Annotated in this window: 53 protein-coding genes and 1 riboswitch (2 of these 54 cut by a window edge); of the genes, 35 read left to right on the forward strand and 18 right to left on the reverse strand. The window is 69.9% G+C overall.

Going from position 1 to position 56987, the window contains the following annotated elements; translation table 11 throughout:
* From FB600_RS37275 to FB600_RS37280, 6 genes are all read left to right on the forward strand, one after another.
* Window positions 1-1097, forward strand: partial view of a hypothetical protein gene (locus FB600_RS37275; protein WP_186467950.1) — the 3' portion only. Its footprint begins 838 nt before the window's first position; the window shows 1097 of its 1935 coding nt (coding positions 839-1935); the start codon falls outside the window, past its left edge; its stop codon occupies window positions 1095-1097.
* The gene (locus FB600_RS19900) at window positions 1094-1636 is read left to right on the forward strand and encodes a hypothetical protein (protein ID WP_096749924.1); all 543 of its coding nucleotides are present in this window, start codon (window positions 1094-1096) and stop codon (window positions 1634-1636) included. The genes FB600_RS37275 and FB600_RS19900 overlap by 4 nt, the downstream gene beginning before the upstream one ends.
* 31 nt (window positions 1637-1667) lie before the next feature.
* The gene (locus FB600_RS19905) at window positions 1668-4211 is read left to right on the forward strand and encodes a cohesin domain-containing protein (protein ID WP_096749923.1); all 2544 of its coding nucleotides are present in this window, start codon (window positions 1668-1670) and stop codon (window positions 4209-4211) included.
* Window positions 4208-4795: a type II secretion system protein gene (locus FB600_RS19910; protein WP_096749922.1), complete on the forward strand. Its 588-nt coding sequence runs from the start codon at window positions 4208-4210 to the stop codon at window positions 4793-4795. Before FB600_RS19905 ends, FB600_RS19910 begins: the two co-directional genes overlap by 4 nt.
* Window positions 4795-5205, forward strand: a complete 411-nt coding sequence (locus FB600_RS19915; RefSeq protein WP_096750683.1) for a type II secretion system protein — start codon at window positions 4795-4797, stop codon at window positions 5203-5205. The genes FB600_RS19910 and FB600_RS19915 overlap by 1 nt, the downstream gene beginning before the upstream one ends.
* A gap of 107 nt (window positions 5206-5312) precedes the next feature.
* A complete protein-coding gene (locus FB600_RS37280) occupies window positions 5313-6269 on the forward strand; it encodes a hypothetical protein (RefSeq protein WP_181164148.1) in 957 nt (318 codons plus the stop codon).
* A 9-nt stretch (window positions 6270-6278) separates the two neighbouring features.
* Here the strand turns inward: FB600_RS37280 and mug are convergent, their stop codons facing one another.
* Window positions 6279-6845 carry a G/U mismatch-specific DNA glycosylase gene (gene mug, locus FB600_RS19925; RefSeq protein WP_047836224.1) on the reverse strand — a complete coding sequence of 189 codons (567 nt, stop codon included), beginning with the start codon at window positions 6843-6845 and terminating at the stop codon, window positions 6279-6281.
* 226 nt (window positions 6846-7071) lie between these two features.
* Here mug and FB600_RS19930 point away from each other — a divergent pair, with 226 nt between their 5' ends.
* A complete protein-coding gene (locus FB600_RS19930; protein WP_145757248.1) occupies window positions 7072-7266 on the forward strand; it encodes a hypothetical protein in 195 nt (64 codons plus the stop codon).
* Here the strand turns inward: FB600_RS19930 and FB600_RS19935 are convergent.
* The 3 genes from FB600_RS19935 to FB600_RS19945 form a co-directional block, all read right to left on the reverse strand.
* A complete protein-coding gene (locus FB600_RS19935) occupies window positions 7263-8876 on the reverse strand; it encodes a methyl-accepting chemotaxis protein (RefSeq protein WP_096749920.1) in 1614 nt (537 codons plus the stop codon). The two genes, FB600_RS19930 and FB600_RS19935, sit on opposite strands and share 4 nt — an antisense overlap.
* Window positions 8877-9388: 512 nt before the next feature.
* Window positions 9389-9559 (reverse strand): hypothetical protein, encoded by a 171-nt coding sequence (locus FB600_RS19940; RefSeq protein WP_227743852.1) that lies wholly within the window; start codon window positions 9557-9559, stop codon window positions 9389-9391.
* A 109-nt stretch (window positions 9560-9668) separates the two neighbouring features.
* On the reverse strand, window positions 9669-10592 hold the full coding sequence (locus tag FB600_RS19945; RefSeq protein WP_096749919.1) for a carbon-nitrogen hydrolase family protein: 924 nt from the start codon (window positions 10590-10592) through the stop codon (window positions 9669-9671).
* A 162-nt stretch (window positions 10593-10754) separates the two neighbouring features.
* On the opposite strand from FB600_RS19945, the gene FB600_RS19950 reads away from it, so the two are divergent.
* Together FB600_RS19950 and FB600_RS19955 are read left to right on the forward strand one after the other, a co-directional pair.
* Window positions 10755-11789 (forward strand): LysR family transcriptional regulator, encoded by a 1035-nt coding sequence (locus FB600_RS19950; RefSeq protein ID WP_145757247.1) that lies wholly within the window; start codon window positions 10755-10757, stop codon window positions 11787-11789.
* A 430-nt stretch (window positions 11790-12219) separates the two neighbouring features.
* Window positions 12220-13836: an acid phosphatase gene (locus tag FB600_RS19955; protein WP_145757286.1), complete on the forward strand. Its 1617-nt coding sequence runs from the start codon at window positions 12220-12222 to the stop codon at window positions 13834-13836.
* Window positions 13837-13931: 95 nt separating this feature from the next.
* Here the strand turns inward: FB600_RS19955 and FB600_RS19960 are convergent, their stop codons facing one another.
* The 12 genes from FB600_RS19960 to FB600_RS20015 form a co-directional block, all read right to left on the reverse strand.
* On the reverse strand, window positions 13932-14555 hold the full coding sequence (locus FB600_RS19960) for a LysE family translocator (RefSeq protein ID WP_013696254.1): 624 nt from the start codon (window positions 14553-14555) through the stop codon (window positions 13932-13934).
* Between the two features lie 67 nt (window positions 14556-14622).
* Window positions 14623-15732: an aromatic ring-hydroxylating oxygenase subunit alpha gene (locus FB600_RS19965; protein ID WP_145757246.1), complete on the reverse strand. Its 1110-nt coding sequence runs from the start codon at window positions 15730-15732 to the stop codon at window positions 14623-14625.
* Window positions 15733-15743: 11 nt separating this feature from the next.
* Window positions 15744-16418 (reverse strand): acetyltransferase, encoded by a 675-nt coding sequence (locus FB600_RS19970; RefSeq protein ID WP_096749916.1) that lies wholly within the window; start codon window positions 16416-16418, stop codon window positions 15744-15746.
* Entirely contained in the window at window positions 16418-17182 is a 765-nt protein-coding gene (locus FB600_RS19975) for an SDR family NAD(P)-dependent oxidoreductase (RefSeq protein ID WP_013696257.1), read from the reverse strand. The genes FB600_RS19970 and FB600_RS19975 overlap by 1 nt, the downstream gene beginning before the upstream one ends.
* Window positions 17179-18240, reverse strand: coding sequence for a ketoacyl-ACP synthase III (locus tag FB600_RS19980; protein ID WP_098181404.1), 1062 nt, complete (start codon window positions 18238-18240; stop codon window positions 17179-17181). Before FB600_RS19980 ends, FB600_RS19975 begins: the two co-directional genes overlap by 4 nt.
* Before the next feature lie 2 nt (window positions 18241-18242).
* Window positions 18243-18464, reverse strand: a complete 222-nt coding sequence (locus tag FB600_RS19985; protein WP_013696259.1) for an acyl carrier protein — start codon at window positions 18462-18464, stop codon at window positions 18243-18245.
* Between the two features lie 11 nt (window positions 18465-18475).
* Window positions 18476-19507 carry a ketoacyl-ACP synthase III gene (locus FB600_RS19990; protein WP_098154658.1) on the reverse strand — a complete coding sequence of 344 codons (1032 nt, stop codon included), beginning with the start codon at window positions 19505-19507 and terminating at the stop codon, window positions 18476-18478.
* On the reverse strand, window positions 19504-20652 hold the full coding sequence (locus tag FB600_RS19995; RefSeq protein ID WP_145757245.1) for a DegT/DnrJ/EryC1/StrS family aminotransferase: 1149 nt from the start codon (window positions 20650-20652) through the stop codon (window positions 19504-19506). Before FB600_RS19995 ends, FB600_RS19990 begins: the two co-directional genes overlap by 4 nt.
* Entirely contained in the window at window positions 20649-23102 is a 2454-nt protein-coding gene (locus tag FB600_RS20000; protein WP_145757244.1) for a tetratricopeptide repeat protein, read from the reverse strand. Before FB600_RS20000 ends, FB600_RS19995 begins: the two co-directional genes overlap by 4 nt.
* Window positions 23103-23334: 232 nt before the next feature.
* Window positions 23335-23640, reverse strand: coding sequence for a flagellar protein FliT (fliT, locus tag FB600_RS20005; protein WP_017920004.1), 306 nt, complete (start codon window positions 23638-23640; stop codon window positions 23335-23337).
* Window positions 23641-23665: 25 nt separating this feature from the next.
* Window positions 23666-25219 (reverse strand): flagellar filament capping protein FliD, encoded by a 1554-nt coding sequence (fliD, locus tag FB600_RS20010; protein ID WP_145757243.1) that lies wholly within the window; start codon window positions 25217-25219, stop codon window positions 23666-23668.
* A 217-nt stretch (window positions 25220-25436) separates the two neighbouring features.
* A complete protein-coding gene (locus tag FB600_RS20015) occupies window positions 25437-26591 on the reverse strand; it encodes a flagellin (protein ID WP_098154657.1) in 1155 nt (384 codons plus the stop codon).
* Window positions 26592-27185: 594 nt separating this feature from the next.
* Between FB600_RS20015 and rpsU the strand changes: the two genes are divergently transcribed.
* Window positions 27186-27398, forward strand: coding sequence for a 30S ribosomal protein S21 (gene rpsU, locus FB600_RS20020; RefSeq protein ID WP_006401410.1), 213 nt, complete (start codon window positions 27186-27188; stop codon window positions 27396-27398).
* Window positions 27399-27511: 113 nt separating this feature from the next.
* Here rpsU and FB600_RS20025 read toward each other — a convergent pair whose 3' ends face one another.
* Complete coding sequence (locus FB600_RS20025) at window positions 27512-28204, reverse strand: DNA-3-methyladenine glycosylase I (RefSeq protein ID WP_096749908.1); 693 nt, start codon at window positions 28202-28204, stop codon at window positions 27512-27514.
* A 143-nt stretch (window positions 28205-28347) separates the two neighbouring features.
* On the opposite strand from FB600_RS20025, the gene FB600_RS20030 reads away from it, so the two are divergent.
* From FB600_RS20030 to FB600_RS20040, 3 genes are all read left to right on the forward strand, one after another.
* Window positions 28348-29232, forward strand: a complete 885-nt coding sequence (locus FB600_RS20030) for a BadF/BadG/BcrA/BcrD ATPase family protein (protein WP_096749907.1) — start codon at window positions 28348-28350, stop codon at window positions 29230-29232.
* Window positions 29233-29371: 139 nt separating this feature from the next.
* Window positions 29372-30193 (forward strand): Cof-type HAD-IIB family hydrolase, encoded by an 822-nt coding sequence (locus FB600_RS20035; protein ID WP_096749906.1) that lies wholly within the window; start codon window positions 29372-29374, stop codon window positions 30191-30193.
* A gap of 625 nt (window positions 30194-30818) precedes the next feature.
* On the forward strand, window positions 30819-31115 hold the full coding sequence (locus FB600_RS20040) for an H-NS histone family protein (RefSeq protein ID WP_013696269.1): 297 nt from the start codon (window positions 30819-30821) through the stop codon (window positions 31113-31115).
* Window positions 31116-31241: 126 nt separating this feature from the next.
* Here the strand turns inward: FB600_RS20040 and FB600_RS20045 are convergent, their stop codons facing one another.
* Window positions 31242-32306 (reverse strand): glycosyltransferase family 4 protein, encoded by a 1065-nt coding sequence (locus tag FB600_RS20045; RefSeq protein WP_036036612.1) that lies wholly within the window; start codon window positions 32304-32306, stop codon window positions 31242-31244.
* Window positions 32307-32885: 579 nt separating this feature from the next.
* On the opposite strand from FB600_RS20045, the gene flhD reads away from it, so the two are divergent.
* The 22 genes from flhD to ahcY all read left to right on the forward strand — a co-directional run.
* A complete protein-coding gene (gene flhD, locus FB600_RS37770; RefSeq protein WP_025099997.1) occupies window positions 32886-33206 on the forward strand; it encodes a flagellar transcriptional regulator FlhD in 321 nt (106 codons plus the stop codon).
* Between the two features lie 100 nt (window positions 33207-33306).
* Entirely contained in the window at window positions 33307-33888 is a 582-nt protein-coding gene (flhC, locus tag FB600_RS20055; RefSeq protein WP_013696272.1) for a flagellar transcriptional regulator FlhC, read from the forward strand.
* A 495-nt stretch (window positions 33889-34383) separates the two neighbouring features.
* A complete protein-coding gene (gene motA, locus FB600_RS20060; RefSeq protein ID WP_013696273.1) occupies window positions 34384-35244 on the forward strand; it encodes a flagellar motor stator protein MotA in 861 nt (286 codons plus the stop codon).
* 16 nt (window positions 35245-35260) lie between these two features.
* The gene (gene motB / locus FB600_RS20065; protein ID WP_096749905.1) at window positions 35261-36346 is read left to right on the forward strand and encodes a flagellar motor protein MotB; all 1086 of its coding nucleotides are present in this window, start codon (window positions 35261-35263) and stop codon (window positions 36344-36346) included.
* 40 nt (window positions 36347-36386) lie between these two features.
* A complete protein-coding gene (locus FB600_RS20070) occupies window positions 36387-36764 on the forward strand; it encodes a response regulator (RefSeq protein WP_013696275.1) in 378 nt (125 codons plus the stop codon).
* Between the two features lie 79 nt (window positions 36765-36843).
* Window positions 36844-39150: a chemotaxis protein CheA gene (gene cheA / locus FB600_RS20075; RefSeq protein WP_098181398.1), complete on the forward strand. Its 2307-nt coding sequence runs from the start codon at window positions 36844-36846 to the stop codon at window positions 39148-39150.
* A 34-nt stretch (window positions 39151-39184) separates the two neighbouring features.
* Entirely contained in the window at window positions 39185-39715 is a 531-nt protein-coding gene (cheW, locus tag FB600_RS20080; protein WP_096750681.1) for a chemotaxis protein CheW, read from the forward strand.
* 34 nt (window positions 39716-39749) lie between these two features.
* Complete coding sequence (locus FB600_RS20085) at window positions 39750-41759, forward strand: methyl-accepting chemotaxis protein (protein ID WP_145757285.1); 2010 nt, start codon at window positions 39750-39752, stop codon at window positions 41757-41759.
* A 12-nt stretch (window positions 41760-41771) separates the two neighbouring features.
* A complete protein-coding gene (locus FB600_RS20090) occupies window positions 41772-42746 on the forward strand; it encodes a CheR family methyltransferase (protein WP_096749903.1) in 975 nt (324 codons plus the stop codon).
* On the forward strand, window positions 42743-43429 hold the full coding sequence (cheD, locus tag FB600_RS20095; protein ID WP_013696280.1) for a chemoreceptor glutamine deamidase CheD: 687 nt from the start codon (window positions 42743-42745) through the stop codon (window positions 43427-43429). The genes FB600_RS20090 and cheD overlap by 4 nt, the downstream gene beginning before the upstream one ends.
* Entirely contained in the window at window positions 43426-44502 is a 1077-nt protein-coding gene (locus FB600_RS20100) for a chemotaxis response regulator protein-glutamate methylesterase (RefSeq protein ID WP_029950915.1), read from the forward strand. Before cheD ends, FB600_RS20100 begins: the two co-directional genes overlap by 4 nt.
* 39 nt (window positions 44503-44541) lie before the next feature.
* A complete protein-coding gene (gene cheY, locus FB600_RS20105) occupies window positions 44542-44937 on the forward strand; it encodes a chemotaxis response regulator CheY (protein ID WP_013696282.1) in 396 nt (131 codons plus the stop codon).
* A 3-nt stretch (window positions 44938-44940) separates the two neighbouring features.
* Window positions 44941-45657, forward strand: coding sequence for a protein phosphatase CheZ (gene cheZ / locus FB600_RS20110; RefSeq protein WP_098181397.1), 717 nt, complete (start codon window positions 44941-44943; stop codon window positions 45655-45657).
* Window positions 45658-46015: 358 nt separating this feature from the next.
* Window positions 46016-46516: a DUF2844 domain-containing protein gene (locus FB600_RS20115; RefSeq protein WP_052142664.1), complete on the forward strand. Its 501-nt coding sequence runs from the start codon at window positions 46016-46018 to the stop codon at window positions 46514-46516.
* A gap of 17 nt (window positions 46517-46533) precedes the next feature.
* Window positions 46534-47781, forward strand: coding sequence for a DUF3443 domain-containing protein (locus FB600_RS20120; protein WP_096749901.1), 1248 nt, complete (start codon window positions 46534-46536; stop codon window positions 47779-47781).
* Between the two features lie 198 nt (window positions 47782-47979).
* Complete coding sequence (locus FB600_RS20125) at window positions 47980-48501, forward strand: VOC family protein (RefSeq protein WP_096749900.1); 522 nt, start codon at window positions 47980-47982, stop codon at window positions 48499-48501.
* 295 nt (window positions 48502-48796) lie between these two features.
* Window positions 48797-50011: a flagellar biosynthesis protein FlhB gene (gene flhB / locus FB600_RS20130; RefSeq protein ID WP_186024948.1), complete on the forward strand. Its 1215-nt coding sequence runs from the start codon at window positions 48797-48799 to the stop codon at window positions 50009-50011.
* The gene (gene flhA, locus FB600_RS20135; RefSeq protein WP_098154652.1) at window positions 50008-52110 is read left to right on the forward strand and encodes a flagellar biosynthesis protein FlhA; all 2103 of its coding nucleotides are present in this window, start codon (window positions 50008-50010) and stop codon (window positions 52108-52110) included. Before flhB ends, flhA begins: the two co-directional genes overlap by 4 nt.
* A complete protein-coding gene (gene flhF, locus FB600_RS20140) occupies window positions 52107-53879 on the forward strand; it encodes a flagellar biosynthesis protein FlhF (RefSeq protein WP_145757242.1) in 1773 nt (590 codons plus the stop codon). Before flhA ends, flhF begins: the two co-directional genes overlap by 4 nt.
* Complete coding sequence (locus FB600_RS20145) at window positions 53872-54684, forward strand: AAA family ATPase (protein WP_098181395.1); 813 nt, start codon at window positions 53872-53874, stop codon at window positions 54682-54684. Before flhF ends, FB600_RS20145 begins: the two co-directional genes overlap by 8 nt.
* A 25-nt stretch (window positions 54685-54709) precedes the next feature.
* The gene (locus tag FB600_RS20150) at window positions 54710-55474 is read left to right on the forward strand and encodes an RNA polymerase sigma factor FliA (RefSeq protein WP_036038254.1); all 765 of its coding nucleotides are present in this window, start codon (window positions 54710-54712) and stop codon (window positions 55472-55474) included.
* Between the two features lie 143 nt (window positions 55475-55617).
* A riboswitch (S-adenosyl-L-homocysteine riboswitch) is annotated at window positions 55618-55705 on the forward strand.
* Window positions 55706-55784: 79 nt separating this feature from the next.
* Window positions 55785-56987, forward strand: the 5' portion of a protein-coding gene (ahcY, locus tag FB600_RS20155; RefSeq protein ID WP_096749898.1) for an adenosylhomocysteinase. Its footprint extends 216 nt past the window's final position; 1203 of the gene's 1419 nt are visible here — the first part of the coding sequence; its start codon is at window positions 55785-55787; its stop codon lies off the right edge, out of view.

Here is a 56987-nt window from a genome sequence, read left to right on the forward strand (position 1 = left end):
TGGCGGTGGTGCCGGTGAATGCGCAGGCGCATGGCGAGGCGACGGCAGCCAAGCCGGTGAGCGCGGTGACGTCGGTGCCGAAGTCGCCGGTGACGCTGCCGGCGCTGGCGACGGCGAAGCCGGCTGCGGCGGCGCCCGCCGCGACGGCAACGCGCGTGGCGCGGCAGCCGGGCGAGCGTGGTGAGACGGCATCTCCGGCGGTGCCGGCGGTTCACGCCGCCGTCGCGCGCGACACGAAACCCGTGGCGCCGTCGACGGCAGTTCGCGCGGCGCCGGCACCCGGCGCGGCCGGCATCGCGATGCCGGTTCCGGTGGCGGCACCGGCTCGCGGCGCTGTGGCGAAGCGCGCGGCGACGAGGCCATTGGCCGCTTCGGCTCCTGGTGTGATTGCGAAGCCGGAAAACGCGAAGGCGGCTGGCTCGGCGATTCCGCAGACGGCCGAGGCGAAGGCGACGCCAGGCGGCTCGGCACGGATGGCGGCCTTGGCCGCCGAGTCGGCGACGCCGCATGCGGATCAGGCGAAGGCGACGCCAGGCGGCTCGGCACGGATGGCGGCCTTGGCCGCCGAGTCGGCGACGCCGCATGCGGATCAGGCTAAGGCGACACTCGGTGGCTCGGCGCGCATGGCGGCCTTGGCCGCCGAGTCGACGGCGCCGCGCGCGGATCAGGCGAAGGCGACGCTAGGCGGCTCGGCACGCATGGCGGCCCTGGCCGCCGAATCGGCGACGCCGCACGCGGATCAGGCCAAGGCGACACTCGGCGGCTCGGCACGCATGGCAGCCCTGGCCGCCGCTACCGCATCGGCTCCATCGACCCATTCCCAGGAAGCAAAACCCGCTTCCGCCGTCGCGGCTCGCCCGGCCGCCGCTTCCGGTTCATCGCCCACGCGTGCCATCGAAGCGCCATCCCGGCCCACCGATTCGACGCCCGAGGCGGGCGCCATCCCTGCCTCGGCCGCCGCGCCGGTGCATGTGATCGACCTGAGCGCCCAGCCCGGCGGCTCGACGCGCCGCTTCACCGAGATCGCGATCGTCTCGCCGGCCGGCGCCGCGCCCGCCTCGGCCGGCGCCGTGCCGCTCGAGGGAGGCGCGCCATGAAGAAGCCGCAGCCCAAGCACATCGTGATGGCCGCGCTGTTCGCGGCCTGCGCGCTGGTGCTGGTGTTCACGCACCACGACGCCGACGACGAACTGGTCGAGGCCACCCCGCGTCCGGCGCAGCCGAGCGTCGCGCAAGCCGCGCCGCGCGGCGCCGATGCCGAACGCGGCGCCGCGGCTGCGCCCGGCACCGTCGCGATCGCGGCGATCCGCGCGCGCGCCGAGCGTGGCGACGCCGGCGCCCACGCGCTGTTCAACACGCTGATGCTGGCGCCGCCGCTGCCCTCGGCGGCCCCTGCGCAGGTCGACGTGCCGCCGCTGCCGAACACGCCGGCGATGCCCTTCACCTATCTCGGCAAGCAGCTCGCGAACGGCCATTGGGAGGTCTATCTCGCGCGCGGCGACGACACGCTGATCGTCCACGAGCAGATGGTGATCGACGGCACCTACAAGGTCGATGCGATCGCGCCGCCCAACCTGACGCTCGTCTATCTGCCCCAGAAACTAGTCCAGACGCTGGATATCGGCAGTGCCGACTGATCCGCGCGCCACCAGGAACGAAACGTTGCGTATGCCATCCCCGAACCGAACCCGATCCCGCCCGAGCGCGCCGCGCGTCCTGCCGCGCCTGCGGCGCGGCACGCTGCTGGTCGCGCTGCCGGTGCTGCTGGGCGCCTGCGCCGGGCAGCAGGCCTATCGCGACGGCCAGAAACTGACCGCGGCCGGCAAGGTCGACGAGGGCATCGCCAAGTACAAGGAGGCCGCGAAGGCCGAGCCGGAGGACGCGGAATACCGCAAGACCTGGCTGGCCGAGCGCGAGAAGGCCGTCAACGACCTGGTCGAGGCCGGCGACCGGCTCGCCGCGGGCGGCCAGCGCGACGCGGCGCGCAAGTCCTACGAGCACGCGCTGTCGCTGAGCCCCGGCAGCGAGCGGGCCCAGGCGGGCATCTCGAACCTCGACGCCGACGCGCGCCTGAACATCGCGCTGAGCCGCGCCGAGGCGCTGTTCATGCGGCACCAGCCCGAGGACGCGCGGCGCCTGCTCGACGCGGTGCTGACCGAGGCGCCCACCAACCGGCGCGCGCTGGAGCTGCAGCGCCGGCTGTCGGCCGAGACGGGCGCGGCGCGCGTCGAGGCGGCGCTGGCTGCGGCCTACCGCAAGCCGATCCGCATCGACTTCCGCGACGCGCCGCTCAAGCAGATCTTCGACGTGATCTCGCGCTCCTCGGGCATGAACTTCCTGTTCGACCGCGACGTGAAGACCGACCAGCGCACCACCATCTTCCTGAAGAACAGCACCATCGACGCCACCGTGCGCTACGTGCTCGCCACCAACGGGCTGGCGCAGCAGGTGCTCGACGAGAACACCGTGCTGATCTACCCGAACACGCCCGCCAAGCTCAAGGACTACCAGGAGCTGGCGGTGCGCACCTTCTTCCTCTCGAACACCGAGGCGAAGACCATCGCCAACACGCTCAAGACGATCCTGAAGGTCCGCGACGTGGTGGCCGACGAGAAGCTCAACATGGTGATCGTGCGCGACACGCCCGACGCGATCCGCATGGCCGAGCGGCTGGTGTCGCTGGAGGACGTGCCCGAACCCGAGGTGATGCTGGAGGTGGAGGTGCTGGAGGTGCAGCGCAACAACGAGCTGAACCTCGGGGTGGCCTGGCCCGGCTCGGTCAACGTCACGCCGCTGCCGCTGGGCAGCGTGATCGCGCCGGTCACGGGGCAGAACACCAATACCAACACGCCGTATTACCCCTATGGCTATGGCGGCGGCTTCGGCGGCGGTTTCGGCGGCGGCTCGAACGGCACGAGCCCGGCGCTGACCATGAACGACCTGCTGCACCAGACCGTACGGACCATCGGTTTGTCCTCGCTGCAGGCTACCGTCAACGCCAACGTGCAGGATTCCACCGTCAAGCTGCTGACCAATCCGCGCATCCGCGTGCGCAACCACGAGAAGGCCAAGATCCTGATCGGCGAGCGCGTGCCGAACTTCACCTCGACCGCCACCTCGACGGGCTTCCTCTCGCAGTCGGTCAACTACCTCGACATCGGCCTGACGCTGAACGTCGAGCCGACCGTCTATCTCGACGACACGGTCGGCATCAAGCTCGCGCTGGAGGTCAGCAGCCTGGGCAACACCATCACCACCACCACCGGCACCGCCGCCTACCAGATCGGCACGCGCACCGCGAGCACGGTGCTGCAGTTGAAGAACGGCGAGACCGACGTGCTGGCCGGCCTGATCGACAACGAGGAGCGCACCTCGGGCAACAAGCTGCCCGGCCTCGGCCAGTTGCCGGTGCTCGGCCGCCTGTTCGGCGCCACCGACGACCAGGCCAAGAACACCGAGATCGTGCTGGCGATCACGCCGCACCTGGTGCGCAATATTCGCCGGCCCGACGCGGATCTCGCCTACTTCACCTCCGGCACCGAAACCAGCATGCGCAGCATGATCCAGTCGAACGGGATCGCGCCGGCGGCCAGCAGCAGCTCGAGCAGCGGCGGCGCGTCGGCCGGCGGCGACACCTCGCGTTTCGGCGCGGGCGGCCAGCCGGGCGCGGGCGGTTACGGCTCGGGCGCCGGGGCCGGCGCCGGCGGCTACGGCAGCGCCTATGGCTCGGGCGGCGTGGGCCTGATCGGCGGCGGCGACGGGCTCGCGCCGGGCGGCATCGGGCCCACGCCCGGAACCGGGCAGATGACGGTGGACGGCCCGCCGCAGGTGAAGACCGGCGATTCGGTGACGGTCTCGCTGACCCTGAGCGCCGACCAGCCGGTGGCCAGCGCCGCCTCGACGGTCAGCTTCGACGCGACCAAGCTGCAGTTCGTCGGCGTGACCGAGGGCGACTTCCTCAAGCAGGGCGGCGCGCCGACCAGCTTCTCGAGCCGCGTGAGCCCCGGCCAGGTGCAGCTTTCGGATGGGGTGCAGGGCGGAATGGGGGGCGCCTCGACCGGGACCTACGCGGTGCTGACCTTCAAGGCGCTCGCGCCGGCCGCGCCGACCACGGTGAAGATCCAGCCCGGCGCGGTGGTCAGCCTGACCGGCACGCAGATCACGGTGCCGCCGCCGAGCGCCTACACGCTCGGCATCAACGCCACGCCATGATGCGCGCGCCGAAGCCCGTGCCTGGCGAGGCCTCGCAGTCGGCCTCGCAAGCGGCCCCGCTGCCGGCCTCGCGCCGCGCCCGCGCCGCGCCGGCCGCGTCGGGAGCCGGCCGGCGCGCCGCGGCCGGCTTCACGCTGATCGAGCTGCTGGTCACGCTGGCGATCCTCGGCGTGCTGGCCAGCATGACCGTGCCGGTGGCGCAGGTGATGCGCCAGCGCGAGCGCGAGCAGGAGCTGCGCGAGGCGCTGCACGAGATCCGCGCCGCGCTCGACGCCTACAAGCTGGCCGGCAAGGACGGCCGGGTGCCGGTGGAGAACGGCGGCAGCGGTTATCCGCCGAAGCTTTCCGTGCTGGTCGACGGCGTGAAGGACCAGACCGACCCGAAGGGCCGCAAGATCTATTTCCTGCGGCGCATGCCGCGCGACCCGATGAACCATGACGCGCAGCTCGACGCCGCCGATACCTGGGGCAAGCGCGCCTACGCGAGCGAACCCGACGAGCCGGAGGAGGGCGATGACGTCTACGACGTGTATTCGCTCTCGCCGGGCGTCGGCCTGAACGGCATTCCCTACCGGAAATGGTGATGGCGACGAGACTTCCGATCCTGGCGGCGCGCCGCGCCGGCAAGCGCCGCGGCTTCACGCTGATCGAGCTGCTGCTGGTGCTGTCGATCATCGCGCTGATGCTGACCATCGCGCTGCCGCAGTATTTCCACTCGATCGACGCATCGAAGGAAAAGATCCTGGCCGAGAACCTGCACGCCACGCGCGACGCGATCGACCAGTTCTACGGCGACCTGGGGCGGTATCCCGATTCGCTGCAGGAGCTGGTCGACCGGCACTACCTGCGCACGCTGCCGTTCGACCCGGTCGCCGACAACGCCACCAGCTGGCAGATCATCGCGCCCGAGGAGCAGTTTCCCGGCAAGGTCTACGACCTCAAGAGCGGCGCGCAGGGCAGCACGCTCGACGGGCGGCCGTTCGATTCCTTATGACGGCGACGGCGCGTTCGGGGGCTGGCGCGACGGCGCGCGCGGGCGGCCGCGATGGCGCGCGCCCGGATTTCGCGCGTTCCGCGCGGGCTGCTTCGCGGGGCGCGCCGGTGGCGCGTCGACGTCGGCCTCGACCGTCACTTCCAGCGCCGCGCGGGCAGCGCGGCTACGCCTATATCGCGCTGCTGATCGGCATCGCCATCGTCGGCGTGGCGGCGGCCGCCACCATCCAGCTCGGCGCGCTCTACCAGCGGCGCATGGCCGAAAAGGCGTTGCTCGAAGTCGGCGGCGCGTTCCAGCGCGCCCTGCTCAGCTACGCCGACGCCACGCCGGCCGGCCTGCCGCGCCAGCCTCGCACGCTCGAGGATCTGGTACGCGATCCGCGTTATCCCAATCCGGTGCGCCACCTGCGCCGCGTCTATGCCGATCCGCTGACCGGCAAGGCCGATTGGGTGCTGGTGCGCTCGCCCGACGGGCAGACCATCGTCGGCATCCATAGCGCCTCGCGCGCGCGGCCGATCCAGCTCAAGCTGTTTCCCGAGGAATTCCGCGGTTTCGAGAATCGGCGCAGCTATACGCAATGGGTGTTCGTCGCGCGCCGGCCGCTGCTCGCGGTGGGCGGGCGCGCGCCCAACGCGGGCGTGCCGGCCTCGCCCGACGGCACGCCGCTGCCCGATGCGCTGCCGCCCGGCGGCGTGACGATGCCCGGCGGCATGACGGCCGGCGATCCGGTGGCCGGCAAGGCCGACGATGACGGTTTTCCGGACAACGGCTGGCCGAGCGGCGATGGCTTTTCGACGGGCGGCGGGTTGGGCGGCGGCAACGGCTTCGGCAGCGGCAATGGTTTCGTTGGCGGCAGCGGCTTCTCGAATGGTGGCGCTTCGGCGAACGGCGGCGGCTTCTCGAACGATGGCGGCTTTTCCACTGGCGGAGGATTTTCGACCAGCGGTGGTTTTTCGGGAGGCGGTTTTTCGAGCAACGGCGCTTATTCGTCCGGCAACGGCTTCTCGTCCGGCGGCGGTTTCTCGAACGGCGGCTTCTCGTCGGGCTACGGCGCCAATCGCTGAGTCGCGCGCTCAGGCGCAGTCGCGATCCTCCTGGCCGAGGCGCCAGGCCGCGAGTTCGGCGGCCATCGCGAGCCGCAGCGCCGCATAGGCCTCGACCAGCCGGTCGAGCGTGAAGGCGCGGTTGAGCCCGCTCGGGTTCGGCAGCACCCAGGCTCGGGCGGCCTCGAAGCGCTCCGGCTGCTCGCCCCATTCGATCTCGCGCCGGCCCGCGATCGCCGCATAGGCCGGCTTGCCGAGAAAGGCCACGGCGCCCGGCCGGAAGTACGCGATCTTGGCGCGAAACGGCGCGACGGCATCGCTCATCTCGCCCGCCGCGAGATCGGTGGCGCGCCGCGTCGCGCGCGTGGCCATCGCCGTGATCCCGCAGCCCTCGCGCAGCAGCGCGCGATCGTCCTCGGCGCGCAGCCGCTCGGCCGTGAAGCCGGCGCGGTGCAGCGCCGGCCAGAAGCGGTTCGAGGCCGAACCGAAGTTGTGCCCCGATTGCGCCGCCAGCGGGCTCGGGTTGATCCCGCAGAACACCACGGGCAGGCCGGGCAGCAGGACGTCGAAGGGCGAGAGGGGGATGGGTGGGTTCAAGGCGGGCAATCCAGGCGGGAGCGGAAATCGGACGATCCGTAATGTAGCCTGCGACGGCGCGTCAGGTTCGCGAGCGCGCCGGATTTGATGCAATACCGGTCCGGCTCGTCGAGCCGATCACCGCATCGAGCGACCCGCGCCTCGCGGTACCCGATCCTCCGTCTTTCATTCATCAGGCGATCCTCGGGCCGGCATGCGGGCGGCGAGGCGCATTGGGCCATCAGTCATGATCGACCACCAGGCAAGCAAGACAAACCGGCATGTCGGCAGCGATTTCGACGCATTTCTCGCGAAAGACGCGATGCTCGAAACGGCAACCGCGATCGCCATGCAGCGCGCCGTCGCCTGGCGAATCGAGCAGGCCTGCCGCCTCGGCGTACCTGCGATGACGGCTCGCGCGAACGCGCCCCGAACTCCCTAGCCCGGCATCCCCGCCAGCTCCCCCATCGGCGCGAGCGCCGCATCCATCGCGGTGCGGAACACGCTGACCGTCTCCAGCAGCCGCTCGGCCTGCGAGACCAGCATCTCGGTGGCGGTGCTCGACTGCTCGACCAGCGCGGCGTTCTGCTGGGTGCTGTCCTCGAGCTGCTCGATCATGCCGCGCACCTCGCCGATCCGGTGCGTCTGCAGCCGGCAGGTGTCGTTGATCTCGCTCATGATCGACGTGACGTTGCGCGAGGACTGGATCACCTCGGCGATGGTCGAGCCGGCCACTTCCACCAGCCGCCCGCCGTCGCTCACGCGTGCATTGCTGTCGCGCACCAGCGACTTGATCTCCTTGGCCGCCGCCGCGCTCTTCTGCGCCAGGATCCGCACCTCGCCCGCCACCACCGCGAAGCCGCGTCCGTGGCCGCCCGCCTTGGCTGCCTCCACCGCGGCGTTGAGCGCGAGGATGTTGGTCTGGAAGGCGATCGCGTCGATCACGCCGATGATCTCGCCGATCCGGTGCGAGGAACTGTCGATGTCGCGCATCGTGTCGACCACCCGGCCCACCGCGTCGCCGCCGCTGCCGGCCTTGGACGAGGCCTGGTTGGCGAGTTCGTCGGCATGGCTGGCGTTGGAGGCGTTCTCGGAGACGCTCGCGTCGAACTCGCCGAGCGCGTGGGTGGCCTGCTCCAGTGCCACCGCCTGCTTGCTGGTGCGCGCGCTCAGGTCGTTGGTGCCGTGCGCGATCTCGCGGCTGGCCTGCACCACGCCATCGGCCGCCTCGCGCACGCGCGCGACGATCTCGGCCAGGCTGTCGCGCATCTTGGTGACGGCCGCCATCACGCTGGCCTGGTCCTCGCCGCGCGCGGGCGAGGGCACCGACAGATTGCCGCCGCGGATCGCCTCGGCGAACTCGATCATCTCGCGCGGATCGGCGCCGAGCGTGGCGGCGATGTTGCGCGTCACCAGCCAGGCGATGCCCAGCCCCAGCGCGCAGGCCAGCGCGGTGATCGCGGCCATCACGATCTTGAACTCGCGGCTGATCTCGCGCGCCTCCAGCCCCTCGTTGGCGCTCAGCGATTCCTCGAAGTCGATCATGGTGTTGATGGCCGCCAGCCAGGCCACCAGCGCGGGCCGCGCGCCGTCGAGCAGCACCTTGCGCGCCGCGTCGGACTGGCCCTGCGTCTGCAGCTCGATCACCTGGTCGATCAGCGGCATGGCCTGCGCCTGCGCGCGGCGGATGCCCTGGTAGATCGACTTCTCCTCGGGAGAGACGTTGTCGCTGGGCAGGAACACGGTCTCGAAGGGCCGGGCCGATTCCTCGTAGTCGCGCTGCAGCTTGCGGATGTGCTCGACCACCGCCGGCAGCTCGTCGGGGCCCACCAGGATCACGTCGCGCAGCGCGATCGAGCGGTCGTGCACGCTGCCGCGGAAGTTGATCGCGTAGCGTTCCTTCACGCCGTTCAGGTCGATGATGTCGTCGAGCCGCTCGCGGATGTTCTGCACCTGCACGATCGCGATGATGGCCAGCGCCACCATCCCCAGCAGCATCATGCCGAAGCTGAGTACGAGCTTGCCGCGCACACTGCGAATCCGAATCTTCATGTGTTTCCCCGTTGGTCTGGACTGGTCTGGTCTTGTGTGATGCCGCGCGGCCCCGTCCCCAGGCGCTGGGCGAGGCACGCATGCGGCCGCTCGGCTCGGGACTGCCGTGCCGGCCATCATGCAAACGACTCGATACGTCTGTTTATTCCGTTTTTTTGGCGATTCGGTTACAGCGGGCTTCAAATTCAGTCGCGGCGGGGTGGGGCAAGGGAACGGGGGGGAGGCGGAAGGCCATGCCGGGCGACGGCGCGCGCCGTCGCCGGGGCGGCTGACAGAAGCGGTTGATAGAGGCGGCTGACAGAGGCAGCTTACAGAACCGGTCGATAGAGGCGGCTGGGAGCGCCGCTGCTCGATATCGGTGATCAAGAGCGATGGTCGGCAGGAGCAGCGGCGGGGCGGCCCACGGAAGCGACCGCCGGCCAGGGCTGGCAGGGGGCGGCCGACGAGAGTGCGCGGCAGGAGCGGCGAAAGGCGAGGCGGCCGGCAGGCACGGTTGCCGGCCCGCCGCCGCCTCAGGCGTCCGAGGCGCCGTGCTCGATGCCGGCCAGCACCGCGCGCACCGAAGCCAGCAACTCGTCGGACAGCGCCGCGTCCACCTTGGCGATCGCGCGGGCCGCGGCCACCGCGCCGATCTGCGCGGCGATGGTGGTGAAGGCGACGCGCCAGCGCATCTCGGGCGGCAAGTACGCGCTGCTCGACCTGCCGGCCGAACCGGTGGCCTGAGCGGGGGCCGGGCGCGGCGCGGGTTGCTCCGGCTGGCCGCGCGCGGCCCAGCCTCGCCTCGCGGGGCGTTCAGTCCTCGAACTTCACGCTGCGCCTGGCGCGTTCGTCCACCGTCAGCGAGAACACGTCGGGCCGCGCGTAGTGGCCGGTCACGTCGAGGTCGTAGCGGGCGCGCACCAGCTCGGCCGTGTCGACCTCGGCCACCACCAGGCCGGTCTCGCCCTTGAGCGGGCCGGCCAGCACCTCGCCGAGCGGCCCGACGATCACGCTGCCGCCGTTGATCAGCGGCCGTTGCGGGTCCCAGTCGGGCACCTCGATGCCGAGCTCGGCGGGCGAGGGCTGCACCTGGCAGGCCGACACCACGAAGCAGCGTCCCTCGTGCGCGATATGGCGCATCGAGCTCTGCCAGATGTCGCGCTCGTCGACGGTTGGCGCGCACCAGATCTCGACGCCCTTGGCGTACATCGCCATGCGCAGCAGCGGCATGTGGTTCTCCCAGCAGATCGCCGCGCCGGCCAGCCCCGCCGCGGTGGGCACGGCCGGCAGCGTGGAGCCGTCGCCCTGTCCCCAGATCAGCCGCTCGGTGCCGGTCGGCATCAGCTTGCGATGCCTGGCGACCAGCCCGCCGACGGGATCGAGGAACAGCGCCGTGCAGTAGAGCGTCGCGCCGGCACGCTCGATCACGCCGATCACCAGCGAGGCGCCGGTGCGCGCCGACAGCTCGGCCAGCGCCTCGGTCTCGGGGCCCGGCACGTCGATCGCGTTGTCGTGATAACGCGCGTAGGCTTCGCGGCCCTCGGGCAGCCGGTAGCCCAGGCGCGTGCCGAAGATCTCGCCCTTCGGGTAACCGCCCAGCAGCGCCTCGGGCATCACCACCAGGGCGAGTTCCCGGGCGCGGATCGCGTCCTCCCAGGCGAGGATGCGCTGGAGCGTGTCGGCCTTGCCGAGCGGGGATGCGCCGATCTGCAGCGCGGCGATGCGGGATTGCGTCATGGAAGCCTCCAGGGCGGGCGAAGGTGGCGCGGCGGCACGGCCGTCGCGATATCGATGCGGAGCGTGTCGGCCGGCCTTCACATCGCCACCGACTCCCCGCCCCGATGCTCGTATCATGGCGCGATGCCCTGCCCGGCAACACCTGCCGGGCCACTTTCCGATATGAACCCGATGAATATCGTCGACGTCGACCTGAACCTGCTGAAAGTCTTCGAGGCCCTGTTCGACGAGGGCGGCGCGAGCCGCGCGGCGATCCGGCTCGACCTCACGCAGTCGGCGGTCAGCGCGGCGCTGCGGCGGCTGCGCGAGCTGTACGGCGATCCGTTGTTCGTGCGCACCGGGCGGGGCCTGGCGCCCACCGCGCGGGCCCGCGAGCTGGAGCCGCTGATCGGCGAGGCGCTCGAACGCTGCCGCCAGAGCCTGGCCTTCGGCGCGCCGGCGCCGGCCTCGTTCGCGGGGCGCGCGGTATCGGTGGCGATGTCGGACGATTTCGAGATCGCCTTCGGCGGCCGCCTGATCGCGCGCGTCGCGCAGCTCGCGCCGGGGCTGCGCCTGATCTTCCGGCAGACCCACAGCCAGATCGTCGGCGATGCGCTGGCCAATCGCGAGATGGACCTGGCCATCGCGGCGGGCGGCTTCGCCACGCGCGGGCTCGGACACGTGGCGCTGGGCAATGGCGGCTACGCTTGCCTGGTCGATCCCTGCCACGCCGCGGGCGGCGATGCGAATCCAGGTGGAAGCGGCGCGCCGCATCTCCATTCCGGCCGGGATCCCGCCCGCATCGGCGCGAACGACGCAAGCGGCGGCCCGCCGGCCGATGACGCGGCCGCCCGCGCGGTGCTGAGCCTCGACGATTTCCTCGCGCGCGAGCATGTGCTGGTGTCCTCGGGCGGGGTGGTCGGGATCGTCGACGAGGCGCTGGCCGAGCTGGGCCGGCGCCGCACGGTGCGCGCCTCGACCACGCATTTCGCGGCGCTGCCCTTCCTGCTGCGCGGCACGCCGGCGGTCGCCACCATTCCGTATCACGCGGCGCAGGCCATCGCGCGCCTCGGCGGGCTGCGCCTGGCGGCCTGCCCGCTGGCGCTGCCGGCTTATCCCGTTGCGCTCGGCTGGCGCGTCAGCGCCCTGAAGGATGCCGCGGTGGCCAAGGTGCGCAACGCGATCGTCGAGTGTTTCGAGGGATTCGGGCGGAACTGAGCCAGCGCCGTCGCCTGCGGGCCCGGCGGCGGCGCAATCGCCGGGATCTCGACGGTGGCGATCGGCGCCGCGCTCGCCGCATTCGCCGCGGTATGCCCGGGCGCCTCCTCGGGCGCGCGGCAAGCGGTCCGCCGCGCGCTCGCAGGCGCCCCGTGCCGCGAAAACAGCCATTGCCATGTTGCAGCGGTTACCATCGGCGGGTTCCTCGCTGTCACGAAACTGTCACATGGTTTCGGCAAGACAAGGACGAGGACAGCCCGAACCGAACCAGCCCGGCAGGGCACCCCAACTGGAGGATGACGACGTGACCGACCCGATCGACCCGACCACCCGCCCGGGCCAGCAACCGGCCGATCCCGAGGCGCGGCCCGGCCTCGCCGATGCCGCTCGCGATGCCGCGGGCCCCGACGATCCCGAGCGGCGCCGCGCGCTGGGCGGGATCGCCGCGCTGGGCGCGAGCTTCGCGCTGGCCGGCTGCGCCACCCAGCCGGGCGCGGCCGCCACGCCGCCGCGCAGCGAGGCCGAGTTGCGTGCCGATCGCGCGCTGCGCGAGCAGGTCCGGCAGATCGTGGTGATCTACGCCGAGAACCGCAGCTTCGCCAATCTCTACGGCGACTTCCCCGGCGTGCAGACGCCGCTGTCCTCGGTGCCGCCCGAGCGCGCCGCCCAGCTCGACCGCGACGGACGCACGCTGCTGCCGCGCCTGCCGGCGATCTGGGGCGGGCTGGTGCCGCAGGCGCAGGAGGTGGACGGCAAGCGCTACATGATCGCCGAGCGCGACATCCAGGGCTTGAGGAACGCGCCGTTCCGGATTCCCGACGCGCAGGGCAAGCCGCTGCCGAACGGCGTGATCACGCGCGACCTCTGGCATCGCTTCTACCAGAACCAGATGCAGATCAACGCCGGCCGCAACGACCAGTTCGCGGCCTGGGCCGATTCGGGCGGCCTGGTGATGGGCCACTACCGGAACTCGGCCGAGACGCTGCGGCTCTGGCAACTGGCGCGCGAATACACGCTCTGCGACAACTTCTTCATGGCCGCCTTCGGCGGCTCCTGGCTGAACCACATGTTCCTGATCTCGGCGCAGGCGCCGTTCTATCCGGACATCGCGAGCAGCCCGGCCAAGCACCTGGCCTCGGTGGTCGAGGGCGACGACCCGGCCGGCACGCGCCTGAAGCAGGCGGGCGACTCGCCGGCCTCGGCGCTCGACGGCCCGCCGAAGTTCGTCAACGACGGCCTGTTCACGCCCGACGGCTATGCCGTCAACACCATGGCGCCGCCCTACCAGCCCAGCAACGTGCGCCCGCCCGAGGACGGCAACCCGGCCTATGCCGATCCGTCGAACCCGCGCGTGCTGCCGCCGCAGCGCTACGCGACGATCGGCGACCGGCTCTCGGAGAAGGGCATCGACTGGGCCTGGTACTCGGGCGCCTGGCAATACGCGATCGAGCACCGCGACACCGGCATGGTGCCGGACTTCCAGTACCACCATCAGCCCTTCAACTACTTCGTCAACTACGCGCCCGGCACCGAGGCGCGGCGCCGCCACCTGCGCGACGCGGGGCTCGGCGACGATCCCTCCACCAACCGGCTGCTGGCCGACATCGACGCCGGCCGGCTGCCGGCGGTCACCTTCTACAAGCCGCAGGGCAACCTGAACATGCATGCCGGCTACGCCGACGTGGAATCGGGCGACCGCCACATCGCCACGGTGATCGAGCACATCCGTCGCGGCCCGCAATGGGCCAACACGGTGATCATCATGACCCACGACGAGAACGGCGGCTGGTGGGACCCGGTCGCGCCGCCGCAGGGCGACCGCTGGGGCCCGGGCTCGCGGATCCCGGCGCTGGTGATCTCGCCGCTGGCACGGCGCGGCCATGTCGACCACACCTTCTACGACACCAACTCGATCCTGCGCTTCATCAGCCGCGTGCACGGGCTCGCGCCGCTGGACGGCGTGGCCGCGCGCGACCGTGCCTTCGCCGCGCGCGGCGCGACGCCGCCGGGCGACCTGAGCAACGCGCTCGATCTCGGCCAGGCCTGAGTTCCGGCGCGAGGCACGCGTCGCCGGCGCTGGCGACGCGACATGAAAAAAGGGCAGCCCGCGAGGGCTGCCCTTTCGCTTGGCGCGCCGCGCGCTCAGTGATGCGACATGCGCAGCGTCAGCGCGCCGGCGCCGATCAGCACCGCGCCGCCACCATAGCCGAAGCGCCGCTGGGCGGCCGCGCCGGTCAGCCGCGAGGCCGCGTAGCGCGCCAGGCGCGCGTAGCAGGTGGCGTTGAGGGTGGCGATGCAGACGAAGGTCGGCAGCAGCACCAGGCATTGCGAGGCGAAGCTCTGGTGCGGCGAGACGAACTGCGGCACGAAGGCGACGAAGAACACGATGCTCTTGGGGTTCAGCGCGGTGACGGCGTAAGCCGACAGGAAGCGGCGGCGCGCCGATTTCGGCTCGAGCGGCACGCTCTGCCGGCCGCTGGCGCGCGCCTGCAGGATCGAGCGCAGGCCCAGCCAGATCAGGTAGGCACCGCCGGCCAGCTTGAGCGCGGTGAAGGCGGTGGACGAGACCGCCAGCAGCGCGCCGGCGCCGGCCAGCGAGACCGCCATCGCGGTGGTGTCGCCGGCGCTCACGCCGGCCACCGTGCTCCACGACGAGCGCTCGCGATTGGCGAGCGAATCGCCGATCACCAGCAGGATGGTCGGGCCGGGAATCATCACCAGCAGCAGACTCGCGCCGGCGAAGGCGAGCCAGGTTTCCAGGGTCATCTTGGGCTCCGCGGGGAAGGGGAGCCGTCAGTGATCCATGCCGCGAGCGGGCTTGTCAAGCGCCGATTCAGCCCGCCGAGACCACCGGAACGACCGGCTCGGCCGGCGCGGCCGGGACGGCCGGGACGGCCGATACCGAGGCGATCGGCGCGGCGCGCCGCAGCGTGGCGTCGAAGGCGCGGCAGGCGGTGCGGAAGTGATCGATCTTGACCTCGGTGTCCGCCGCGAATTCGAGCGGCGCCATCGACCAGGCGTCGCGCGGCAGGCGCCGGCAGATCGCGTGGTCCTCCTCGAAGACCTGGCGGTTGAGGCGCGTCGTCGAGGCCAGGAAGGGCTCGACGATCGCATCGGCCTGCGCGCCCACGGTGGGCGCCGCGTAGAGGCGGCTCGTGAAGCGCGCGAGATCGGCGCCGCCGCCCGCCGGCAGGAAGTGCTGCAGCGAGTACGAGTAGCCGTAGGTCGACGAGATCATCGTGAACGGGAACAGGTACAGGCTCAGGTAGCCCTCGTACTGGAAGTCGATCGCGAACAGCCGGCGCAGCTTTGCCAGCTGGTTGCGCTGGCGCGCCGCGCCCAGCGGCGCGAACCAGGCGGAGTTGGCGCCGTGCAAGCGGTTCTCGCCGTCGTCCAGCGCCAGCGTGCCGAGCGTGCCGGGATGGACCGCGCCGATATGGTAGGGCTCCAGCGCGTTCTCGACCGCGAGCGGCCAGTAGCAGCCGTAGTCGTAGCGGTTCAGGTCGACGCGCCGGTCGATGTTGAACGAGATGTCGGCGACCAGCTGCTCGAACTCGCCGAGCTGGGTCGACAGGTCGGTGGCGGGGCGCATGCCGACGAACAGGAAGTCGCCGCACCAGTCGAGCGCGTAGCGGTTCAGCGCGGCCTGCTCGATGCGGCAGTGGCGGAAGCGCTCGCGTCCCGGGATGATCAACTGCCCCTGGCGATAGGTCCAGCCATGGTAGGCGCAGCTGGCCGCCTGGTTGCCGCTGTCCTCCAGGTAGAGGCGCGCGCCGCGATGCGGGCAGCGATTGTCGAACGCGACCAGCTCGCCGCCGTCGTTGAACACCACGATCTCGCCGGCGGCGCTGTCGAAGCGCACGAAATCGCCATCGGCGGGCAACTCCCGCCGATGGCCGAGCAATTGCCAGTGGCGGGCGACGAGTTCACGGTCGAAATCCATGATCGAACCTGTCAAAGCCGTTTCGCGGGGGCCGCGTACAGGGTCGCGCCCTCGGGCACCCTGCGCATCACCACCGCGCCGGCGCCGATCCGCGCGTCGGCGCCGATCGTCACGCGCGGCAGCACGCGGGCGCCCGAGCCGAAGAACACGCGCTCGCCCACCACCACGTGGCCGGTGAGGTCGACGTGCGAGCTGAGCGTGGCATAGGCGCCGAGCGTCACGTCGTGGCCGACGCTCGACAGGATGTTGACGGCGGCGAAATCGCCGATCCGGCAATCGGCCGACAGCACCGCGTTCGGGCAGATCACCACGCCGATGCCGAGCCGGGCGCGTCGCGCCACCACGGCGCTGGGGTGGCGCAGCGAGCCGAAGCGCGCGCCGCGCGCGGCCAGGCGGGCCACCACCTCGGCCTTGGCGCGCGGCTCGCCGATCGCGAGCAGCACCGCGTCGCCCTCGGCGGGCTGGTAGGCGTCGATGTCGCCGTGCCAGTCGAGCGCGTAGCCGAAGCCGGACAAGGCTTCGGGATCGACATCGAGGAAGCCCGTCACGCGCGGGCCGAGCCCGGCGTCGGCGGCGTCCTCGGCCCAGTTGATCAGCTCGCGGGCGAAGGCGCCGCCGCCGGCGAGGATGTAGCGCTCGGCGTGGATGGCCGGTTGCGGGGCGGCGCGCTCGAGGATCTCGCCCATCAGCGCACCCGGTAGCCGCCGTCGACCGCCAGCGCGGTGCCGGTGATCCAGCGGCTCGCTCCGGACAGCAGGAATAGCGCGGCGCCGGCCACGTCCTCGGGCTCGCCGAAGCCGAGCAGATGGCTCGATTCGTAGGCGGCCACGGCCTCGTCGGGGCTGCCGCGCGTCAGGCGTTCGTGCATGGCGGTGCGCACCGCCCCCGCGGCGATCGCGTTGACGCGGATCCGGCGCGGCGCGAGTTCGCAGGCGAGCGAGCGCACCAGGCCCTCGATGCCGGCCTTGGCGGCCGAGTAGGCGGTCATGCCGACCTGGCCGGTGCTGGCCGCCACCGAGGACATCAGCACCAGCGAGGCGCCGTCCTCCATCACGCCCTTGCGGGCCGCCGCGCGCGCGATGCCGAAGGCGGCGAACAGGCTGGCGCCGAAGGTCTCGTCGAGCTGGGCCTGCCGGGTCATGCGCGCGGGCCGGATCAGCTCGGTGCCGGCGGCATGGAACACGCCGCGCAGCGGGCCATGCAGCTCGGCGAGCTGGGCGACCCAGTCGGCGCAGACGTCGGCGTCGTCGAGCGCGTGCGCGGCGGCCACGTGAGCGTTGCCGGGCAGCGCGTCGAGCGTGGCGGCCAGCCGTTCGGCGTCGCGCCCGCCCGCGATCACGCGGGCGCCCGCCCCGGCGATCGCCAGCGCGGCGGCGCGGCCGAGTCCCGACGAGGCGCCGGTGACGAGATAGGTGCCGCCCGCGAGGCAGCGATCGGAGAAGACGGTCATGATTCGATGGTGTCGACGACGGCGAGCGGCCCCGTCAGCAGGGAGGCCGAGGCCCAGGAATAGCCGACGCCGAAGCCGAACATCGCCAGGCGCATGGCGCGCGTGGCGAGCGCCTCGCGAAGCTCGGTCGTCATCAGCAGCGGGATCGAGGCGCAGCTGGTATTGCCGTAGGCGTTCAGGTTGATGGGCACGCGCTCGGCGGGCAAGCCGGCCTTCTTCACCAGGTGCTTGAGCATGAACAGGTTGGCCTGGTGGAACAGGAAGGCATCGTGGCCTTGCGCGCCGTGGCCGGCCAGTTCGAGCGTGCGCGCCACCAGCGGCGGGATGCGCCTGAGCGTGAAGTTGAAGATCTCGCCGCCGTCCATGAACAGATGGTCGGGCGAGCGGCCGATCAGGCGCGCGTCGTCGGTCGGCGTGCCGCGGCAGCCGCCGGCCGGCACGATCAGGTTGGGCACGCCGCCGCCGTCGGCGCCGATCACGAAATGCGCGTCCTCCGCCTCGGGATCGGCCTCCAGCGCGGTGACGGTGCCCGCGTCGCCGAACAGCAGCGCGGTGGCGCGGTCCTCGGGATCGACCAGCTTGCTGATGGTGTCGCCCACCGCCAGCAGCACGCGCCGCGCCGCGCCGCTGCGGATCAGGTTCATGCCGAGCCAGAGCGCCTGCGGGTAGGCCGAGCAGCCGAGGTTGATGTCGAGCGCGATCGTGGCGGCCGGCAGCCCCCAGGCGGCCTGCAGCACGAAGGCCGTGCCCGGCAGCCGGTAGTCGGGCGTCTGCGACACGAACAGCACCGCGTCGACCTGGTCCGCCCGCCAGCCCAGGCCGCGCAGCAGGTGCTCGCCGGCGGCGCGGCACAGGTCGGCGGTGGTCTGGTGCTCGGCCGCGCGGCGGCGGCGCTCGACGCCGATCATCTTGACCACGTCGCGCACGGCCGCCTCGCCGAAGCGCTCGACGAACGGCTGGTTCGACTGCTCCTGCGCGGGCAGGCAGGACACCACGCCGGCGAGGCGGGCGCCGCCGACGCGCAGTTCGCGGCCGGCCGGGGCGAGCGGCGCGTCCAAGCTCAGCCCTTCTGCGCCTGGACCAGCGCCTCGATGTCGGCGACGGTCAGGCAGTTGCCGAGCGCCTGGCCGTTCAGCAGCACGCCGAAGCAGTCGTCGGCCAGCGCGATGGTCGAGACGATCGCCAGCGAGTCCCAGTTGTGGTCGGCCAGCACCAGGGCCGGCGAGACTTCGGCGGCGTCGATTTCGAAGACTTCCGCGAGTCCTTCGTAGAATGCGTTCATTGTGTTTCCTGCTAACAGTTCAACAGACAGCCGGCCCACGAGTAGCCGACGCCGAATCCGAGCAGCATCGCGCGCGTGCCCGGCGCGAGACGACCTTCGCCGCGCAACTGCTCGAGCGCGAGCGGCAGCGTCGACGACACCGTGTTGCCGGTGTGCTCGACGAGGATCGGGAAGCGATCCTCGGGGATCTTCATTTTCTTGCGCAGCGCCTCGAGCATGAAGCGGTTCGCCTGGTGCAGCACGAAGCAGTCGATGTCCTCGCGCGCGAGGCCGGCGCGCTCCAGCAGCCGCTCGGCCGCGCGCGGCACCTCGGCCAGCGAGAAGGCCATCACCTCGGCGCCGTTCATGTAGAGATGCTCGTCGGTGCGCACGTTGCCGGAGGCGTCCTCGTGCTCGCGCGCGCTGCCGGCGCTGCGCGGCTCGCGGAACAGGCCCGCGCGCACCATCAGGTTCGGCGCGCCGCGCCCGTCGGTGCCGAACACGAACGGGCCGATCGGCTCGATGCCGTCGCCGGCGGCCCGTGAGTCGATGCCGATCGCGGTGGCGGTGGCGCCGTCGCCGAACAGCGTGCGCACGCTCTTGTCGAGCGGATGCAGGTATTTCGAATAGGTGTCGGCGGTCAGCAGCAGCACGCAGCGCGCGGCGCCCGTCTCGACCAGGCCCTTGGCGAGCGACAGGCCGTACACGTAGCCCGAGCAGCCGAGGTTGACGTCGAAGGCGCCGGCATGGGTGCCGATGCCGAGCCGGTGCTGCAGCAGGCAGGCCGAGGCCGGCAGGATGTAGTCGGGCGCCTGGGTGCAGAGGATCACGAAGTCGACCTGCGCCGCGCTCACGCGGCCTTGCGCGAACAGCCGCCGGGCCGCATGGAAGGCGAGGTCCGAGGCGGTCTCGCCGTCGGCCGCGATGCGGCGCTCGCGGATCCCCGTCTTGGCGAGGATCTTCTCGGCCGGCCATTCCGGATAGAGCGCGGCCAGCTCGTCGTTGGCCAGCACCGTGTCGGGCAGATGGCTGGCGATGTCGAGCAGCGCGGCGCGCGTGGTCATCGACCGGCTCCGGCGATCAGGTCCACCACGCGATCGACGTTGTGGTCGGACAGCGCCGGGTAGATCGGCAGGCACAGCACGCGCCGGGAGATGTCGCGCGCCACCGGCAGCTGGTCCGGATGCGCCGAGGGCAGCCCGCGGTAGTTGGGGAAGTCCGAGATCAGCGGGTAGAAGTAGCGGCGCCCGTGGATCTCGTGATCGCGCAGCAACTGGTAGAGGCCGTCGCGCGAGAGCGCGTAGTCGTCGTCGACCAGGATCGGGAAGTACGAGTGATTGACGAGCGTCGCGTCGATCGGCGGCAGGCAGCGGATGCCGCGCACCCCGGCCAGTTGCGCCCGGTAGCGCGCGTCGATCTGCGCGCGACGGGCGAGCGCCGCGTTGAGGTGCTTGAGCTGCAGCAGGCCGAAGGCCGCGTTGATCTCGCTCATCTTGCCGTTGATGCCGGCCGCGACCACCGTCACCTCGTCGACGAAACCGAAGTTCTTCAGGTGGTCGATGTGCTGCTTGGTCTTCACGTCGGGGCAGACGATCGCGCCGCCCTCGAAGGTGTTGAACACCTTGGTGGCGTGGAAGCTCAGCACCGACAGGTCGCCGTGACCGAGCACGCTGCCGGCGTCGGTGTGTACCCCGAACGCGTGCGCGGCGTCGTAGATCACCTTCAGGTTGTAGTTGTCGGCGATGCGGCGGATCGCTTCCACGTCGCAGGGCCGGCCGTAGCAGTGCACCGGCATGATGGCGGTGGTCTGCGGCGTGATGGCGGCCTCGATCCTGGCCGGGTCGATGTTCAGCGTATGCGGGTCGATGTCGACGAACACCGGCTTGATGCCGTTCCAGAGCAGCGAGTGCGCGGTGGCGACGAAGGAATAGGGGGTGGTGATCACCTCGCCCGAGATCCGCAGCGCCTGCAGGGCCGTGACCAGCGCCAGCGTGCCGTTGGTGAACAGCGCCAGATGCTCGACGCCCAGGTACTCGCAGAGCGCCTTCTCGAGCTGCTGGTGGAACGGGCCGCCGTTGGTCAGCACCTTGCTGTCCCAGATCTGCTCGAGATAAGGCAGGAATTCGGCGAGCGGCGCGAGATGCGGCTGCGTCACATAGATACGCTCGTCGGCGACGGGGTCAACGGCGCGCAGCGGCAGGGCATTCATCGTGCTTCTCCGGTGAGGGCGGCGGCCTCGGCATCGCGCGGCACGGACTCGGTGGCAGCGGTGGCGAGCGAGCCGCGGTCGGGCGCGGTGAACGGAATCGGTGCCTCGCCGGCGCACCAGCGCCGCCAGGCGATCCGGAAGCTGTCCGAGACGGCCTGCGCGACGCGCTCGGGCTGGAAGCCCGCCGACTGGCGGCAGCGCTCGCGCATGCCGCCGCGCAGCGCGGCCAGGCCCTTCAGGTCGCCGGCCAGCGCGATGGCGCGGGCCACGAAATCGTCGACGTCGTCGGCGACGAACTGCTCGAGCCCGACCGAGGACATCCAGACCGCGCCGGCGCGGCTGGCCAGCGTGTCGCCGCGGATCGTCAGGGTCGGCACGCCCATCCACAGCGCGTTGAGCGCGGTGGTCGAGCCCGTGTAGGGGAAGGTGTCGAGGCAGAAGTCGACGTGGTGGTGCTGCTGCAGGTAGACCGCGGCCGGCGCGCGCGGCTGCAGGTCGAGGCGGTCGTGGCTGATGCCTTCGGCGCTGAACCAGCCGAGCAGCATGTCGACGCCGCCGTCGCGCGGGATCGAGCCGATCCGCATCCGCGAGCCCGGCACGGCGTGCAGGATGCGCGCCCAGACCGCGATCACGTCGTGGCGCAGCTTGTTCAGGCGGTTGAAGCTGCCGAAGGTCACGTAGCCGTTGTGCAGCGCCGGCAGCAGGTTGACCGGCGGCGCGTTCTCGGCGGGCTTGAAGGTGCCGCCGGCCGGCAGGTGGACGGTCTTCTCGCTGTACTGGCGCTCCATCTTGCCGAACGGCACGCCGAAGCGGTCCGCGAAGTGATAGTCGATCGCGTCCAGCCCGGTGGTGCCCGGGTAGCCGAGCCAGGTGACCTGCACCGGCGCCGGCTTGCGCGCGAGCGCGGGCAGCCGGTTGCGGCCGGTGTGGTTCGACAGGTCCATCATGATGTCGATCCGGTCGTCGCGGATCCGCTGCACCAGCCGGTCGTCGCTCAGGCCGGCCACCGTGGTCCAGCTGCGCACGCAGGCGCGCATGCGCTCGCTGACGGCATCCTCGACGGTGTGGTTGTGATAGACGTGCAGCGACAGCGTCGGATCGTCCTTCAGCGCCTCGAGAATCGGCATCAGGTAGGACGACACCGCGTGATTGAACAGGTCGCCCGAGATCAGGCCGATCCGCAACTGGCGTTCCGGGTCGCGCTGGTTCGCGTGGCGCGGCCAGCGCGCGCGCACCGGAGCCTCGTGGATCTCGGCGAAGCGCCGGTGCTCGGCGTACAGCCGCTCGGCGTCGAGCCCCGGGTTGTGGGTCATGCAGAACAGCAGGTTGCTGTGCATCGCGGCGTCGCGCGGGGCGATCTCGTGGGCGCGGCGGAACGAGGCCTCGGCCTCGGCGGTCGCGCCCAGTTCGCTGAGCGCCACCGCCAGCGAGCCGTGCACGTGCAGCGAGTTCGGCGCCAGCTCGACCGAGCGTCGGCCTGCCTCGATCGCTTCCTGGATGCGGCCCTGGGCGAGCAGGCTCATACCGAGTACGCGGTGCGTTTCGGCGAAGTCCGGATCGATCTGGAGCAGGCGGCGCGATTCGCGCTCGGAATCGGCGAGGCGGTTGGCCAGCCGCAGCACGTCGGCGTGGAGCGTGCCGATCACCACGTCGGCGGGATCGAGTTCGGTGGCCTTGGCGAGCGGCTCGGCCGAGGCCAGGTATTCGCCGTGCTGATGCAGTGCGTTGCCCAGCGATTTCCAGCACCAGGCGTGGTCGGGGTAGCGCTGCGCGAGCTGTCGTCCCAGCTTGATCGCATCCTCGAAGCGGCCCTTGTTGTAGAGCGCGGTGAAGCGGTTCACATCCTGCGGGGTGGGTTTGCGCGCGACCGGCGCCTGCACGGCGCGGGCGGCCTGCGCGGCGGCCTGGATCGTGCCCTGGCCCGCCTGCGGCGTGGCGGTGGAGATCGAGAAGGTCACGGTGCGCGTCTCGGCGGGGCTGGCCGAGGCGGCGGCCGCCACCGGCTGCCCGGCCGCCGCGGTGCTGACTATGGCCGCCTTGCCCTCGGCCGACAGCGACAGGCGATTGACCAGCCCGTCCACGGCCGGGCCATGGACGCCGAATTTCTGGCACATGCCGAGCATGGTCCAGGCCGCCGCGATGCGGCCCGCCTCGATCTGCGCGTCGATGTAGCTGACCCAGTACTGCCCGTTGTGCGGCGAGAGGCCGAGCACCACCTCGAAATCGGGCAGGGCCGCGGCCGGTTCGCCCGTTTGCACCTTGAGCACCGCCAGGTTGTAGCGCGCATCCGCGTGCTGCGGGTGGGCCGACAGGATCAGCTCGTAGAGCGTCCGGGCCTCGGCGAATTCGCCGCGGTGATGGCTGGCGAGCGCGCTGTCGAGCACCAGCGCGATATCCGCATCGAACTGTTGATCAGGCATCTGGCTGGCGGACGGCGTCGATTCGGACATGGCAAACCCGGGAGGGAACAAGCGATGATCGAAATTATCCGGCCGCCGGGCGTGGCTCGAAGCGTGGAACTGACCGGTAAACCGGCGTCAATTTCATCGATTTGCCGGCGTCCGCCCCAAAAAAACAGCCCGCGCGAGGCGGGCCTTGAGGTGAACGAGCACGCGCTCGTGCGCGTGAATTGTGATTATTCGGGTCTGACCGCATCGCCGCCGGTTCGCCGGCGGCCGCCGCTCAGTAGCGCAGCGCGGCCTGGCTGTTGTACTGCCTGGCCGAATCGAGCCGGCCCATGGCGGCGCGGTATTCGTGCTGCAACTCGTCGCGCGCGAGCGACGAGGCGGCCATGGTGGCGGCGTCGATGGCCTGGATCTCGCGGATCATCAGCATCGCCTCGGGCGACTGCTGCGCCTGGATCGAGGTGAGATAGGGCTCGCGCGCGGCCACCAGCCGCCCGGCGCCCTCCCAGTCGGCCAGTTGCACCGCCCGGTCGATCTCGTGCGTCATCGCGAGAACCTGCCTGACGAGGGTGGTTTGATCCATGTCGCTTCTCCGTATCCCAGGCCGCTTACTTGTTGGTGGCCAGCGCGCCCGCGCTGTTGGTGCCGCCGAACAGCTGGGTCAGGTAGTTCTGGTTGGTCGTCATCTGCGCCAGCAGCGTGTTCAGCTGGGTGAACTGGGTGTTGTACTGCGTGGTCAGCTGCGCGGCATAGGCGTTCAGCGCGGTCTGCTGGGTGTTGAGGCTGGTCAGGTCGTTCTGCACCGAGCTCACGCTGGTGGTCAGGATTCCCTTGGGCGCCGTGATGTTGGTGATCGCCTTGCTGAGCTGCTCGCCGATGCCGTTGGTGCCGTTGAACAGCGTGGCCGCGGCATTGGTGCTCTGCAGCGCGGTGGTCAGCGCGCCCTGGTCGATCACCAGGGTGCCGGCCGGCTGCGTCGAGTTGCTGCCGTCGGCGATGGTGATGCCCAGCGACTTCAGCGTGGCGCTTGCGCCGTTGCTGGTGACTCCGCCGCCGAGGATCGCCGAGAGCTGGTTCTGGATCGAATTGAGCGTCGAGTCGCCGAACAACGGGCCGCTTTGCGACGGGTTGCTGCTGTTGAAGGTGCCGACCGCCGAGTAGGTCGTGACCAGCGTGTTATAGGCCTTCACGAAGGCGGTGATGGTGGAGGCCTGGGTGGTCGTGTCGGGGGCGATCGTCAGCGTCTGGGCGGCCGGCGGGTTGCTGACCGCGGCCTGCGTGAGGTTCAGCGTGACGCCGGCGATCGCGCTGGTGACGGTATTGGTCGAGCTCGAGCCGCTCACCGTGCCGATCTTGAATTGCGCGTCCTGCGCGGCGGTGGACTGGCTCCAGCTGGAGTTGGACGGGATCGTCGAGCCGCCGCCGCTGGTGCTCGGCGTCGAGGTGACGCTGAGTTGCGACAGGCCGTTGTCGGTGCTGGCATTGGCCGTCACGTTGATGGTGTTGGCCGCGCCGCTGGCCTTCGAACTGAGCACCAGGTGCGCGCCGTCGCTGCCGTTCACGATGGTGGCGGACACGCCGGGATTGTTCGGATCGTTATTGATCGCGTCGCGGATGCCGGCCAGCGTGTTGTTCGACGAACTGATGCTGATCGTCGAGCTCTTGCTGCCGACCTGCAGCGTCAGGCTGCCGGTGCCGAGCTGGGTGGTGGCGCCGAAGGCGGGCGAGGACAGCGATTGCGACTGGGCGATCTGCGAGACCGTGACCTGGTAGGTGCCGGCCTGCGCGCCGACGCCGGCGCTCGCGGTCAGGCCGTTGCCGGTGGCGGTCGCGGTGTAGGTTTGCGCGAGCGAGCCGTCGGCCAGCGAGGCCAGCGAGGTCTGCAGCGTCGACAGGGCGCTCTGCAGGCTGGCATAGGCCTGGTTCTTCAGGGTGTCGTTGGCGATCGAGGTGGACAGCAGGACGGCCTGCGCGGCGGTCTTGGAGCTGACCAGCGCCGATACCAGCGTATTGACGTCGAGCCCGGTGTTGCCGGTCGAGCCGCTGATGATCGACTGGGCGGCTTGCTGCAGCGCCGGATTGCTGCTCAGCGCGTTGTTGCTGCTCTGCGACGTGGTGGTCGTCGCGTTCGAGCTGCTGTTGGTCGAGGGAATCGTGGACATCGCGTGGCTCCGTGGGCGCCGTCGATGGCGCAGGCGAATCTGATGCGTTGCGGATCGTGGCGGATGCTACGGCAAACCGCGGCAAAACGGTACGGCGAAAAACATAGCCCCGTAAAAGCAAAAAGCGCGCGACGGCCACGAGGAAGGTTGCGCCGTCGCACGAACGGACCGCCCATGAAGGCGCGGCCCGGGTTTTCAAAGCAGTACCGCGACAGCCTTACTGCAGGAGCTTCAGAACCTGCTGCGGCAGCGAGTTCGCTTGCGCGAGCACCGAGATGCCGGCTTGCTGCAGCACTTGCGCACGGCTCAGGTTCGCGGTTTCCTGCGCGAAGTCCGCGCTCTGGATCTGCGACTGGGCCGACGACAGGTTGGTCGAGTTGGCCTGCTGCGTTTGCGCGACGGCCTGCAGACGGTTCTGCGTCGCGCCCAGCGTGGCTTGCAGGTTGTTGATGGTGGACAGCGCGTTGGCGACCGAGAAGATCGTCTGGTTGGCGCCCGTGGCGCTGCTGATCGACAGGTTCGAGACGGTCGGCGGTGCGTTCACGGCGTTGATCTGCGTGACCATCTGGGTTGCCGCGCTGGCCTGTGCCGCCGTCATGCCGCTCGTCGCGCCGGTGGCCAGCGTCAGGTTCGTGACGGCCGTGCCCGTGCCCGCTGCCGTGCCGGTCGTGAAGATCGCGCCGACTGCCGTCGTGCTCAGTGCCTGGCCGTTCTGGTCGGTGAAGGTGAAGCCGCCCTTGCCGTCCGACAGCACGTTGACCGAGGTGATGGCCGGTTGCGCGGCCGTCGTGGCGGCGCCGTTGGCGTCGAGCGACAGGCCCTGGATCGTGCCGACCGTCTGGCCCGACTGCACCAGGCCGCCGCCGATCTTGGCCGCCGACAGGCTCTGGCTCAGGTCGAGCGTGACCGTCTGGCCGACGTTCGCGCCAACCTGGAAGGTGACGATGCCGGCCGAACCGTCGAGCAGGTTCTTGCCGTTGAAGTTCGTTTGCGAAGCGATACGGTTCACTTCAGCGATCTGGTCCGCCACTTCCTGCTGCGCTGCGACCTGGTCGCTTTGCGACAGCGTGCCGTTGGCGGCTTCCGTCGCCAGCGTGCTGATACGCTGCAGGCTGGTGGTCAGGGCCGACAGCTGGCTCGATGCCGTCTGGATCAGCGAGACCGCGCTGTTGGTGTTCTGCACGCCCTGGTTCAGGCCGTTGATCTGCGTCTGCATGCGGGTGGCGATCGCCAGGCCTGCCGCGTCGTCGGCCGCGCTGTTGATCTTGGAGCCCGAGGACAGGCGGGTGATGGCTTGCGACAGAGCGCTTTGCGAGCCGTTCAGGTTCTGCTGAGCGACCAGCGAGTTGATGTTGGTATTGATTCCGAGCATGGAAATTCTCCTAAGTGAGCCGAGAGCCTTTAAACAAGCCAACGTGGGCATCGGCGGTGCACTCGTTCATTGCTGGCCGCCTCAGAGCAGGATTTCGGCGGGCCGAAAAAAAACTTGAGGGGGAGTTTTCGATGTGGATCGATTTTTCATTGATTTTCGACCCCATCTCGACGGTTTCCAGTGGTAGCGATGAAAGCCGTCTCGGGCGCGGGATTGCGGGCGCGGGCAGCGAGGGGCGGATGTAAGGTGGGGGCGCCCTGGCGGGCATCGCGGCGCCCTGGCGTGGTTATCCTGATACGGCGCCACCCCGGCAAAGTCGTAAACACCTAGCCGAACGGATGTTTACCTGCTAGCATGGCGGGCTGAATTGAGATTTCTGTCAAGCCTCTGCCGTTTTCGGCATGTCCAAGCTGGCAGTCAAACGCGGCGCCGGTTGCAGGTTGCCGAGCGTTTCGCGGTGCATTCCGCCTCTCTTTTCCGGCCTCCGAGGCCACAAAACCCGCTCGTTTCGCCAGTTCGTGGGAACGCCCGGAAGGCCGGTGCGTGGCGCTTGGCCGCTACGTTTTTGACCGTATCAAGCAATTTAGGAACGACATGACGACGATTCTTCTGAAGGAAAACGAGCCGTTCGAAGTAGCGATCCGCCGCTTCCGCCGCGCGATCGAAAAGAACGGCCTGATCGCTGAGCTGCGTGAGCGCCAGTCGTACGAGAAGCCGACTGCCGTGCGCAAGCGCAAGAAGGCCGCGGCCGTGAAGCGCCTGCACAAGCGCCTGCGCAGCCAGATGCTGCCGAAGAAGCTCCACTAAGCTTCCCAGGTCCGTATCCGGACGGCGGTGCCCCTTTCGCGAGGGGCGCCGCCGTTTTGCTTTGGGGCGCCGAATACAAGATGGCGGTGGCGCCGGGCTGCGGCGCCCCAAGCTCAGGCCGCTGATTTTTTCGACGCGGCGTGCCGGGTTGCAGCGGGTTTCGCCTTGTCGGCATGTTTTGCCGCGGCCGGCCTGGCGGCCGCCCGCTTCGCGGCGCCCGCCGGCTTGCCGAGCGCGGCGCCGAGCTTCGCGCACTCATCCCGGCAAGGGCAGCCGAATTCGTGGTCGTTGACCATGCCGATCGCCTGCATCAGCGCGTAGCAGATGGTCGAGCCGACGAACTTGCAGCCATGGCGCTTGAGCGCCTTGCTCAGCGCGTCGGATGTCTCGGTCGAGGCCGGCGCGTCGCGATACGAATCCCAGCCGTTCAGCCGCGGCTTGCCGTCGACGAAGGACCACAGGAAGGCCGCCAGCGAGCCATGCTCGGCGCGAATCCGCTGCACCGCGAGGGCATTGGTGACGACCGACTCGATCTTGCCGCGATGGCGCACGATGCCCGGGTCCAGCAGCAGCTTCTCGAGCCGCGCGGGCGTGAAGCGCGCCACTTCGTCGACCTCGAAGTTGGCGAAGGCGGCGCGATAACCCTCGCGCTTGTTGAGGATCGTCGACCAGGACAGCCCGGCCTGCGCACCTTCCAGGATCAGCATCTCGAACAGGTAGCGCTCGTCGTGCGAGGGCCGGCCCCATTCGGTGTCGTGATAATGCGCATCGGCGTCCGTGCGGACCCAGTTGCAGCGTTCGCCCATCGATCGATTCTCCTCGTTCAGCCTGCCGGTCGGCCTGTTCGCCGGCCGCCGTCAGCATAGCCGAAGCGATACGCGGCGCGACGATGCGGTTAAGCTCCCGGTTCATGATCATTCCCGTCGCACCTTCCGGAGAGAATTTCCCGATGACTGAGCCCACCTACCTGATCGGCATCGACGGCGGCGGCACCGGCACGCGCGCGGTGCTGGCCGATGCGCGGGGGCGCGAGCTCGGGCGCGGCACCGGCGGCCCCTCGGGCCTGGCGCTCGGCATCGACGGCGCCTGGCGCTCGATCGGCGAGGCCTGCGCCGAGGCCTTCGCGCAGGCCGGGCTGGGCCTCGACTGGCGCGGCTGCGTGCTGGGTTGCGGGCTGGCCGGCAGCAACCACGCCGGCTGGCTGCGCGCCTTCGTCGAGGCCGCGCCGGTGGCGGCGCTGGCGATCGAGAGCGATGCCTACACCACGGTGCTGGGCGCGCACGGCGGCGAGGCCGGCGTGATCGTCGCGCTTGGCACCGGCAGTATCGCGGCCGCGCTCGACGCCGGCGGCACCTGCCGGATCGCGGGTGGCTACGGCTTTCCGTCCGGCGACGAGGCGAGCGGCGCCTGGTTCGGGCTGCGCGCGCTCGCGCATGCGCAGCAGGCGCTGGACGGCCGGGCGCCGCGCGACGCCTTCGCCGAAGCCTTGCTGGCGCTGACCGGCGCGGCCGATCGCGACAGCCTGGTGGTGTGGTCCTGCGCGGCGAACCAGACCGCTTATGCCAGGCTCGCGCCGATGGTGTTCGCGCATCGCGCCCACCCGGTGGCGCAGCGCCTGCTGGCCGAGGCGGGCGAGGCGATCGGGCGCATGATCGAGGCGCTCGATCCGGCCGGGGCCCTGCCGGTCGCCCTTTGTGGCGGGCTGGCCGCGCCCCTCGAGGCGGCCGTGCCGGCCGCGCATCGTGGGCGGCTGCGCACGCCGCTGGCCGATTCGGCCCAGGGCGCGCTGCGGCTCGCCCAGCGCGAGGCCGCGCGGCGGGCGACGCAAGCCTGAACGGTGCCGGCCGCGGCCGGCAGCCGTCGTGCGAGGCGCGAGGGATCGGCGCCGCCGGCTTGCGTTTTCATTGCGGCCGCGCGGCGCGCCGGCCATCGCGGCGATAAAATGCGGGCTTTCCGCGCCCCGCCTGCCCGCCATGTACCATGCCATCTGCACCGATCTCGACGGCACCCTGCTCAATCGCGACCACCAGCTCGACCCCTACACGATCGACACCGTGCGTCGGCTGGCGGCCGACGGCATTCCCATCATCATCGCGACCGGCCGGCATCACGCCGACGTGGCCGGGATCCGCGACGTGCTCGGCATCCGCCCCTACCTGATCACCTCGAACGGTGCGCGCGTGCATGCGCCCGACGACATGCCGCTGTACGCCAGCGACATCGCGCCGGCGGTGGTGCGCGAGCTGGTGCGGCCCGAGCTGGTGGGCGAGCACGGCAGGGTGATCGTCAACCTGTTCACCGATACCGGCTGGCTGATCGACCGCGAGGCGCCGCACCTGCTCGAATTCCACCAGGACTCGGGCTTCGTCTACCGCGTGGCCGACCTGCCGGCCTATGCGGCCGAGGATGTCGCCAAGGTGCTCTACATCGGCGAGCCGGCGGACCTGGCGGTGCTGGCCGAGCGGCTCGCGAGCCGTTTCGGCGATGCGCTCTACGTGACCTACTCGCTGCCGGATTGCCTGGAGGTGATGACCGCGGGTGTCTCGAAGGGACGCGCGCTGCGGGTGGTGCTGGAGCGGCTCGGTCTCGATCGCGCGCATTGCGTCGCGTTCGGCGACAACATGAACGATATCGACCTGCTGGAAACGGCCGGCCATCCATTCATGATGGATAACGCCAATCCCGACCTGGTGCTGCGCCTGCCGGACGTGCCGCGCATCGGCAGTAATGCCGATTCGGGCGTGGCACGCCATTTGCGCGAACTGTTCGCGCTCGATATCGACCCGGTTCGCTGAGAAGCGCCGCTTCGAGACACGCGGCCGCGCCGCGATGGCGGCCCTTGCCGCCGCCAATCGGCCTTGTCCCGCTGTCGGCTATTTCGTGCCGAATTTCGATAAGGCGCAGCCGGTCATTCACTGCCGCGACGCAATTCGAATTGATCCATGAAAAACGGGCGCCGAAGCGCCCGTTGAAATACTCGCCCCCTTTGTTGTTTCGGATTTGGCAGCGTCGGGGTCGCTGCTTCCTCGCTCCCCGTGGCAATCTTCCCGTAAGGCGCCAGCCGGGCCTCGGCGTGGTTTCGCCGACGCTTTCCATCAATTCCGGCGTGCCGATTTTTCGTTACCATTCCGACCAAAAAGGGCGGGAATTTTGTCAGCCGGCCATCTCGTAATTGACGCGACGCGCATTGCTATGGATTATAGGAAATCCAATCCGTGTCGAAGGGTCAACGATTGTTAAATTGCCGCGAGATGTCGCGCGAATTTCATTAGAATTAACCTGCACTGAAATATAATGCATCCGCGATAAATTTTTTCATACGAATTGGGCTCGGCCCGATCCCGGTACAGTGCTGATTGCGGAACGGAACGATAGTGTCTAGGCTCCAATTGCCAGGCGAATCGTGAATAGGGAGTGAAAATGTCTCAATACGCAAAACTGAAAGCGCAGATTGCCGACTTGCAGGCTCAAGCGGACGACGTCCGCCGGCAGGAAGTGGAGGCCGTCATCGCCGACGTGCAGCGCAAGATCGCCGAATACGGGTTGACCGCGCAGGATCTCGGCTTTGCCGAGCGCGCCAAGCGCGGGCGTCCGCCGAAGAAGGCGCCGCTGCCGCCCAAATACCGGGACCCGAAGTCGGGCGCCACCTGGAGTGGCCGCGGCAAGCCGCCGAATTGGATCGTCGGTAAAAACCGCGAGCGTTTTCTGGTCGAGTAAGTCGCCGGTCGCGCCGGCACTGTCGGTCGGCCTGTTTCGGCCGCCGCAATAAAGAAAGCCGCATCGGGGATGCGGCTTTCTTTTTTTCGAGATATTTGAAATCCGGGCAAGGCGCCCGGATTTCGATCAGCTGGCGGCGAGTCGCGTCAAATGCGGCTGTTTAGCGGCGGCGCCCAGGGTTTCGTAGATTTCGACATAGTGACGCGCCATGGTGCGAGCACTGAATCGCGTTTCGAAACGTTCGCGAATCGCCGTGCGCGACAGGCTGTCGATTTTCTGCAACGCGCCCACCGCGCTGTGTTCGTCCTCGACGATAAAGCCGGTCAGGCCGTCCTCGATCACCTCGGGCACCGAACCGCGATTGAAGGCGATCACCGGCGTGCCGCAGGCCATCGACTCGATCATCACCAGGCCGAACGGCTCCGGCCAGTCGATCGGGAACAGCAGCGCCTTGGCGCCCGACAGGAAGGCCGGCTTCTGCTGCTCGTTGATCTCGCCGATGAACTCGACGTTCGCCTGCGACAGCAGCGGCTCGATCTCGTTCTTGAAGTAGTCCTGGTCGACCTTGTCGACCTTGGCCGCGATCTTCAGCGGCAGGCCGCTCTTCGCGGCGATGCGGATCGCTGTATCCACGCGCTTTTCCGGGCAGATGCGGCCCAGGAAGGCGAGGTACTCGGGTTCGCGGTCCGTTTGCGGCGTGAGCAGCGTGTCGGGCAGGCCGTGGTAGACGGTGCCCGCCCAGCCGGCCTGCGGCAGCGGCACGCGCTGCGAGTTCGAGATCGACACCACCGGCGCGCTCGGGAAGGCGTTGAACACCGGCTGCAGCTCGGGCAGGTCGAGCCGGCCGTGCAGGGTGGTCACGTAGGGCACGTCCAGGCGCGAGAGCAGCGGGAAGGGCAGGTAGTCGAGGTGCAGGTGCAGCACGTCGAATTCATGGGCGCGGCGCGCCACCTGCTCGAGCAGGCGCATGTGCGGCGCCATCGAGTCGCGGATCGAGGGATCCAGGCGCAGCGCGCGCGGCCAGGAGGCCTCGAGCTTGGCCGAGGTGACGGAATCGCCGCTCGCGAACAGCGTGACGTCGTGGCCGAGTTCCACCAGGGCCTCGGTCAGGTAGGACACGACGCGCTCGGTGCCGCCGTAGAGTTTGGGCGGGACGGCTTCGTAGAGCGGGGCGATTTGTGCGATGCGCATGGGGCGGTTCTCCTGTGCGTATGGTGGCCGGGCCTGCCTGCCGTGCTCGCCCGGATCGGGTGCGGCCGGCAGCAGACGATGGGGCGGCGCTGACGAAAATGTTGTGACCGCCGGCCGACCGTTCGACTCTATTATCGGGATCGTCCGACGAGGTTCGAGTGATTTTTCAAACACTTAAGCCTTGTTACAGGCTGAAATAGAGGGGCCGGATGGCCTGCGCGGGTGGCTGGAAGGCAGTAGGAAAGGGCTTCCTACATGCATGCCTGACAATTGTGACAGCCGTAGAAAAAACGCGATAATCGCCTGGGAAATTTTTCCGAAGCCCATCATTTCTTTTTTTGAGATCAAGGGTTTACGAGAAATCGACGGCTTCCGTAATTCGCCGCGGCTGTCGGAAAAATTCCTACACGGTTTACAGACAAATCCTGCCTGTCGCATTCCCCTTTGCTGATACCCGCCACAATACCGTTTGGCCACAATGAACGTAAGAATATAAACGCCGGTTGCCGACCCTGTCGGGCGAGCGAACACGGCAAACGTTTTCAAAAGCAGATGGCCAAGATTTCTTACGGGGGAATCATGAGCGCGACCAGTGAAATGCTCGCCGAGATCAAGGAAGTGAACCTGTCGTACCTATTGCTCGCCCAGCGTCTGCTGCGTGAGGACAAGGCCATGGGCATGTTCCGGATGGGAATCTCGGAAGAACTCGCGGAAGTGCTCGCGAACCTGACACTCGCCCAGACGGTCAAGCTGGCGGCATCGAACCAGATGCTCTGCCGCTTCCGTTTCGACGATCATGCGTTGCTGTCCTCGCTTGCCGACAAAGGCCGAAGCACGGCCGTCGCGCAGGCACATTCGGCCATCCTGATGGCCGGCCAGCCCGTCGAAAGCCTCCGCTAATTTCCCTATATTCATCCGCCGTCCGTCAGCCCGGCGCGCCTTCGCGCGTCCGGCGCGCGCGCGGATGGCTTCTCATTCCCGGAAATCCCGGAGGCTGGCTATGGCGACGAAGAGCGTGGTGCTCGAGGTCAAGGAAATCACCCTGGCGATCGAACTGATCGAACTCGGGGCGCGTCTGCAACTGCTGGAGGCGGAGACAAACCTGTCCCGCGACCGGCTGATCAAGCTCTACAAGGAACTCAAGGGCGTCTCGCCGCCCAAGGGCATGCTGCCGTTCTCGACCGATTGGTTCATGACCTGGCAGCCGAACATCCATTCGTCGCTGTTCTACAACATCTACCGTTTCATGCAGGCCCACGGCGGCTGCGACTCGATCCAGTCGATCGTCAAGAGCTACCGGCTCTACCTCGAGCACGTCGGGCTGTCCGACGACGAGGCGGTGCTGAGCCTGACGCGCGCCTGGACCCTGGTTCGCTTCTTCGATTCCGGGATGCTGCAGATGACACCCTGCACGCGCTGCGGCGGCCACTTCGTCGCGCATGCGCACGATCCGCAGCAGGGTTTCGTCTGCGGGCTGTGCCAGCCGCCCTCGCGCGCCGGCAAGACCCGCAAGGCCGCCGCCAAGGCCGAGGCGATGCCGCTCGCGCCGGCCGTGCCGCCGGTGGCGTTCGCCGCGGTCTGAGGCGTTTCGGGCGCGGCTGCGGCGGCTTCGACGCCGGCCGCGGTTGCCGTGGCGGTCCGTATCGTGGTTCCGGATGCGGCGCGAACCCGGCGGGCAGCCCGCGCTGCCTGCCGCGCCCGGCGCCGGCAGGGTGCCGGCTCACCGTTCGGCCGGCTGCCGGATGCGCGAGCGGAGCGGCAAGTCGCCGCATCGTCGCCGGCCCGGTTGCCTGTCTTGCGCTGCGGTGCCCACTTCATGCCGCTATCCGTTTCCTGAACTGCTGCGCCGGCCCGAGCCCAAGCTGCCCGGCCCGCCCGGCGCCCCGCATGGCCGCGAAGCCGGCTCGCAACCCGGCCCCGGCCCGCGACAAGGCCGCCCGCGGCCCGGCGCGCCGCCGCCGCCGGGCCCCGGCCGATATCGGGTTAGCCCCGGTCCGGGGCGGTGAAAGTTTTCGGCCCGTCTGCCGTAAACCACTTAACGGCGGCCTTCCCGCCGGCCATTCGTGAGGGACAGGCTGTGCTGATTTTCGTGGGAACTCTCGTGACGTTGTTGTCCGTGTTCGGCGGCTACGCGCTCGCGGGCGGCCACCTGGGCGCGCTGATCCAACCGCTCGAAGTCCTGATGATCGTCGGCGCGGGCGTCGGCGCCTTCATCCTCGGCAACGGCATCAAGATGATCAAGGCCACGCTGCGCCTGCTGCCGACCCTGTTCAAGAGCTCGAAATACACCAAGGCGCTGTACATGGAGCTGATGGCCCTGCTCTACGTGCTGCTGGCCAAGGCGCGCAAGGAAGGCACGCTCACCCTCGAGGCCGACATCGACGACCCCGAGAAGAGCCCGATCTTCACCCAGTACCCGAAGATCCTGGCCGACAAGCACATGGTCGAGTTCCTGACCGACTACCTGCGCCTGATGGTGGGCGGCAACATGAACGCCTTCGAGATCGAAAGCCTGATGGACGAGGAGATCGAGACCCACCACGTCGAGGTGGAGGGCCCGGCCCATGCGCTCACGCGCGTGGGCGACGCGATGCCCGCCTTCGGCATCGTGGCGGCGGTGATGGGCGTGGTGCACACCATGGCCTCGGCCGACAAGCCGCCTGCGGTGCTGGGCGCGATGATCGCGCAGGCGCTGGTCGGCACCTTCCTCGGCATCCTGCTCTCCTACGGCCTGATCGGGCCGCTGGCCAGCCTTGCCGAACAGCGCGCGGCCGAGTCGACCAAGCTGCTCCAGTGCATCAAGGTGACCATCCTGGCGAGCCTGAACGGCTACGCGCCGGCGATCGCGGTCGAATTCGGCCGCAAGGTGCTCTTCTCGACCGAACGCCCGTCGTTCGCCGAGCTCGAGGAGCACGTGCGCCGGGTGAAGGCGAAATAAACGGGGGCGGCCGGCGATGAGCAAGGGCAAGGATCGCGCGATCGTCGTCAAGCGGGTCGCACCGGCGAAGAAAGGCCACCACGGCGGGGCCTGGAAGCTCGCCTATGCGGACTTCATGACCGCGATGATGGCCTTCTTCCTGCTGATGTGGCTGCTCTCGGCGGTCACGCCGGTGCAGTTGAAGGGTATCGCCGACTACTTCAACACACCGCTGAAGGCCGCGCTGTTCGGCAACGGCGATCGCAGCTCGCATGACTCGAGCATCATCAACGGCGGCGGCTCGGACATCACGCGCAGCGACGCGGGCACCACGCGGCGCACCGACGGCAGCACCATGCTGGCCAACCGCCTGACCCAGGCCGGCCGCGACGACGAGCACGACGTCGACCCGGGTTCGCAGGACCGCCAGGAGCAGGTGCGCCTGCACGACCTGCAGATCAAGCTGATGGCCGCGATCGAGGCCAACCCGGTGCTGCGCCAGTTCAAGCAGCAGATACGCATCGACTCGACCCTGACCGGGCTGCGCATCGAGATCGTCGACACCCAGAAGCGGCCGATGTTCGCGCTCTCGAGCGACGCCGTCGAGCCCTACATGCGCGACATCCTGCGCGAGATCGGCAAGACCCTCAACGACGTGCCGAACCGTATCGTGATGCAGGGCCACACCGACGCGGTGCCGTATTCGGGCGGCGAGAAGGGCTACAGCAACTGGGAACTGTCGGCGGACCGGGCCAATGCCTCGCGGCGCGAGCTGATCGCCGGCGGCATGGACGAGGCCAAGGTACTGCGCGTGACGGGCCTGGCCTCGACCCAGAACCTGAACAAGGCCGACCCGCTCGACCCGGAGAACCGCCGGATCAGCATCCTGGTGCTGAACCGCAAGTCGGAGACCGCGCTGATGCGCGAGGACGCCACCGCCACCACGCTGTCGAACGACGCGGCCGGCTCGCAGGCGCTCGCGCAGCAGATCGGCGGCGGCGCGAAGCCGGCGGCACCGGGTGCCGGGCCTGCCGCGGTGCCGAAGCCGGCGCTCGCACCGCCCGCGGTGAAGCCCGCCGCGCCGGCGGCACCGGCCGTGGCGCCCGCGCGCGGCGCCTTGTGATGTGAATGATGTGAATGACGTGATTTCGGGACCGAACGACATGATCCGCTCCATCCTCGCCATCGACGATTCCGCGACCATGCGCGCCCTGCTGCAGGCGACGCTGGCCGACGCCGGCTACGACGTGCACGTGGCCGCCGACGGCGAGCTCGCGCTCGAGCTGGCCGCCGCGATCGCCTTCGACCTGGTCGTGACCGATCACCACATGCCGGGCAAGAACGGCCTGGACGTGATCCGCACGCTGCGCGCGCGCGGCGCCTACGCGGCGACGCCGATCCTGGTGCTGACCACCGAGAGCGGCGAGGACTTCAAGTCGGCGGCGCGCGAGGCGGGCGCCACCGGCTGGATCGAGAAGCCGCTCGACCCGGAAACGTTGCTGGACCTGGTGGCGGCGCTGGCGGCGCCGAGCCACCCGTAGTCGCGCGCACGCGACCGGCCCCGGACCAGGGCCGACGACCCCAATACGACGCCAACCGACGATACGACGTGGATCCGGCATGACTCTCGACATCACCCAGTTCTACCAGACGTTCTTCGACGAGGCCGACGAGCTGCTCGCGCAGATGGAGCAGTTGCTGCTCGGTCTCGACGCCGGCTCGCCGGATCCGGAGGACCTCGCCGCGATCTTCCGCGCCGCGCATTCGATCAAGGGCGGCGCGGCCACCTTCGGCTTCGCGGCGCTGACCGACACCACCCACATCCTCGAATCGCTGCTCGATCGCGCGCGCAATCACGAGATCGCGCTGACGGTGCCGATGATCGACGCGTTCCTGGAAACCAAGGACGTGCTCTCGGAGCAACTGGCCGACTACCGTGCCAGCGCCGAGCCCGACGCCGCCGCCGCCGCGGCGATCTGCGCCAAGCTCGAGGCGCTGCTGCAGGGCGCGCTGGGCCAGGCCGCAGCGCCCGCGCCCGCCCCGGCGGCGGTGCAGCCGGCGGCGCACGAGGAGGAAGAGGAATCCGAGGCGGACCTGGAGCGCGCCTTCGCGGCCGCGGCGGCCGAATTCGACGCGGTCGCCGGCAGCGGCGCGCCCGAGCACGTGGTCACCCAGGCGCTGGAGGCGGCCCATCCGGGCAGCGCGGCGGCCGGTGGTGACGGCGACGGCGGTGCTGCCGGCGCCGACGAGGGGCCGCACCTGCGCATCGTGCTGCGCGGGGTCGGCGCCAAGGATCGCGAGCTGCTGGTCGAGGAACTCGGCAACCTGGGCCGCGTGGTCGGCCGCCAGGAAGCCGGCGACGACCTCACGCTGTGGCTCGACAGCGACGTGCCTTCCGACGACATCGTCGCGGTGCTGTGCTTCGTGATCGACGAAAGCCAGATCTCGATCGGCCGCGACACGGCGCCGGGCGCCGCCGCGCCGGCCGCGCCCGTGGCGCCGGCAGTGGTGGCCGAGGCGTTCGCGCCGGCCGCCGCCCAGCCGGCTCCGGTGGCCGCGGCAGCGCCCGCGCCGGCGCAAGCCGCGCCCGCCGCTCAAGCCGCCAGCGTGCCGGCCCCGGCCCCGGCCCCGGCCGCGCCGGCCGCCGCCCCGGCGGCCCAGCCCGAGCCTGCCGACGGCCGCGGCGCCGGCGAGGATCGCCGCGCGCGCAACCACCAGGCCGCGGCAGGCGCCGAGGGCAGCTCGATCCGGGTCGGCGTGGAGAAGGTCGACCAGCTGATCAACCTGGTCGGCGAGCTGGTGATCACCCAGGCGATGCTGGCCGAGACCACCAGCGCCTTCGACCCGGCACTGCACGACCGCCTCTACAACGGCATGGCCCAGCTCGAGCGCAATGCGCGCGACCTGCAGGAAGCGGTGATGTCGATCCGCATGATGCCGATGGACTACGTGTTCAGCCGCTTCCCGCGCCTGGTGCGCGACCTGGCCGCCAAGCTCGGCAAGGAAGTGGAGCTGGTCACCTTCGGCCAGGCCACCGAGCTCGACAAGAGCCTGATCGAGCGCATCATTGATCCGCTCACCCACCTGGTGCGCAACAGCCTCGACCACGGCATCGAGACCGTCGAGAAGCGCCGCGCCGCCGGCAAGGACGCGGTCGGCCAGCTGGTGCTGTCGGCCGCCCACCACGGCGGCAACATCGTGATCGAGGTCAGTGACGACGGCGCCGGCCTGAACCGCGAGCGGATCCTCGCCAAGGCGGCCCAGCAGGGCATCCCGGTGTCGGACACGATCAGCGACGACGAGGTCTGGAACCTGATCTTCGCGCCGGGCTTCTCGACCGCCGAGACCATCACCGACGTGTCCGGCCGCGGCGTCGGCATGGACGTGGTCAAGCGCAACATCCAGGCGATGGGCGGCCATGTCGAGATCAGCTCGCTGGCCGGGCGCGGTACCACCACCCGCATCGTGCTGCCGCTCACGCTGGCGATCCTCGACGGCATGTCGGTCAAGGTCGGCAGCGAGATCTTCATCCTGCCGCTGAACTTCGTGATGGAGTCGCTGCAGCCGGCCGCCGCCGACATCTACACGGTCGGCAACGGCGAGCGCGTGGTGCGGGTGCGCGGCGAGTACCTGCCGCTGGTGGCGCTGCACGAGGTGTTCTCGGTGGAGGACGCGCGCACCGACCCGACCCAGGGCATCGTCACCATCATGGAGACCGAGGGGCGCCGCTTCGCGATGCTGATCGACGAGCTGGTCGGCCAGCAGCAGGTGGTGGTGAAGAACCTCGAAACGAACTACCGCAAGGTACACGGCATTTCGGCCGCAACGATACTCGGCGACGGCAGCGTCGCGCTGATCGTCGATGTCGCCGCCCTGAATCGCGATGCCCGCTCCGCCCACGGCGCGGGCGCGCTCGCGACTTTCTAACCGCTACGCGGCCATGCCGCATTGGGAGGACAACGTGTCCGAAGTCCATTCGATCCATCAGGCGGCCGCGGGCGCGGGCGCCAACCGTCGCGGCGTCGCGCAGGGCGACGCGACCGGCCAGGAATTCCTGGTCTTCACGCTCGGCGACGAGGAATACGGCATCGACATCCTGAAGGTGCAGGAGATCCGCGGCTACGACAGCGTCACGCGCATCGCCAACGCGCCAGAGTTCATCAAGGGCGTGATCAACCTGCGCGGCATCATCGTGCCGATCGTCGACATGCGCATCAAGTTCCACCTGGGCCGCATCGAGTACGACCACCAGACCGTGGTGATCATCCTCAACGTCGCGCATCGCGTGGTCGGGATGGTGGTGGACGGCGTCTCCGACGTGCTGACGCTGACCTCCGAGCAGATCATGCCGGCGCCGGAGTTCGGCGCGACGCTGACCACCGAGTACCTGACCGGGCTCGGCAGCGTGGACGGCCGGATGCTGATCCTGATGGACATCGAAAAGCTGATGACGAGCCGCGAGATGGCCCTCATCGACGAATTCGGCGTGTAAGCGCCGCCGCGCAATCTCTCGGGGGAGACTGATGATGCTGCACAACTGGTCGATTCGCACGACGCTGACCGCCGTGGGATTGTCGTTCGTGGTTCTCACCGCCGTGGTCGGCGGACTCGGCCTGGTGGCGCTGAACCAGACCGGCGCGGCGTTCAACGAGATCGTCGGCGGCGACCTGCCGGCGATCCGCTCGCTGAGCGACACCTCGTCCTACCTGCTGCGCACGCGCGTGGCGCTCGATCGGGTGCGCGCGCTGACCGAGTCCGGCAACGTCGAGGAGACGCAGAGCGCGCTGAACCGCGCGCAGGCGCTCTACGAGCAGTCGGCGCAGAACTGGCAGGCGTTCCAGGCGGCCAGGAAGCTCGGCATCGACAGCGCCCTGCTCGACGAGGCCAACACGCGCCACGACGCGCTGAAGACCGCGGTCGACGCCGAGTTCGCGGCGATCAAGGGCGGCGACATCGCCGGCTACCACGCGATCGCCGATGCGCAGATCAGCCCGATGTTCGTGGCCTACGACGGCACGGTGGCGAACCTGACGGCCGCGCTCGAGAAGCGCGTGGCCAGCCATCGCGAGAACACCCAGTCGCAGATCTCGCTGATGATCACCTGCATCGCGATCGGCATCGGCCTGTCGGTGGTGATGATCGTGGTGGTGCGCCTGGCGCTGCGCGGCCTGATCGTCGGCCCGCTGGAGCGCGCCATCAGCCAGTTCGAGCGGATCGCGGCGGGCGACCTGTCCGAGCCGGTGCGCGAGTTCGGCAACAGCAACGAGATCGGCCGCCTGTTTACCGGCATCGGCCGCATGCAGAAGGCCATGACCGAGATGGTGAAGTCCGTGCATCGCGGCGCCGAGTCGATCGACGTCGGCGCGCACGAGATCGCCAGCGGCAACGTCGACCTCTCGCAGCGCACCGAGCAGCAGGCCGCCTCGCTGCAGGAAACCGCTTCCAGCATGGAGCAGCTCACCGGCACGGTGCGCCAGAACGCCGAGAACGCGCGCCAGGCCAGCCAGCTGGCCGTCAACGCCTCCGACATCGCCACGCGCGGCGGCGACGTGGTCAGCGAGGTGGTCACCACCATGCAGGCGATCTCGGTCAGCTCGAACAAGGTGGTCGACATCATCGGCACCATCGAGGGCATCGCGTTCCAGACCAACATCCTGGCGCTCAACGCGGCGGTGGAAGCCGCCCGCGCCGGCGAGCAGGGCCGCGGCTTCGCGGTGGTGGCGGGCGAGGTGCGCTCGCTGGCGCAGCGCAGCGCCACGGCGGCCAAGGAGATCAAGCAGTTGATCGGCGATTCGGCCGACAACGTGCGCAGCGGCTCGGAGCTGGTCGAGCGGGCCGGCGCGACGATGGCCGAGATCGTGCAGGCGGTGCGCCGCGTGACCGACATCATCGGCGAGATCAGCGCCGCCTCGCACGAGCAGTCGACCGGCATCGAGCAGATCAATCGCGCGGTCGGCCAGATGGACGCGGTCACCCAGCAGAACGCCGCCCTGGTCGAGCAGGCAGCGGCAGCGGCGGCTTCGCTGGAAGACCAGACCCGGCAACTGAAGGCGGTGGTGGGCGGCTGGCGTGTCGAGGGCGGCGCGGCCGCGCTCGCGCAGGCCGTCGCCGAACCGGTGCTGCGCAAGCCGGCCTCGCTGCCGGCGCCGCAGGCCGCCGCGGCTTCGGCCCCGGCCGTGGCGCATGCCGACCCGCACAAGGAAGCGCACAAGGACGTCCATAAGGAAGCGAGCCCGGCCGAGCCGGCCGGCAGCGCGGTTACGCCGACCACGCCGCCGCGTCGTCCCGCGGCCGCTGCCGGCGGCGCCCGCGCCGGCGCGAGCCGTGCCGCCGCCGCGGCAGGTGCCGCGCGAGCCGGCGCCGCCAGCGCCGCCAGCGCCGCTGCCGCGCCGCCCGCCGCCAAGGCCGGTTACGCGCCGCGCGTGGCCAAGGGCGCCGAGGCCGGTGCCGCGCTCAAGCGCCCCGCCCTGTCCAGCGAGTCGAAGCCGGCACTGGCCGCCGCGGCCGGCTCCGACGACGACTGGGAAACCTTCTGAGCCGAGCCCGAGATGAATGCCCGCCCCGCGCCCCGTACCGAGCCTGCGACCGCGCTTTCGCCGCGCGCGTCGGAGGCCGGCCGCGACTTCGCGTTCACCGGTGAGGATTTCGCGCGCATCCGCGCGCTGATCCACCGGCGCGCGGGCATCTCGCTGTCCGAGCACAAGCGCGACATGGCCTACAGCCGCCTGGCGCGGCGCCTGCGCGCGCTGGGCCTGGACAGCTTCCGCGACTATCTCGACCGGCTCGAGCGCGACAACGACCCGGTCGAGTGGGAAGCCTTCACCAATTCGCTGACCACCAACCTGACCGCGTTCTTCCGCGAGGCGCATCACTTCCCGATCCTCGCCGAGTTCGTCAAGACGCGGCCGGCGCCGGTCTCGGTCTGGTGCTCGGCGGCCTCCACCGGCGAGGAGCCGTATTCGCTGGCGATCACCCTGCTGGAGGCGCTCGGTCCCTCGGCGGCGCGCCAGGCCAGCATCCTCGCCACCGATCTCGACACCCAGGTGCTGGAGAAGGCGCGGCTGGGCATCTACACCTTCGACCAGGTCAAGCATCTCTCGCAGGAGCGGCTGCGCCGCTTCTTCCTGAAGGGCACCGGCCCGCAGGCGGGGCGCGTCAAGGTGCGCCCCGAGCTGCGGCAGATGATCCGCTTCGAGCCGCTGAACCTGACCGACGCCGACTACGGCATCGGCCAGGGCTTCGACGCGATCTTCTGCCGCAACGTGATGATCTATTTCGACAAGCCCACGCAAGGGCAGGTGCTGGCGCGCTTCGAGCCGCTGCTCAAGCCCGGCGGCCTGCTGTTCGCCGGCCACTCGGAGAACTTCTCCTATGTGACGCAGGCGTTCCGGCTGCGTGGCCAGACCGTCTACGAACGCACCCGCGACGCCGCGTCGGCCGCGGGTCCGGCGCGCGCGCGCCTGCCCGCCGGCGTGCCGGCGGCGGCCAGCGCCGCGCCCAGCCTGGCCGGGGAGGATGCATGAGCGCACTGCCGATCGCGAGCAATCACTACTTCGACAACCACTTCGGTCGTCCCGGCGTGAAGCTGCTGCCCAACGAGTTCTTCACCACCCGCGAGGACATGGTGCTGGTCACTGTGCTGGGCTCCTGCGTGGCGGCCTGCCTGCACGACCCGTTCGCGGGCCTGGGCGGGATGAACCACTTCATGCTGCCCGACGACGGCGCCGACGCGCGCGCGCCGGCTTCCGACTCGATGCGCTACGGCGCCTACGCGATGGAAGTGCTGATCAACGAGCTGATCAAGGCCGGCGGCAAGCGCGAGCGTTTCGAGGCCAAGGTGTTCGGCGGCGCGGCCGTGCTGGCCGGCATGACCACCATCAACATCGGCGACCGCAACGCCGATTTCGTGCGCCGCTACCTGGCGCTCGAGAAGATCCGTATCGCCGCCGAGGACCTGCAGGGCACGCATCCGCGCAAGGTCGCGTTCATGCCGCGCACCGGGCAGGCGATGGTCAAGAAGCTGCGGCTGTCGGTGCCCGGGGTGGCCGAACGCGAGGCCGCGCTGGCCCGCTCGGCGGCCGAGGCACGCGCCGCCCGCGCGCAACGCGCGCGCGCCCACGTCGAGCTGTTCGCCGCGCCGGCCGTGCCGAAGCCGCGCGTCGAGTTGTTCGGCTCGACGGCTACAACGAAAAAGCAGGAGGCATGAGCACCGTGCAGAAAATCAAGGTATTGTGCGTCGACGATTCGGCGCTGATCCGCAGCCTGATGACCGAGATCATCAACAGCCAGCCCGACATGGCGGTCTGCGCGACGGCGCCGGATCCGCTCGTCGCGCGCGAGCTGATCAAGCAGCACAACCCGGACGTGCTGACCCTGGACGTGGAAATGCCGCGCATGGACGGCCTCGACTTCCTGGAGCGCCTGATGCGGCTGCGTCCGATGCCGGTGGTGATGGTATCGTCGCTGACCGAGCGCGGCTCGGAAATCACCTTGCGCGCGCTCGAGCTCGGCGCGGTCGACTTCGTCACCAAGCCGCGCGTGGGGATCCGCGACGGCATGCTCGACTACGCCGAGAAGCTGGCCGACAAGATCCGCGCGGCGGCCCGCGCGCGCGTGCGGCAGGCCGCGCCCGCCAAGCCGGCGGCCGCCGCCGGCCAGGCCAGCGCGCCGCTGATGAACAATCCGCTGGTCAGTACCGAGAAGCTGCTGATCGTGGGTGCCTCCACGGGCGGCACCGAGGCGATCCGCGAGCTGCTGGTGCCGCTGCCGCCCGACGCGCCGGCGGTGCTGATCGCGCAGCACATGCCGCCCGGCTTCACCAAGTCCTTCGCGCAGCGCCTGAACACGCTGTGCCGGATCGCGGTGAAGGAAGCCGAGCATGGCGAGCGGGTGCTGCCGGGCCATGCCTATATCGCGCCCGGCCATGCCCACCTGCTGCTGGCGCGCAGCGGCGCGAACTACCTGGCCCACCTGTCGGACGAGCCGCCGGTGAACCGGCACCGTCCCTCGGTCGACGTGCTGTTCCGCTCGGCGGCGCTGCACGCGGGCAAGAATGCGATCGGCGTGATCCTGACCGGCATGGGCCGCGACGGCGCGGCCGGCCTGCTGGAGATGAAGCGCGCCGGCGCGCGCACCTTCGCGCAGGACGAGGCCAGCTGCGTGGTGTTCGGCATGCCGCGCGAGGCGATCGCGCTGGGCGGGGCCGACGAGGTGGTGCCCCTGAACGAGATGAGTCGGCGCGTGCTGGCCGCGATGGGCGAGCGTGTGCAGCGCGTCTGAGGACGCGGCGAGAATACCGAATTTTGCAGAGGAACCGTGATGGACAAGAACATGAAGATTCTGGTGGTGGACGATTTCCCGACGATGCGTCGAATCGTTCGCAACCTGCTGAAGGAGCTCGGCTACTCGAACGTCGACGAGGCCGAGGACGGCGCGGCGGGGCTCGCGCGCCTGAAGGGCGGCGGTTTCGATTTCGTGATCTCCGACTGGAACATGCCGAACCTCGACGGGCTGGCGATGCTCAAGGCGATCCGCGCCGACGCCGCGCTCACGCACCTGCCGGTGCTGATGGTGACCGCCGAGTCGAAGAAGGAGAACATCATCGCGGCCGCCCAGGCGGGCGCGAGCGGCTACGTGGTGAAGCCGTTCACCGCGGCCACGCTCGACGAGAAGCTCAACAAGATCCTCGAAAAGATGGCCAAGGCCGGGAGCTGACAAATGGACGAGCCGATTCATGCGGCGCTGGCCGGCGCCGGCTTTCCGGCCGAGCAGGGGGCGGATGGCGCGGATCTCACCAGCGACCGGATTCTCGCGCGGATCGGCCAGCTGACCCGCACGCTGCGTGATTCGATGCGCGAGCTCGGGCTCGACAAGCACGTCGAGCAGGCCGCGATGGTGGTGCCCGACGCGCGCGACCGGCTGCGCTACGTGGCCGACATGACCGAGCAGGCCGCCGAGCGCGTGCTGACCGCCATCGAGATCGCCAAGCCGGTGCAGGAGCGGCTGCAGGCCGAGGCCGAGGCGCTCGACGCGCGCTGGGCCACCTGGTACCGCGCGCCGATCGAGCGCGCCGAGGTGCGCGAGCTGATGGACGACACGCGCGGCTTCCTCGGCGCGCTGCCCGAGGCCACCTCGGCGACCCGCACCCAGCTGCTGGAGATCATGCTGGCGCAGGACTTCCAGGACCTGACCGGGCAGGTGATCAAGAAGATCATGGAGATGGTCTACCTGATCGAGCAGCAGTTGCTGGCGGTGCTGGTCGAGAACATCGCCCCCGAGCGCCGCGAGCAGTTCGCCGCCAACGCGGCCGCGCTGGTCGCCGAGGGACACCCCGACACGCTGCTCAACGGTCCGCAGATCGCGCCCGAAGGCCGCGCCGACGTGGTCCAGGACCAGGCGCAGGTCGACGACCTGCTGGCCAGCCTGGGGTTCTGAGCCAGCCGCCCGCGGGCCGTTTCATTTTGTGATCCGGCCCGGCCGGCCGCCGGGTTCGCCCCGCCGGCCGGCGCTTCGTTACAGTTGCTTACCAGCCGGCGAATCGCGTTTGGTTTTTGCTGTCGGCCGAAGGCATACTACCGATCGACATTGGCGCCCATCCCGGCTGGAATCTCCAGCCGGGACGGGTGATCCGCAACGCGGTCCGCCGGATCCGACCACGGATTCGGCCGCGAATCCGGCCGCGAACTGGCTGAGGATCGGCGGACGATTGACGGTTTGCACTGCGGGCGCCAGCGGCGCGCGTCTCGCGCCGCGGTGCCGGCTTACGAGGGGTGACAGGGTGAAATCGACAAGCATGCGCGGCCTCGCCGCGAAATGGGCCGCCGGCGCGCTGGCGGCGGGATGCGCCAGCGGCGCGTTCGCCGAACTGGGCGGGCCGCCCTCGGCGCCGCCCGCCGACGACACGGCTGCGGTGGTCCGCACGCTCTCGCCCTCGCGGGCCGCGAGCACGAAACTCGCCAACACGGCGCAGTCCACGGCCGGCTACACGGTGCGCGAAACCACCCTCGGCTCCGGCACGGTGATCCACGAATACCTCGGCAGCAACGGCAGCGTGTTCGGCGTGGCCTGGCAGGGCCCCACCCAGCCCGACCTCGCCTCGCTGTTCGGCAGCTATTTCTCCCAGTACAGCGCCGGCGTCCAGGCCTCGCACGCGAGCCGCGGCCTGCGCGCGCCGATCGCGATCGACTCGAGCGCGCTGGTGGTCCGCTCGGGCGGCCACATGGGCGCCTTCGTCGGCTCGGCCTGGCTGCCCGCGCTGCTGCCCGCCGGCATGACCGGCGCCGATATCCAGTGACCACCGGGAGCCCCATCTTGCGTACTTCCTCGAATCCCTTCCGCTGGCTCGCCGCGCTGGGCCTGGTCGCGATCACGGCCGCGCTGGTCGCCTGCGGCGGCGGCGACGGCGGCAGCGGCGCCAGCAACAACGCCAGCACGCCGAGCTCCGGCGGCGGCACCGTCGGCAGCGGCAATACCGGCACCGGCAACCAGGTACCGATCGTCGTCAATGCGGGCCTCGGCAATGTGGTGAACATGCCGACCGTCAGCGTCACGGTCTGCGCGCCCGGCACCTCGAACTGCCAGGTCATCAACAACGTGCTGCTCGATACCGCCTCGTTCGGGCTGCGGCTGGTCGGCTCGGCGGCCTCCAGCGTGCTCGGCAGCCTGCCGACGCAGACCGCGAGCAACGGCGGCACCCTCACCGAGTGCGGCCAGTTCGTGTCGAGCTTCACCTGGGGCTCGGTGCGCTCGGCCGATGTCAAGCTGGCCGGCCTGACCGCCAGCGCGGTGCCGATCCAGATCATCGGCGACCTCGGCACCTCGAACGTGCCCAGCTCCTGCTCGAACGGCGGCAGTTCGGCCAACTCGGTCGCCGCGCTCGGCGCCAACGGCATCCTCGGGGTCGGCCAGTCGCCGTTCGATTGCGGCAGCACCTGCGTCAACTCGACTGCCAACAGCAACTACTACTCGTGTCCGTCGAGCGGCAGCTGCACCCGCACCACGGCGGCGCTGAACCGCCAGGTGGCCAATCCGGTGGCGCGCTTCCCGAGCAACAACGACGGCGTAGTCGTCCAGCTCGGCACGCCCAGCGGTGGCAACGCGAGCGGCACGCTGACGCTGGGCGTCGGTTCGCTGCCGGGCGGCGTCACGCGGCTCGGCACCACCACCGCGGGCAACGTGACGGGGACCTTCCAGGCCCGCGCGATCGCCTCGGCGTTCTTCGACACCGGCTCGAACGCCTATTTCTTCGACTCCACCGATAGCAGCACGCCGCTGCCGACCTGCAGCAACAACGCCTCGTTCTACTGCCCGAGCACCACGCAGAACCTGACGGCCTCGCTGACCGGCACCGACCTGAGCACCCTCAACGTGAGCTTCTCGGTCGCCAACGCGCAGACGCTGTTCAACAGCAACGGCTTCGCGCTGGCCAACCTGGGCGGGCCGTTCGGCCAGAACCAGACGCTCGACTTCGGGCTGCCGCATTTCTTCGGCCGCAGCATCTACTTCGGCTTCGACCTGCGCGGCCTCGGCGGCACGCAAACGCCGTACATCGCGCTCTGACGGGCCGCCGCGGCCCGCGCGCCCGAAGGGCGCGATCGTCCCGCCCGCGAGGGCGAGGCGGTCGCGCCCTTTTTCATTCGGCGTGAGGCCGGCGCGCTCGCCTATCATCGAGGTTCGGCCGCGCGATCCCGGCGCGGCGTTCCCAGGCGCATCGAGGGTCGGCCCGCGGCGCGGTCCAGCCCCGCAAGGAGGCAGGCGATGACATCCATCCCGGCGACGGCGCAGCCGTCGATCCAGCGCATCACGCCGTTCCTGTGGTTCGACCAGGAGGCCGAGGCGGCGGCGAATTTCTACGTCTCGGTGTTCGACGATTCGCGCATCACGCGCGTGGCCCGCTACGGCAAGGAGGGCGCGCGGGCCGCCGGCCAGCCCGAGGGCACGGTGATGACGGTGGCCTTCGAGCTGGCCGGCCAGGGTTTCTCGGCGATCAACGGCGGCCCGGTGTTCCGCATCAGCCCGGCGGTGTCCTTCGTGGTCAATTGCCGGACCCAGGACGAGATCGACCGCTACTGGGCCAGCCTGGCCGAGGGCGGCGAGGCCGGGGCGCAGCAGTGCGGCTGGCTCAAGGACCGCTTCGGCGTGTCCTGGCAGATCGTGCCGGTGCAGCTGCCGGCCCTGCTCGGCGAGGCCGACGCGGCGCGCGCGGGCCGCGTGATGGCCGCGCTGATGAACATGAAGAAGCTCGATCTCGCCGAGCTGGAGCGCGCCGCCGCCGGCTGAGGGCGCTCGCGGCGGATGCATGAGGGCAGGCGGCCAGCCGCGGGCAGGGCGGGCCGCCGCTGCCGCCTTCGTGCCCCGGCTGTCTCCCTGTCCTCGGCCCTGTCTTCCGTCTCATTTCCCACCCCGCGCCCGCCTGCTCCCTCCCCCGCGCGCCCTGTCGTTTTTACCGCCCCCGCCTTCCATCGTCGGAAATACCCCGGTTTCCCCGCTTTCCTCGACCGATCGCCGTTCGACACGTCCATCAATAATCGATGCACTGGAAATGGCATCCCGCCGTTTCCGCGTGGAGGCTGCAGTGGCAGAGGACAGCGATCTCGAGAAAACCGAAGAAGCCACCCCCCGGCGCCGTGAAAAGGCGCGGGAGGACGGGCAGGTCGCGCGTTCGCGCGAGCTGTCCTCGTTCGCGCTGCTGGCGGCCGGCTTCTACGGGGCGTGGATGCTGTCGGGCCCGATCGGCGAGCACCTGCGCACCATGCTGCGCGGCTCGCTCGGCTTCGACCGCGCCGCCGCCTTCGACACCCACGCGATGCTCACCGGCGCCGGCCGCGCCGGCATGGAAGGGCTCTCGGCGCTCGCGCCGGTGCTGGCGCTGACCGGCCTGGCCGCGCTCGCCGCGCCGATCGCGCTGGGCGGCTGGCTGCTGTCGGGCAAGGCGATCGGCTTCAAGTTCGACCGCCTCAACCCGATCAGCGGGCTGGGCCGGATCTTCTCGCTGCAGGGGCTGATCCAGCTCGGCATGGCGCTGGCCAAGACGGTGGTGGTGGGCGGCATCGGCGGCATCGCGATCTGGAAGAGCCGCGATGAACTGCTCGGCCTGATGATGCTGCCGCTGCACCAGGCGCTGGCCGATACGCTGCACCTGGTGGCGGTGTGCTGCGGCGTGACGGTGGCCGGCATGCTGGTGGTGGCCGGCATGGACGTGCCCTACCAGCTCTGGCAATACAACAAGAAGCTGCGCATGACCAAGGAAGAGGTCAAGCGCGAGCATCGCGAGAACGAGGGCGATCCGCACGTGAAGGGCCGGATCCGCCAGCAGCAGCGCGCCATGGCGCGCCGCCGCATGATGGCCAACGTGCCCAAGGCCGACGTGGTGGTCACCAACCCGACCCACTTCGCCGTGGCGCTGCGCTACACCGACGGCGAGATGCGCGCGCCCAAGGTGGTGGCCAAGGGCATCAACCTGGTGGCCGCGCGCATCCGCGAGCTGGCCGAGGAGCATCGCGTGCCGATCCTGGAGGCGCCGCCGCTGGCGCGCGCGCTCTATCACAACGTCGAACTCGAACGCGAGATCCCGGGCCCGCTGTATTCGGCGGTGGCCGAGGTGCTGGCCTGGGTCTATCAGTTGAAGCGCTTCCGCAGCGAGGGCGGCGCGTTCCCGGCCGAGCCGACCGACCTGGACGTGCCGGCCGAGCTGGACAAGGGCGCGAGCGTCTCGGAACAGGACGAGGACGAGGAAGCGGCCGAGGTGCTGGGCGAGGGCGCCGCGCGCCGTGACGGAGGTGCCGCATGAGCACGCCCACCGGAGCGCTCGGCAAGCGCGTCGGCCGGCTGGACGTGGCCAACCTGCGCGCGCTGGCCGGCCCGATCCTGATCTGCATGATCCTCGGCATGATGATCCTGCCGCTGCCTCCGCTGCTGCTGGATCTGCTGTTCACCTTCAATATCGCGCTGTCGGTGATGGTGCTGCTGGTCAGCATGTACACCATGAAGCCGCTCGATTTCGCGGCCTTCCCCAGCGTGCTGCTGTTCTCCACCCTGCTGCGGCTGTCGCTGAACGTGGCCTCCACGCGGGTGGTGCTGCTCGAGGGCCATACCGGCCCCGACGCGGCCGGCCAGGTGATCGAGGCCTTCGGCCACTTCCTGGTGGGCGGCAACTTCGCGGTCGGCATCGTGGTGTTCGTGATCCTGATGATCATCAACTTCACGGTGATCACCAAGGGCGCGGGGCGGATCGCCGAAGTGTCGGCGCGCTTTACGCTCGACGCGATGCCGGGCAAGCAGATGGCGATCGACGCCGACCTCAACGCCGGCCTGATCAACGAGGAGCAGGCCCGCAAGCGGCGCGTGGCGGTGGCCCAGGAAGCCGAGTTCTACGGCTCGATGGACGGCGCCTCGAAGTTCGTGCGCGGCGACGCGATCGCCGGCCTGATCATCATGGCGATCAACGTGATCGGCGGGCTGATCGTCGGCATCGTCCAGCACGACATGAGCTTCGCCGCGGCCGGCAAGAACTACACGCTGCTGACCATCGGCGACGGCCTGGTCGCGCAGATCCCCTCGCTGGTGATCTCGACCGCGGCCGGCGTGATCGTCTCGCGGGTGGCCACCGACGAGGACATCGGCACCCAGATCACCGGGCAGTTGTTCACCAACCCGCGCGTGCTGACCATCACCGGCGCCATCATCGTGATGATGGGCCTGATCCCCAACATGCCCCACTTCGCGTTCCTGCTGCTCGGCGGCGGCTCGATCTGGATGGCGCGCGTGATGCGCCGCCGCGAGGCGGCCCGGCACGCGGCCGGCGACCTCACCGAGATCGCCCCGCCCGCGGCGCTGCCGGCCGACAGCCACGAGGCGACCTGGGAGGACGTCACGCTGATCGACACGCTGGGCCTGGAGGTCGGCTACCGGCTGATTCCGCTGGTCGACAACAGCGGCGACGGCGAACTGCTCAAGCGCATCAAGGGCATCCGCAAGAAGTTCGCGCAGGAAATCGGCTTCCTGCCGCCGGTGATCCATATCCGCGACAACCTCGAGCTGCGCCCCAACGGCTACCGGATCGCCCTGAAGGGCGTCGAGGTCGGCACCGGCGAGGCCTTCCCGGGCCAGTGGCTGGCGATCAACCCGGGCCAGGTGACGGCCGCGCTGCCCGGCGCGCAGACGCGCGACCCGGCCTTCGGCCTGCCGGCGGTGTGGATCGACGTGTCGCAGCGCGAGACGGCGCAGGTTTACGGCTACACGGTGGTGGACGCCAGCACCGTGGTGGCCACCCACCTCAACCACCTGGTGGTGCAGCACGCCGCCGAGCTGCTCGGCCGCCAGGAAGTGCAGGCGCTGCTGGAGCGCACCGGGCGCGACGCACCCTCGCTGGTCGAGGACCTGGTGCCCAAGACGGTCTCGCTGACCACCCTGCAGCGCGTGCTGCAGAACCTGCTCGAGGAAGGCGTGCCGATCCGCGACATGCGCACCATCATCGAGGCGGTGTCCGAGCAGGCCGGCCGCATCACCGATCCCTACGACCTGACCGCCGCGGTGCGCCTGGCGCTGGGCCGCGCGATCACCCAGCAGTGGTACCCGGGCTCGGGCGAGATGCAGGTGATGGGGCTCGACGCGAATCTCGAGCGGGTGCTGTCGCAGGCGCTCGCCACCGGCGCGAATCCCGGCCTCGAGCCGGGGCTCGCGCAGACGCTGCTGATGGGCACGCAGGACGCGATGCTCCGGCAGCAGAACATGGGCCTGCCGCCGGTGCTGCTGGTGCAGCACGCGCTGCGGGCGATGCTCGCGCGCTTCCTGCGCCGCAGCCTGCCGCAACTGAAAGTGCTGTCCTACGCCGAAGTGCCGGAAACACGCACGATCAAAGTCACGAACGTCATCGGGGGTAACGCTTGAACATCCGCAAATTCACCGGCCCGACCAGCCGCGACGCGCTGCGTCTGGTGCGCGAGGCGCTTGGCGGCGATGCCGTGGTGCTGTCGAACCGCACGCTCGAGGACGGCTCGGTCGAGATCGTCGCGCTGGCCGACGCCGAGCTGGCCGCGCTCGCGCCGAAGGTGCCGGCCGCCGCCTCGCTGGCCGCGCAGGCACGCGCGCTGCCGCCCGCGACCCGCCCCGCGCCGGCCGAAGCCGCGCCGCGCCTGGCGGTGCCGCCCAATCCCTATGCTTCCGGCGACGTGTTTTCCTCGGTGTTCGGCGCCAGCGCCGAGGCCGACGAGAATGCGAGGGACGCGCATGACGAAGCGCTCGAGGCGGGCGCCGCGCCGGCCGCCGAGGCCGTGCCGCCGGCCTCGACGCCCGCGCCCTGGCTGGTCGAGCATGCCCGGCGCCTGACGCGCCGCCACGACGAGATCGTCGCGCCGGCCGCGCGCGCCGAAGCCGCCGTCGATCCGCGCGAGGCCCGCGACAGCCGTGAAGCGGCCGCCGCGCGCGACCAAGGTGTGACGCCCGAGTGGGCGCGCGACATCGTGCGCAGCGTCGCCGCGCGCCTGCCGGCGGAAGCCGGCGGCAGCGCCGAGGCGAGCGCCGCGCGCCCGGTTCACGGCGCCCGCGCCGCGCAGGCCCGCGCGGCGGAGCCGGTTGCTCCGGCCGCCGCCAAGCCGGCCGCGCGCGCCGCGAATCTCTCGAATCCCGCCAGCGCCGCGATCGCCGACGAGATCAACGCGCGCATCGAGCGCATCGTCAACGAGACCGTGATGAACGAGCTCAGCGCGATGCGCGGCATGATGGAAGAGCAGTTCGCCGGCCTGGTATGGGGCGATCGCCAGCGCCGCAGCCCGCTGCACGGCGCGCTGACCAAGCGCCTGTTCTCGGCCGGCTTCTCGGCCCAGCTGGTGCGCACCGTGGTCGACAACCTGCCGGCCGAGCTGGCCGAGGGCAGCTTCGACGGCGCCTGTGACTGGGCCGAATCGGTGCTGGCCGGCAACCTGCCGGTGCTCGACAGCGAGGATGCGCTGATGGAGCGCGGCGGCGTGTTCGCGCTGATGGGCCCCACCGGGGTCGGCAAGACCACCACCACCGCCAAGCTCGCGGCGCGCTGCGTGATGCGCTTCGGCGCCAGCAAGGTGGCGCTGCTGACCACCGACAGCTACCGGATCGGCGGCCACGAGCAACTGCGCATCTTCGGCCGCATCCTCGGCGTGCCGGTGCACGCGGTGAAGGACGGCGGCGACCTGCAGCTCGCGCTCTCCGAGCTGCGCAACAAGCACATCGTGCTGATCGACACGATCGGCATGAGCCAGCGCGACCGCACCGTGTCCGACCAGATCGCCATGCTGCAGGGCGCCGACACGCCGGTGCAGCGCCTGCTGCTGCTCAACGCCACCAGCCACGGCGACACCCTCAACGAGGTGGTGCAGGCCTATCGCGGCGCGGGCCAGCCCGACCTGGCCGGCTGCATCCTGACCAAGCTCGACGAGGCCACCAACCTCGGCGGCGTGCTCGACACGGTGATCCGCTACCAACTGCCGGTGCACTACGTGTCGACCGGGCAGAAGGTGCCGGAGAACCTCTACGTGGCGACCCGCAAGTTCCTGCTCAAGAGCGCCTTCTGCGTGCCGCGCGACGGCTCGCCCTTCGTGCCGCACGACGACGAACTGCCCGGCATGCTGTCGGCCCTTGCCGGCCGCCCGGGCGCCGGACATCACGAGGTCTACTTTGGATAAGCACACCACCGATCAAGCCGAAGGGCTGCGGCGCCTGCTGGCCGGCCGCGCGACCCGCATCGTCGCGGTGACGGGCGGCCCGGCCGGGGTCGGCTGCACCACCACCGTGGTCAACCTGGCGGCGGCGCTGGCCGCGCTGGGCAAGGACGTGCTGGTGGTCGACGAGCGCTCCGACGTGGATTCGGCCGCCGCCACGCTGGCCGGCTCCTGGGTGCGCACCGGCAGCACGGTGCGCCACGCGGCCGGCTTCTCGATCTGCGTGGCCGCCGAGCTGGCGCGCGACGGCTATGACGATGCCCGCCTTGCCGCCTACCTGGAGGGCGCGGCCGACATCGTGCTGGTCGATGCGCAGCGCGACGCCGAGGGCGCGTTCTCCGCGCTCGCGCGCGCCGCCAACGACGTGCTGGTGGTGACCCGCGTGGCGGGCCCGGCGATCACCGAGGCCTATGCCTGCATGAAGCGGCTGCACTACGCGCATGCGCTCGCGCAGTTCCGGGTGCTGGTCAACCACGTGCAGAGCGCGGCCGACGCGCGCGCGGCCTACGAGAACCTGGCCGGGGTGGCGAGCCGCTATCTCGCGGTGGCGCTCGACGAGGGCGGCTACGTGAGCGCCGATCCGCTGGTGGCGCGCGCCCGCGAGCTGGTGCACACGGTGGTCGACGCCTTCCCGTCGGCGGCCGCCGCGCGCGACTACCGGCAGATCGCGCAGGACCTGCTGTACTGGCCGATGCGCCCGGCGCGCGCGGCCGCTCGGGCCTATGCCGGACATCCGGCGATCGAACGGGGCGCGGCGCACGCCGCCTGACCCACGGGCACTCTGGAGGGAGCCGATGTACAACGCTCAAGGAAAACTGTCCACGTCCGCGACGATGGCCGAAGCGGGGATGGGGCAAGCCGAGGTGCTCGCCAAGTACGCGCCGCTGGTGCGTCGCCTGGGGCTGCAGCTGGTGGCGAAGATGCCGGCCAGCGTCGACCTCGACGACCTGATCCAGGCCGGCATGATCGGCCTGCTCGATGCCGCGAGCCGCTACAAGGAAGACCAGGGCGCGCAGTTCGAGACCTATGCCACGCAGCGCATCCGCGGTGCGATGCTCGACGAGCTGCGCAGCAACGACTGGCTGCCGCGCAGCCTGCGCAAGACCTCGCGCGAGGTGGAGCAGGCCGTGCATCGCGTCGAGCAGCAGCTCGGCCGTTCCGCCAACGAGAGCGAGATCGCCTCGCACCTGGACATGCCGCTGCCCGATTACCAGGCGATGCTGCAGGACCTGCACGGCAGCCAGCTGATCTACTACGAGGATTTCGATCGTTCCGCCGACGACGAGCCCTTCCTCGACCGTTATCGCGTCGATCATTCCGACCCGCTTTCCGCGCTGCTCGACGACCACCTGCGCGCCGCGCTGGTGGAGGCCATCGAGCGGCTGCCCGAGCGCGAGAAGCTGCTGATGTCGCTCTATTACGAGCGGGGCCTGAACCTGCGCGAGATCGGCGCGGTGCTGGAGGTCAGCGAATCGCGCGTGTGCCAGCTGCACAGCCAGGCGGTGGCGCGGCTGCGCGCGCGCCTGCGCGAACAGGCCTGGGTCGGCGCCGAGCACTGAGGACGGTCGCCGCGCGAGCGCGCGCGGCGCGTCCTGTCCCCGTCCCGGCATTTCGGGACCGATCGAGGCGATTTCAAATAGATACGCATTTCCGTGGCGCGCGTGCGGGAATTCTTCGCGGCACTTTGCTACAATCGCCGTTCGTTTCCAAGGAGCGTTGCGACAGGCATCGGCCTGCCAGGCTTGGAAATCTTCACCGCGCGGCATTCGCCCCGCCGGCGCCGGGTCTGCCGACTCGCCGCGCCGCCCGGGCCGCCGCACTCTGAACGGCGCTCACGTCACCAATCTTTGACCAAGAAAGGAGGGCGTGATGAACGCCGTTATCGACTCGAAAGCCTCGCAGGACTACCTCGTCGCCGACCTGGCACTGGCTGCCTGGGGCCGCAAGGAACTGACCATCGCCGAGACCGAAATGCCCGGCCTGATGCAGATCCGCGACGAATACAAGGCAGCGCAGCCGCTCAAGGGCGCGCGCATCGCCGGCTCGCTGCACATGACGATCCAGACGGGCGTGCTGATCGAGACGCTCAAGGCGCTCGGCGCCGACGTGCGCTGGGCCTCGTGCAACATCTTCTCGACCCAGGACCACGCGGCCGCCGCGATCGTCGAAGCCGGCACGCCGGTGTTCGCCTACAAGGGCGAGACGCTCGACGAATACTGGGAATACTCGCACCGCATCTTCGAATGGCCGAACGGCGAGTTCGCCAACATGATCCTCGACGACGGCGGCGACGCGACCCTGCTGCTGATCCTCGGCTCGAAGGCCGAGAAGGACCGCTCGGTGATCGGCAAGCCGACCAACGAGGAAGAAGTGGCGCTCTACAAGTCGATCGCCGCTCACCTGGACATCGATCCGCAGTGGTACTCGAAGCGCCTGTCGCACATCAAGGGCGTGACGGAGGAAACCACCACCGGCGTGCATCGCCTGTACCAGATGGAAAAGGACGGCCGCCTGCCGTTCCCGGCCTTCAACGTCAACGACTCGGTCACCAAGTCGAAGTTCGACAACCTGTACGGCTGCCGTGAATCGCTGGTGGACGGCATCAAGCGCGCCACCGACGTGATGATCGCCGGCAAGATCGCGGTGGTGGCCGGCTACGGCGACGTGGGCAAGGGCTGCGCGCAGTCGCTGCGCGGCCTGGGCGCGACCGTGTGGGTCACCGAAATCGATCCGATCTGCGCGCTGCAGGCGGCGATGGAAGGCTACCGCGTGGTGACGATGGAATACGCGGCCGACAAGGCCGACATCTTCGTCACGGCCACCGGCAACTTCCACGTGATCGGCCACGACCACATGAAGGCGATGCGCCACAACGCGATCGTCTGCAACATCGGCCACTTCGACTCGGAAATCGACATCGCGTCGACGCGCCAGTACCAGTGGGAAAACATCAAGCCGCAAGTCGACCACATCATCTTCCCGGACGGCAAGCGCGTGATCCTGCTGGCCGAAGGCCGCCTGGTCAACCTCGGCTGCGCCACGGGCCACCCGTCCTTCGTGATGTCGAACTCG

The organism is Burkholderia sp. SJZ089, from assembly GCF_007828315.1.
GTDB lineage: Bacteria > Pseudomonadota > Gammaproteobacteria > Burkholderiales > Burkholderiaceae > Burkholderia > Burkholderia gladioli.

Excerpts from the sequence above, each read along its gene's own strand:
- FB600_RS19995 (WP_145757245.1), bottom strand. The coding sequence starts at position 20,652 with ATGAATGCCCTGCCGCTGCGCGCCGTTGACCCCGTCGCCGACGAGCGT.
- cheA (WP_098181398.1), top strand. The coding sequence starts at position 36,844 with ATGACTCTCGACATCACCCAGTTCTACCAGACGTTCTTCGACGAGGCC.
- FB600_RS19950 (WP_145757247.1), top strand. The coding sequence starts at position 10,755 with ATGAACCCGATGAATATCGTCGACGTCGACCTGAACCTGCTGAAAGTC.
- rpsU (WP_006401410.1), top strand. The coding sequence starts at position 27,186 with ATGACGACGATTCTTCTGAAGGAAAACGAGCCGTTCGAAGTAGCGATC.
- FB600_RS20150 (WP_036038254.1), top strand. The coding sequence starts at position 54,710 with ATGTACAACGCTCAAGGAAAACTGTCCACGTCCGCGACGATGGCCGAA.
- FB600_RS19970 (WP_096749916.1), bottom strand. The coding sequence starts at position 16,418 with ATGGGCGAGATCCTCGAGCGCGCCGCCCCGCAACCGGCCATCCACGCC.
- FB600_RS19990 (WP_098154658.1), bottom strand. The coding sequence starts at position 19,507 with ATGACCACGCGCGCCGCGCTGCTCGACATCGCCAGCCATCTGCCCGAC.
- cheD (WP_013696280.1), top strand. The coding sequence starts at position 42,743 with ATGAGCGCACTGCCGATCGCGAGCAATCACTACTTCGACAACCACTTC.
- fliT (WP_017920004.1), bottom strand. The coding sequence starts at position 23,640 with ATGGATCAAACCACCCTCGTCAGGCAGGTTCTCGCGATGACGCACGAG.
- FB600_RS19900 (WP_096749924.1), top strand. The coding sequence starts at position 1,094 with ATGAAGAAGCCGCAGCCCAAGCACATCGTGATGGCCGCGCTGTTCGCG.
- FB600_RS20125 (WP_096749900.1), top strand. The coding sequence starts at position 47,980 with ATGACATCCATCCCGGCGACGGCGCAGCCGTCGATCCAGCGCATCACG.
- FB600_RS20045 (WP_036036612.1), bottom strand. The coding sequence starts at position 32,306 with ATGCGCATCGCACAAATCGCCCCGCTCTACGAAGCCGTCCCGCCCAAA.
- cheY (WP_013696282.1), top strand. The coding sequence starts at position 44,542 with ATGGACAAGAACATGAAGATTCTGGTGGTGGACGATTTCCCGACGATG.
- flhA (WP_098154652.1), top strand. The coding sequence starts at position 50,008 with ATGAGCACGCCCACCGGAGCGCTCGGCAAGCGCGTCGGCCGGCTGGAC.
- fliD (WP_145757243.1), bottom strand. The coding sequence starts at position 25,219 with ATGTCCACGATTCCCTCGACCAACAGCAGCTCGAACGCGACGACCACC.
- FB600_RS19985 (WP_013696259.1), bottom strand. The coding sequence starts at position 18,464 with ATGAACGCATTCTACGAAGGACTCGCGGAAGTCTTCGAAATCGACGCC.
- FB600_RS19965 (WP_145757246.1), bottom strand. The coding sequence starts at position 15,732 with ATGGATTTCGACCGTGAACTCGTCGCCCGCCACTGGCAATTGCTCGGC.
- FB600_RS19915 (WP_096750683.1), top strand. The coding sequence starts at position 4,795 with ATGGCGACGAGACTTCCGATCCTGGCGGCGCGCCGCGCCGGCAAGCGC.
- FB600_RS19905 (WP_096749923.1), top strand. The coding sequence starts at position 1,668 with ATGCCATCCCCGAACCGAACCCGATCCCGCCCGAGCGCGCCGCGCGTC.
- FB600_RS19930 (WP_145757248.1), top strand. The coding sequence starts at position 7,072 with ATGATCGACCACCAGGCAAGCAAGACAAACCGGCATGTCGGCAGCGAT.
- FB600_RS20035 (WP_096749906.1), top strand. The coding sequence starts at position 29,372 with ATGTACCATGCCATCTGCACCGATCTCGACGGCACCCTGCTCAATCGC.
- FB600_RS20000 (WP_145757244.1), bottom strand. The coding sequence starts at position 23,102 with ATGTCCGAATCGACGCCGTCCGCCAGCCAGATGCCTGATCAACAGTTC.
- FB600_RS19975 (WP_013696257.1), bottom strand. The coding sequence starts at position 17,182 with ATGACCGTCTTCTCCGATCGCTGCCTCGCGGGCGGCACCTATCTCGTC.
- FB600_RS20015 (WP_098154657.1), bottom strand. The coding sequence starts at position 26,591 with ATGCTCGGAATCAATACCAACATCAACTCGCTGGTCGCTCAGCAGAAC.
- motB (WP_096749905.1), top strand. The coding sequence starts at position 35,261 with ATGAGCAAGGGCAAGGATCGCGCGATCGTCGTCAAGCGGGTCGCACCG.
- FB600_RS20115 (WP_052142664.1), top strand. The coding sequence starts at position 46,016 with ATGCGCGGCCTCGCCGCGAAATGGGCCGCCGGCGCGCTGGCGGCGGGA.
- flhC (WP_013696272.1), top strand. The coding sequence starts at position 33,307 with ATGGCGACGAAGAGCGTGGTGCTCGAGGTCAAGGAAATCACCCTGGCG.
- FB600_RS19935 (WP_096749920.1), bottom strand. The coding sequence starts at position 8,876 with ATGAAGATTCGGATTCGCAGTGTGCGCGGCAAGCTCGTACTCAGCTTC.
- FB600_RS20085 (WP_145757285.1), top strand. The coding sequence starts at position 39,750 with ATGCTGCACAACTGGTCGATTCGCACGACGCTGACCGCCGTGGGATTG.
- FB600_RS20070 (WP_013696275.1), top strand. The coding sequence starts at position 36,387 with ATGATCCGCTCCATCCTCGCCATCGACGATTCCGCGACCATGCGCGCC.
- FB600_RS20025 (WP_096749908.1), bottom strand. The coding sequence starts at position 28,204 with ATGGGCGAACGCTGCAACTGGGTCCGCACGGACGCCGATGCGCATTAT.
- FB600_RS19960 (WP_013696254.1), bottom strand. The coding sequence starts at position 14,555 with ATGACCCTGGAAACCTGGCTCGCCTTCGCCGGCGCGAGTCTGCTGCTG.
- cheZ (WP_098181397.1), top strand. The coding sequence starts at position 44,941 with ATGGACGAGCCGATTCATGCGGCGCTGGCCGGCGCCGGCTTTCCGGCC.
- flhD (WP_025099997.1), top strand. The coding sequence starts at position 32,886 with ATGAGCGCGACCAGTGAAATGCTCGCCGAGATCAAGGAAGTGAACCTG.
- FB600_RS20030 (WP_096749907.1), top strand. The coding sequence starts at position 28,348 with ATGACTGAGCCCACCTACCTGATCGGCATCGACGGCGGCGGCACCGGC.
- FB600_RS19945 (WP_096749919.1), bottom strand. The coding sequence starts at position 10,592 with ATGACGCAATCCCGCATCGCCGCGCTGCAGATCGGCGCATCCCCGCTC.
- FB600_RS20100 (WP_029950915.1), top strand. The coding sequence starts at position 43,426 with ATGAGCACCGTGCAGAAAATCAAGGTATTGTGCGTCGACGATTCGGCG.
- FB600_RS19910 (WP_096749922.1), top strand. The coding sequence starts at position 4,208 with ATGATGCGCGCGCCGAAGCCCGTGCCTGGCGAGGCCTCGCAGTCGGCC.
- FB600_RS20040 (WP_013696269.1), top strand. The coding sequence starts at position 30,819 with ATGTCTCAATACGCAAAACTGAAAGCGCAGATTGCCGACTTGCAGGCT.
- FB600_RS20090 (WP_096749903.1), top strand. The coding sequence starts at position 41,772 with ATGAATGCCCGCCCCGCGCCCCGTACCGAGCCTGCGACCGCGCTTTCG.